The sequence below is a fragment of the Microbacterium sp. NPDC097977 genome, assembly GCF_040302605.1.
GTDB lineage: Bacteria > Actinomycetota > Actinomycetes > Actinomycetales > Microbacteriaceae > Microbacterium.
The window spans coordinates 1-56,008 of the sequence record NZ_JBEOUR010000002.1; the positions used below are offsets into that span (position 1 = coordinate 1).

The 56,008-nt window shown below is 69.3% G+C and carries 52 protein-coding genes (1 of these 52 cut by a window edge); 28 read left to right on the top strand and 24 right to left on the bottom strand.

Features of this window, described 5'->3' with window-relative positions:
- Positions 1–66: 66 nt before the first annotated feature.
- From ABTZ43_RS00655 to ABTZ43_RS00675, 5 genes are all read right to left on the bottom strand, one after another.
- A complete protein-coding gene (locus ABTZ43_RS00655) occupies positions 67–1,062 on the bottom strand; it encodes a substrate-binding domain-containing protein (RefSeq protein WP_350537510.1) in 996 nt (331 codons plus the stop codon).
- A gap of 180 nt (positions 1,063–1,242) precedes the next feature.
- Positions 1,243–2,790 (bottom strand): sugar ABC transporter ATP-binding protein, encoded by a 1,548-nt coding sequence (locus ABTZ43_RS00660; protein WP_350537511.1) that lies wholly within the window; start codon positions 2,788–2,790, stop codon positions 1,243–1,245.
- Positions 2,787–3,806: a LacI family DNA-binding transcriptional regulator gene (locus ABTZ43_RS00665; protein ID WP_350537512.1), complete on the bottom strand. Its 1,020-nt coding sequence runs from the start codon at positions 3,804–3,806 to the stop codon at positions 2,787–2,789. The genes ABTZ43_RS00660 and ABTZ43_RS00665 overlap by 4 nt, the downstream gene beginning before the upstream one ends.
- 254 nt (positions 3,807–4,060) lie before the next feature.
- Entirely contained in the window at positions 4,061–6,985 is a 2,925-nt protein-coding gene (locus tag ABTZ43_RS00670; protein WP_350537513.1) for a family 43 glycosylhydrolase, read from the bottom strand.
- A gap of 470 nt (positions 6,986–7,455) precedes the next feature.
- Positions 7,456–8,715 (bottom strand): D-arabinono-1,4-lactone oxidase, encoded by a 1,260-nt coding sequence (locus tag ABTZ43_RS00675; protein ID WP_350537514.1) that lies wholly within the window; start codon positions 8,713–8,715, stop codon positions 7,456–7,458.
- A gap of 77 nt (positions 8,716–8,792) precedes the next feature.
- Here ABTZ43_RS00675 and ABTZ43_RS00680 point away from each other — a divergent pair, with 77 nt between their 5' ends.
- The 5 genes from ABTZ43_RS00680 (at position 8,793) to arfA (ending at position 14,724) form a co-directional block, all read left to right on the top strand.
- The gene (locus ABTZ43_RS00680) at positions 8,793–9,839 is read left to right on the top strand and encodes a LacI family DNA-binding transcriptional regulator (RefSeq protein ID WP_149422215.1); all 1,047 of its coding nucleotides are present in this window, start codon (positions 8,793–8,795) and stop codon (positions 9,837–9,839) included.
- 108 nt (positions 9,840–9,947) lie between these two features.
- Positions 9,948–11,285, top strand: coding sequence for an extracellular solute-binding protein (locus tag ABTZ43_RS00685; RefSeq protein WP_350537515.1), 1,338 nt, complete (start codon positions 9,948–9,950; stop codon positions 11,283–11,285).
- A complete protein-coding gene (locus ABTZ43_RS00690) occupies positions 11,282–12,241 on the top strand; it encodes a carbohydrate ABC transporter permease (RefSeq protein WP_149422213.1) in 960 nt (319 codons plus the stop codon). Before ABTZ43_RS00685 ends, ABTZ43_RS00690 begins: the two co-directional genes overlap by 4 nt.
- On the top strand, positions 12,241–13,146 hold the full coding sequence (locus ABTZ43_RS00695) for a carbohydrate ABC transporter permease (protein ID WP_350537516.1): 906 nt from the start codon (positions 12,241–12,243) through the stop codon (positions 13,144–13,146). Before ABTZ43_RS00690 ends, ABTZ43_RS00695 begins: the two co-directional genes overlap by 1 nt.
- Before the next feature lie 54 nt (positions 13,147–13,200).
- Entirely contained in the window at positions 13,201–14,724 is a 1,524-nt protein-coding gene (gene arfA, locus ABTZ43_RS00700; protein WP_350537517.1) for an arabinosylfuranosidase ArfA, read from the top strand.
- 212 nt (positions 14,725–14,936) lie between these two features.
- Here the strand turns inward: arfA and ABTZ43_RS00705 are convergent, their stop codons facing one another.
- From ABTZ43_RS00705 to ABTZ43_RS00735, 7 genes are all read right to left on the bottom strand, one after another.
- Positions 14,937–16,070, bottom strand: a complete 1,134-nt coding sequence (locus ABTZ43_RS00705; RefSeq protein WP_350537518.1) for a bifunctional 2-methylcitrate synthase/citrate synthase — start codon at positions 16,068–16,070, stop codon at positions 14,937–14,939.
- A 233-nt stretch (positions 16,071–16,303) separates the two neighbouring features.
- Positions 16,304–17,212 (bottom strand): methylisocitrate lyase, encoded by a 909-nt coding sequence (gene prpB / locus ABTZ43_RS00710; RefSeq protein ID WP_056415296.1) that lies wholly within the window; start codon positions 17,210–17,212, stop codon positions 16,304–16,306.
- A gap of 319 nt (positions 17,213–17,531) precedes the next feature.
- Positions 17,532–19,058: an MmgE/PrpD family protein gene (locus tag ABTZ43_RS00715; protein ID WP_350537519.1), complete on the bottom strand. Its 1,527-nt coding sequence runs from the start codon at positions 19,056–19,058 to the stop codon at positions 17,532–17,534.
- The gene (locus ABTZ43_RS00720) at positions 19,055–19,726 is read right to left on the bottom strand and encodes a GntR family transcriptional regulator (protein ID WP_350537520.1); all 672 of its coding nucleotides are present in this window, start codon (positions 19,724–19,726) and stop codon (positions 19,055–19,057) included. Before ABTZ43_RS00720 ends, ABTZ43_RS00715 begins: the two co-directional genes overlap by 4 nt.
- 373 nt (positions 19,727–20,099) lie before the next feature.
- Positions 20,100–20,471 carry a transcriptional regulator gene (locus ABTZ43_RS00725; protein ID WP_149422206.1) on the bottom strand — a complete coding sequence of 124 codons (372 nt, stop codon included), beginning with the start codon at positions 20,469–20,471 and terminating at the stop codon, positions 20,100–20,102.
- Complete coding sequence (locus tag ABTZ43_RS00730) at positions 20,464–20,907, bottom strand: hypothetical protein (RefSeq protein ID WP_350537521.1); 444 nt, start codon at positions 20,905–20,907, stop codon at positions 20,464–20,466. Before ABTZ43_RS00730 ends, ABTZ43_RS00725 begins: the two co-directional genes overlap by 8 nt.
- A 37-nt stretch (positions 20,908–20,944) precedes the next feature.
- Positions 20,945–21,922: an EamA family transporter gene (locus ABTZ43_RS00735; RefSeq protein ID WP_350537522.1), complete on the bottom strand. Its 978-nt coding sequence runs from the start codon at positions 21,920–21,922 to the stop codon at positions 20,945–20,947.
- A gap of 39 nt (positions 21,923–21,961) precedes the next feature.
- Here ABTZ43_RS00735 and ABTZ43_RS00740 point away from each other — a divergent pair, with 39 nt between their 5' ends.
- From ABTZ43_RS00740 to ABTZ43_RS00775, 8 genes are all read left to right on the top strand, one after another.
- Positions 21,962–22,498 carry a CGNR zinc finger domain-containing protein gene (locus ABTZ43_RS00740; protein WP_350537523.1) on the top strand — a complete coding sequence of 179 codons (537 nt, stop codon included), beginning with the start codon at positions 21,962–21,964 and terminating at the stop codon, positions 22,496–22,498.
- A gap of 15 nt (positions 22,499–22,513) precedes the next feature.
- On the top strand, positions 22,514–23,497 hold the full coding sequence (locus tag ABTZ43_RS00745) for an acetylxylan esterase (protein WP_350537524.1): 984 nt from the start codon (positions 22,514–22,516) through the stop codon (positions 23,495–23,497).
- A gap of 110 nt (positions 23,498–23,607) precedes the next feature.
- Positions 23,608–24,198, top strand: coding sequence for a glucose-6-phosphate isomerase family protein (locus ABTZ43_RS00750; RefSeq protein ID WP_056415269.1), 591 nt, complete (start codon positions 23,608–23,610; stop codon positions 24,196–24,198).
- A gap of 10 nt (positions 24,199–24,208) precedes the next feature.
- Entirely contained in the window at positions 24,209–25,723 is a 1,515-nt protein-coding gene (gene xylB / locus ABTZ43_RS00755) for a xylulokinase (protein WP_350537525.1), read from the top strand.
- A complete protein-coding gene (locus ABTZ43_RS00760) occupies positions 25,723–26,679 on the top strand; it encodes an NAD(P)-dependent oxidoreductase (RefSeq protein ID WP_350537526.1) in 957 nt (318 codons plus the stop codon). The genes xylB and ABTZ43_RS00760 overlap by 1 nt, the downstream gene beginning before the upstream one ends.
- Before the next feature lie 12 nt (positions 26,680–26,691).
- The gene (locus ABTZ43_RS00765) at positions 26,692–27,636 is read left to right on the top strand and encodes a shikimate dehydrogenase family protein (RefSeq protein ID WP_350537527.1); all 945 of its coding nucleotides are present in this window, start codon (positions 26,692–26,694) and stop codon (positions 27,634–27,636) included.
- Positions 27,636–28,601: a phosphotriesterase family protein gene (locus ABTZ43_RS00770; protein WP_350537528.1), complete on the top strand. Its 966-nt coding sequence runs from the start codon at positions 27,636–27,638 to the stop codon at positions 28,599–28,601. The genes ABTZ43_RS00765 and ABTZ43_RS00770 overlap by 1 nt, the downstream gene beginning before the upstream one ends.
- 179 nt (positions 28,602–28,780) lie before the next feature.
- Positions 28,781–29,077, top strand: coding sequence for a putative quinol monooxygenase (locus ABTZ43_RS00775; RefSeq protein WP_149422197.1), 297 nt, complete (start codon positions 28,781–28,783; stop codon positions 29,075–29,077).
- A 70-nt stretch (positions 29,078–29,147) separates the two neighbouring features.
- On the opposite strand, the gene ABTZ43_RS00780 is transcribed toward ABTZ43_RS00775, so the two are convergent.
- The 4 genes from ABTZ43_RS00780 to ABTZ43_RS00795 all read right to left on the bottom strand — a co-directional run bounded on the left by ABTZ43_RS00780 (position 29,148) and on the right by ABTZ43_RS00795 (position 33,832).
- The gene (locus tag ABTZ43_RS00780; protein WP_045252554.1) at positions 29,148–30,149 is read right to left on the bottom strand and encodes an ABC transporter substrate-binding protein; all 1,002 of its coding nucleotides are present in this window, start codon (positions 30,147–30,149) and stop codon (positions 29,148–29,150) included.
- Positions 30,150–30,251: 102 nt separating this feature from the next.
- Positions 30,252–31,283, bottom strand: a complete 1,032-nt coding sequence (locus ABTZ43_RS00785; protein ID WP_174233215.1) for an ABC transporter permease — start codon at positions 31,281–31,283, stop codon at positions 30,252–30,254.
- On the bottom strand, positions 31,283–32,785 hold the full coding sequence (locus ABTZ43_RS00790) for a sugar ABC transporter ATP-binding protein (RefSeq protein ID WP_350537529.1): 1,503 nt from the start codon (positions 32,783–32,785) through the stop codon (positions 31,283–31,285). Before ABTZ43_RS00790 ends, ABTZ43_RS00785 begins: the two co-directional genes overlap by 1 nt.
- A 177-nt stretch (positions 32,786–32,962) precedes the next feature.
- Positions 32,963–33,832, bottom strand: a complete 870-nt coding sequence (locus tag ABTZ43_RS00795) for a sugar phosphate isomerase/epimerase family protein (RefSeq protein WP_056415254.1) — start codon at positions 33,830–33,832, stop codon at positions 32,963–32,965.
- 215 nt (positions 33,833–34,047) lie between these two features.
- Here ABTZ43_RS00795 and ABTZ43_RS00800 point away from each other — a divergent pair, with 215 nt between their 5' ends.
- On the top strand, positions 34,048–35,049 hold the full coding sequence (locus ABTZ43_RS00800) for a LacI family DNA-binding transcriptional regulator (RefSeq protein ID WP_350537530.1): 1,002 nt from the start codon (positions 34,048–34,050) through the stop codon (positions 35,047–35,049).
- Positions 35,050–35,165: 116 nt separating this feature from the next.
- Here the strand turns inward: ABTZ43_RS00800 and ABTZ43_RS00805 are convergent, their stop codons facing one another.
- Together ABTZ43_RS00805 and ABTZ43_RS00810 are read right to left on the bottom strand one after the other, a co-directional pair.
- Positions 35,166–36,149: an aldo/keto reductase gene (locus ABTZ43_RS00805; protein ID WP_350537531.1), complete on the bottom strand. Its 984-nt coding sequence runs from the start codon at positions 36,147–36,149 to the stop codon at positions 35,166–35,168.
- On the bottom strand, positions 36,136–37,431 hold the full coding sequence (locus tag ABTZ43_RS00810) for an L-fuconate dehydratase (RefSeq protein WP_350537532.1): 1,296 nt from the start codon (positions 37,429–37,431) through the stop codon (positions 36,136–36,138). Before ABTZ43_RS00810 ends, ABTZ43_RS00805 begins: the two co-directional genes overlap by 14 nt.
- A 136-nt stretch (positions 37,432–37,567) precedes the next feature.
- Here ABTZ43_RS00810 and ABTZ43_RS00815 point away from each other — a divergent pair, with 136 nt between their 5' ends.
- Both ABTZ43_RS00815 and ABTZ43_RS00820 read left to right on the top strand, forming a co-directional pair.
- Positions 37,568–38,428: a fumarylacetoacetate hydrolase family protein gene (locus ABTZ43_RS00815; protein WP_056415242.1), complete on the top strand. Its 861-nt coding sequence runs from the start codon at positions 37,568–37,570 to the stop codon at positions 38,426–38,428.
- Complete coding sequence (locus tag ABTZ43_RS00820; protein ID WP_350537533.1) at positions 38,425–39,198, top strand: SDR family NAD(P)-dependent oxidoreductase; 774 nt, start codon at positions 38,425–38,427, stop codon at positions 39,196–39,198. The genes ABTZ43_RS00815 and ABTZ43_RS00820 overlap by 4 nt, the downstream gene beginning before the upstream one ends.
- Before the next feature lie 108 nt (positions 39,199–39,306).
- On the opposite strand, the gene ABTZ43_RS00825 is transcribed toward ABTZ43_RS00820, so the two are convergent.
- A complete protein-coding gene (locus ABTZ43_RS00825; RefSeq protein ID WP_350537534.1) occupies positions 39,307–40,287 on the bottom strand; it encodes an amidohydrolase family protein in 981 nt (326 codons plus the stop codon).
- 46 nt (positions 40,288–40,333) lie between these two features.
- On the opposite strand from ABTZ43_RS00825, the gene ABTZ43_RS00830 reads away from it, so the two are divergent.
- Entirely contained in the window at positions 40,334–41,011 is a 678-nt protein-coding gene (locus ABTZ43_RS00830) for a FadR/GntR family transcriptional regulator (protein ID WP_149422189.1), read from the top strand.
- Between the two features lie 25 nt (positions 41,012–41,036).
- On the opposite strand, the gene ABTZ43_RS00835 is transcribed toward ABTZ43_RS00830, so the two are convergent.
- Positions 41,037–41,699, bottom strand: a complete 663-nt coding sequence (locus ABTZ43_RS00835) for a transaldolase family protein (protein WP_056415231.1) — start codon at positions 41,697–41,699, stop codon at positions 41,037–41,039.
- Positions 41,700–41,806: 107 nt separating this feature from the next.
- On the opposite strand from ABTZ43_RS00835, the gene ABTZ43_RS00840 reads away from it, so the two are divergent.
- The 7 genes from ABTZ43_RS00840 to ABTZ43_RS00870 all read left to right on the top strand — a co-directional run bounded on the left by ABTZ43_RS00840 (position 41,807) and on the right by ABTZ43_RS00870 (position 47,468).
- The gene (locus ABTZ43_RS00840; protein WP_056415229.1) at positions 41,807–42,757 is read left to right on the top strand and encodes a ribokinase; all 951 of its coding nucleotides are present in this window, start codon (positions 41,807–41,809) and stop codon (positions 42,755–42,757) included.
- Positions 42,758–42,810: 53 nt separating this feature from the next.
- Entirely contained in the window at positions 42,811–43,215 is a 405-nt protein-coding gene (gene rbsD / locus ABTZ43_RS00845; RefSeq protein ID WP_056415226.1) for a D-ribose pyranase, read from the top strand.
- 1 nt (position 43,216) lies between these two features.
- A complete protein-coding gene (locus tag ABTZ43_RS00850; RefSeq protein WP_350537535.1) occupies positions 43,217–44,020 on the top strand; it encodes a GntR family transcriptional regulator in 804 nt (267 codons plus the stop codon).
- A 95-nt stretch (positions 44,021–44,115) separates the two neighbouring features.
- Positions 44,116–44,946 (top strand): hypothetical protein, encoded by an 831-nt coding sequence (locus ABTZ43_RS00855; protein ID WP_350537536.1) that lies wholly within the window; start codon positions 44,116–44,118, stop codon positions 44,944–44,946.
- Positions 44,947–44,966: 20 nt separating this feature from the next.
- Complete coding sequence (locus tag ABTZ43_RS00860; RefSeq protein WP_350537537.1) at positions 44,967–46,025, top strand: PLP-dependent cysteine synthase family protein; 1,059 nt, start codon at positions 44,967–44,969, stop codon at positions 46,023–46,025.
- A 91-nt stretch (positions 46,026–46,116) separates the two neighbouring features.
- Positions 46,117–46,686 carry a hypothetical protein gene (locus tag ABTZ43_RS00865; RefSeq protein WP_350537538.1) on the top strand — a complete coding sequence of 190 codons (570 nt, stop codon included), beginning with the start codon at positions 46,117–46,119 and terminating at the stop codon, positions 46,684–46,686.
- 269 nt (positions 46,687–46,955) lie between these two features.
- Complete coding sequence (locus ABTZ43_RS00870; protein WP_350537539.1) at positions 46,956–47,468, top strand: glycine cleavage system transcriptional repressor; 513 nt, start codon at positions 46,956–46,958, stop codon at positions 47,466–47,468.
- 53 nt (positions 47,469–47,521) lie between these two features.
- Here ABTZ43_RS00870 and ABTZ43_RS00875 read toward each other — a convergent pair whose 3' ends face one another.
- Positions 47,522–48,235, bottom strand: a complete 714-nt coding sequence (locus tag ABTZ43_RS00875) for a FadR/GntR family transcriptional regulator (protein ID WP_350537540.1) — start codon at positions 48,233–48,235, stop codon at positions 47,522–47,524.
- A gap of 165 nt (positions 48,236–48,400) precedes the next feature.
- Here ABTZ43_RS00875 and ABTZ43_RS00880 point away from each other — a divergent pair, with 165 nt between their 5' ends.
- The 4 genes from ABTZ43_RS00880 to ABTZ43_RS00895 are packed head-to-tail and all read left to right on the top strand — an operon-like array spanning position 48,401 to position 52,864.
- Positions 48,401–49,636: an aminotransferase class V-fold PLP-dependent enzyme gene (locus ABTZ43_RS00880; protein WP_350537541.1), complete on the top strand. Its 1,236-nt coding sequence runs from the start codon at positions 48,401–48,403 to the stop codon at positions 49,634–49,636.
- 52 nt (positions 49,637–49,688) lie between these two features.
- Positions 49,689–51,002 (top strand): ABC transporter substrate-binding protein, encoded by a 1,314-nt coding sequence (locus ABTZ43_RS00885; RefSeq protein ID WP_350537542.1) that lies wholly within the window; start codon positions 49,689–49,691, stop codon positions 51,000–51,002.
- A 3-nt stretch (positions 51,003–51,005) separates the two neighbouring features.
- A complete protein-coding gene (locus tag ABTZ43_RS00890; RefSeq protein ID WP_045253334.1) occupies positions 51,006–51,956 on the top strand; it encodes a carbohydrate ABC transporter permease in 951 nt (316 codons plus the stop codon).
- Entirely contained in the window at positions 51,953–52,864 is a 912-nt protein-coding gene (locus ABTZ43_RS00895; RefSeq protein ID WP_200946574.1) for a carbohydrate ABC transporter permease, read from the top strand. Before ABTZ43_RS00890 ends, ABTZ43_RS00895 begins: the two co-directional genes overlap by 4 nt.
- 60 nt (positions 52,865–52,924) lie before the next feature.
- Here the strand turns inward: ABTZ43_RS00895 and ABTZ43_RS00900 are convergent, their stop codons facing one another.
- The 3 genes from ABTZ43_RS00900 to ABTZ43_RS00910 form a co-directional block, all read right to left on the bottom strand.
- Positions 52,925–53,938: an aldo/keto reductase family protein gene (locus ABTZ43_RS00900; RefSeq protein ID WP_149422180.1), complete on the bottom strand. Its 1,014-nt coding sequence runs from the start codon at positions 53,936–53,938 to the stop codon at positions 52,925–52,927.
- An 80-nt stretch (positions 53,939–54,018) separates the two neighbouring features.
- Positions 54,019–55,650, bottom strand: a complete 1,632-nt coding sequence (locus ABTZ43_RS00905) for a DUF4407 domain-containing protein (protein WP_350537543.1) — start codon at positions 55,648–55,650, stop codon at positions 54,019–54,021.
- Between the two features lie 133 nt (positions 55,651–55,783).
- Positions 55,784–56,008, bottom strand: the end of a protein-coding gene (locus tag ABTZ43_RS00910; RefSeq protein ID WP_045253331.1) for a TetR/AcrR family transcriptional regulator. Its footprint extends 345 nt past the window's final position; only the last 225 of its 570 coding nucleotides appear in the window; the start codon falls outside the window, past its right edge; the stop codon is at positions 55,784–55,786.

The window sequence follows — 56,008 nt, forward strand, 5'->3', positions numbered from 1 at the left end:
GTGGCGCAGACGCTGCGCCACCCGGACTCGCTGCCGGATCCCTCCGGCGTCGGGGTCGGTTCTCGATCAGTACTTGCGGTCTGCCAGCACGGCCTGCGCGGCCTCGGCGGAGTCGAACGCCTCGCTCGGGACGACGATGTACGAGTCGACGTCCTCGCCGGCCAGCGTCTTCTCCACCACGTCGAGAGCGGTGTCGCCGAACAGCGGGTTGTACTCGTGCACGTAGCTGAGCTCACCGTCGGCGAGGGCCGTCATGGCGTTCTTGGTGCCGTCGATCGTGGCGATCTTGACGTCGGTGCCCACGACGAGGCCGGCCTCCTCGGCGGCCTGCGCCGCGCCGAGTCCCATCTCGTCGTTCTGCGCGAACACGAGCTGGATGTCGTTGCCCGACGACTTGAGCATGGTCTCGAAGACGCTCTTGCCCTCCTCGGCCGACCAGTTGGCGGTCTGCGCGTCGAGCTTCTTCAGCGACGAACCGGCGAGTCCCTCATCGAAGCCCTCGTTGCGCTCGTTCACGACGCCGACGCCGGCGGGACCCTCGAGCACGACGTAGTTGCCGCCGTCGGGGAACGTGGCGGCGGCCCAGGCGCCGACCTCCTTCGCGACCTCGACGTTGTCGGGGGCGATGCGGGTCACGTACAGGCTGTCGTCGTCGGGCTCGATACCGCGGTCGAGGAGGATCACCGGGATCTCGGCCTCCTGCGCACGCTTGAGGGAGTCCTCCCAGCCGGAGGCCTCGGTGGCCGACAGCAGGATCACGTCGACGCCCTCATCGACGAACGACGTGAACGCGTCGATCTGCGACTTCTGGTCGAGGTTGGTGGCCGGGGCGTACTTGAGGTCGTACCCGGCCTCCTCGGTGAACGTGTCCTGGATGTTCTGCTCGTTGGCCTCACGCCAGGCGCCCTCGGGTCCGACGGCGACGAAGCCGACGGTGGTGACACCGTCGGAACCTGCGCCCTCTTCCCCGGAGTCTCCGGTCGAGCAGGCCGCGAGGCCGATGGTGAGTGCGCCGACTGCTGCCAGGCCGAACGCGATGCGGATGCGCTTCTTCGCGGACATTTTCTCTCCTCTTCGAGACGCCGGTAGTCACTCCGGCAACGATGGACCGCCGTGGTCCCTGTCGTGATTGCAGGACCGCGATATCGCGTGTCCTGCCGTGATGTTACCGGGAACAATTTCTGGAACACAAGAGGTGTTCCTCAAATCAACGGTTTCGGTGTCTAACGATTCTGTTACCGATCACAGTTCGACGCTGTGGCCGAGCTCCGCGGCGATCATCTCCACGACCGTGTCGACCGTCACACCCGGTCCGTTGCTGAGCTCGCCGATCTTCTCGCGGTCCTTGAGCACGATGATGCGATCGCTCAGCCGCACGACCTCCTCGAGCTCCGACGAGATGAAGACCACCGCGACCCCGTCTCCCGCCAGCTGGCTGATCCGCCGCTGCACGTCGACCTTGGCGGCGATGTCGATCCCCCGGGTCGGCTCGTCGAGGATCAGCACGTGCGGGCGCACGGCCAGCGCCCGAGCGAGCAGGATCTTCTGCTGCGTACCGCCCGAGAGCACGCCGACCGGTCGATCGAGATCGGCCGGATCGAGATGCAGGGCCTCGACATAGGTCTCCACGAGGGCCGACGCCTCGGCCGGCGCGAGCGGCCTCGACCAGCCGCGCAGCGCCTGCAGCGACAGGATCATGTTCTCCCTGGCCGTGAGCTCGCCGATGATCCCGTGCGTGCCGCGGTTCTCCGCCGACAGCGCGATCCGATGCCGCAGCGCCACCGAGGGGCTGCGCAGCTGCACCTGCTCTCCGTCGATCCAGAGCACGCCGCTGTCTGCGCGCACGGTGCCGCTCAGCAGCGAGGCCACCTCGGTGCGCCCCGACCCCCGCAGCCCCGCGAGGCCCACGATCTCACCCCGCTGGATCTCGATGTCCATCTGCTCGAGCTCGCCGCGGCGGCCCAGATCCGACGCCTGCAGGGCGGGCTGCCCATCGGAGGCGTAGTGGTGCGCCTTGCGTTCGGATCCGAGCGCCCTGAGGCTCTCGATGTCCTTGCCGAGCATCTTCGAGATGAGATCCGCGCGGTCCAGGTCGCGGGTGGCGTATTCGCCCACCCTTCTCCCCCCGCGCAGCACCGTCATGCGGTCGCTGATCGCGAACGCCTGCTCGAGGAAGTGCGAGATGAACAGGATCGCCACGCCCCGCGCGCGGAGCCCACGGATGACGCGCATCAGCGTCGCGACCTCCGCGACGTCGAGACTCGACGTCGGCTCGTCCAGCACCAGCACTCTCGGCTCGTCGACGACGGCCCGAGCCAGCGCCACGAGCTGCTTCTGCGCAGGGGTCAGCAGCGACAGGGGCGTCTTCGGATCGAGATCCTCGAGCCCCAGCCAGGCCAGCGCCTCGGCCGCGTCCGTCCTCGTACGGCGCCAGTCGATCCCGAAGCGCCCTCGGCGCTCCCGGCCCAGCATCACGTTCTCGGCGACGCTGAGGTTCGGGCTCAGCTGCGCCTCCTGGAAGACGGTGGCGATGCCCGCGGCGCGGCTGTCGGCGACGCCGGAGAAGCGGCGCGGCTCGCCGTCGACGAGAACCGACCCGGCATCCGGGGCATGGGTTCCCGTGATCACGCCGACCAGCGTCGACTTGCCGGCCGCGTTCTCGCCCATCACGGCGTGCACCTCGCCGGCGAAGAGCCGGAAGTCGACGCCGTCGAGAGCGCGCGCACCGGGGAACTCGACCGTGATGCTCTCCAGACGCACGACCGGCTCGGGGGCTCGGTCGGCGGTCATCGCACCTCCCGGGGGGCGGCGGACGAGGCCCGGGGCACCAGCTCCGTCGGGATGCGGGTGAGCGCGGGGATGTCGCGGCCCTCGATCGCCGCCCGCAGCATCTCGACGACGGAGGCGCCGAGGGAGCCGAAGTCCTGACGCACGGTCGTGAGCGGCGGCAGGAAGTGCCGGGCGAGGGGGATGTCGTCGAATCCGACGACGCTGAGGTCGGTCGGCACCTCGAACCCTCGGTCATGCAGTCCGTGGACGAGGCCGATCGCCATGTCGTCGTTGGCGGCGAAGATCGCCGTGTACTCGGGCAGCCGGGTGAGCCCCTTCGCGAAGTCGTACGCGAAGTCGGCCGACCAGTCGCCCACGACGATCGGGCGCTCGCGGATGCCCCACGACTTCGCCCTGGTGTGGAACGCGCGCTCCCTGGCCCTGGCGTCCAGCCAGTCGAGGGGCCCCGCCAGATGCAGGATGTCGCGGTGGCCCAGCGCGACCAGATGGTCGACGACCAGGGTCGTGCCGGCGTGCTGGTCGATCGAGACGGTGAGGAACGTGGGGTCGGCGTCGGCCTTGACGACGAGCATCGGCACCGTGATCGCGATGCGGCGGAGCGCGGCCACCGACGACGAGCGCGGCGCGATCACGCACAGCGCATCGACGCCCTGCGTGACGAGATGGTCGACCGCCTCCTGCGGCGACAGGGCGTCGCCCTCGTGCAGCGCCACCGGCGTGACCGAGTACCCCGCCGCTCGGGCGGACAGCTCGACCGCGCGCAGGATGCTGGTCGGCCCGTGCGCCACCGCACTCTCGACGATGACGCCGATCCGGCGCGTGCGCTGGGTGGCGAGCGCCCTGGCCACGAGGTTGGGGCGATAGTCGAGCTCTTCGATCGCCTCGAGGACGCGGCGCTTCGTGTCGGGCTTGATGTTCGGGTGATCGTTGAGCACCCGGGACACGGTCATGTGCGAGACACCCGCGAGGTCTGCCACGTGACGGAGGCCGGGCTTGTCCGAGCCGAGGTTGGGCATGCGCACCTCCGTCGGTCCCGCCTGCAGAGATGTTACCGAGAACAGGCACGGCCGTGCAATCGGGGCGCGCACGCGTAGATCGCACGATTGCGTGTGTCGATCCGCTGATCGGATCTGCCGGCGAGTGCCGGCGGACGCACGACAGGCGGGCCCTCCTCGCCGAGGGACGAGGAGCCCGCCCCTTCCTGCTCTGGGGGCAGCAGGAGGAGGCGGGCTCCCGAGGTCGGTCGCCGCGGGGAAGCGGCGACCGCGCCTCACTCCGACTCGGCCTTCACGACCGAGCGGCCTCTGCGACGCAGGATCCAGACCCCGGATCCGAGCGCCAGGAGAAGAGCGCCGAGCGACGCCGCCGTCAGCGACGCACCCGCGTCCCCTCCGGTGTTCGCGAGGGTACTGCCGGTACCCACGCCGGTGGACGGACCACCGCCGGTCGACGTGCCACCGCCTGTCGACGGGGTACCGGGGCCACCGCCGTCGGTGCCGCCGTCGATGCCGCCGTCGGTCCCGCCATCAGTCCCGCCGTCCGTCCCCCCGTCGGTACCGCCGTCAGTCCCGCCGTCGGTGCCACCGTCGGTCCCACCGTCAGTCCCACCGTCGGTACCGCCGTCCGTTCCACCATCGGTGCCACCGTCCGTTCCACCGTCAGTCCCGCCATCGGTGCCACCGTCCGTTCCACCGTCGGTACCGCCGCCGGTGTCGGCGCGGGCGACGGTGAGCGGCAGTCGTGCGAGCTCCGTCTCCCCGTCACGGAGCACGATGTGGTGCGCACCCGCCGTCGTATCGGCGGGGATCACCACGGTCGCTTCGATCCGCCCGTCGGCGGTGGTCGCGGTCGCGAGCTTGCGGTAGGTGCTCTCGATGCCGATCTCGACCTCGTCCGCCGTCACGCCGGTGGCGGTCACGGTGACAGAACCACCCGCTGCGACCTTCGAGACCGAGAGCTGAGCCTCCAGCTCCACCTCGGGGCTGTCGTCGATCGGGGCGAAGGCCCAGTTGTCGACCTCGAACAGGTCGGTCTCGGCATCCGCGCCCTCGGCGCCGGCGAAGACGAAGAACACATCGTGTTCGCCCGCGGCGCCGGTGACGTCGGCCTCGACCGTCGCCCACTCTCCGACCGCGCCGTCGACAGGGATCTCCGCCACGACGGGACCGTCGACGTCATCCAGACGCACCTGGATGCTGCCTCCGGCGACCAGCGGCTTCACCGTCGCCGACACCGTCTGGGCGCCGGCGCCGAAGTCGACACCCGCGATGCCCGAGAAGTCTCCGTCATCGACGCTCGAGAGCACCATGTTCCCCGACCCGTTGTGCTCGGGGAACTCGACCGAGACGGCATCCGTCGTGGCCGTGGCGATGCCGAGCTGCCAGGCGAGCGTCTCCGCCTCGAAGGTGCGGTACGGGTCGAAGCTCTCGACCTGCTCCACGCCTGCGCGCGTTCCGACGATCGGCTTGATGGTGCCGTCGTCGTTGAACTCGAGCTTGTCGATGTGCACCGAGCGGTAGCCCTGCGTCGCGCCGGGGGTGCCGAGAGCCTCCGCCCACGCCGCCCCGCGCGTCTGCGCGTGGTAGGTGAAGTAGGTCTCGCCCTTGTAGCTGAACATGTCGGAGTGGTTGTTGCCGCCGTTGCCCGCACCGAAGAACGTGCCCTGGTTCTGGAACGCCACACCCGCATACTCCGACGAGCCGAGCGTCATCGGGTCATCGGTCATCATGTAGGCGATTCCCCCGCGCGACGGATACTGCCCGGGCACTTCGTTCACCTGGAAGTTCGACGAGTAGGAGTAGTAGTACTTGCCGTCGCGCTTGAAGATGCTCGATGCCTCGAAGATGCCGGGGGCGTCGATCTCGACCGGGTCGCCGTCGAGGGTGACCATGTCGTCCTTCAGCTTCACCACCCGGGTCGACTTCGGATTCTGCGGTCCCTGCACGTTCGGCGCGGTGCCGATCTGCGAGTTGCCGCCGAAGTACAGGTAGCCCTGTCCGTCGTCGTCAATGAAGACCTCGGGGTCGAACAGCCACATGCCTGCGGGGAACCCGCCTCCGGCGATGTAGTCGGGCGACACGGTGTCGGGAATGATCTTCTTGCCCACCGGATCGGTCCACGGGCCCAGGGGCGAGCCGCCGACGACGACGGCGGTGCCGGTTCCGTTGTCGCAGAAGTAGAGATAGACGTTGCCGTCCTTCTCGATGGCCGCCGGTGCCCAGGAGTTGCGGGACCACGGTGCGGCACCGCCTTCGCGAGCGATCGGCACCGCGCCGTGATCGACCCAGTTGACCATGTCGGTCGTGGACATCACGTTCAGGCGGGTGATGCCGCCGTAGCCGTTCGACTGCGTCGGCAGGCCGTTCTCGTCCTTGCTGTTCAGCTCGTACTGCTGCGTGTCATCGGTCGAGTAGATGTAGAGACGACCGTTGTACACGAGGTGATGCGGGTCCGCACCGAATTTGTGCCCGACGAGAGGGTTGTGGTCGCCGATGGGCTTGGTCTGCACCTTCTCGAGGCTCGTGAAGGCGGGCACCTCCGGCGCGTCGGCGATCTTGACCAGCGAGACGTCGTCGACCGAGAAGTCCTGCAGCGCGCCGGAGCCCCACGGCGTCTCCACGAACAGCCATCCCGCCGCGACGTGCTTCGCCTCGGCGGTGAACTCCTGCGAGAACGTGCCCCACTCACCCTTCGTGAACGTGTGGCCGTAGTCGGCGCAGCCGTTGAAGTTCGTGGGGCAGAACGTGAAGTTGAACTGCTGGGTCGGGTTGCCCTCGTCGTATCTGAGCGAGCCGGTGAGCCGGTAGGTGGCACCCAGCTCGATCTTGTCGACGACGCTCGCGAACGGACCCGACTGGGTGTTCTCGCGGCCGGTGACCGTGAGGGCGTGCGCGCCGCTGGCGGCATCATCGCCGAGGGCGAGCGTGCCGCCGCGGACGTTGGTCCACCCGGCCAGGTCGGAGACGAACCTGCCGTCCGGCAGGAGGTTGCCGGGAACCGCGGGCGGCTCGGTCACCGTCACCCCGGTCTCGAAGGCGCCGTGGGAGACGGAGTTCGTGGGGGCGGCGACCGCCGCTCCGGGTGCGGCCACCGCGGTGACGGACGAGGCGAGGAGGGCAGCGATCCCCCACAGCGCGGCGGGGCGCGAGAGGGATCGGCGGCGCTGCCGATCGGCGGATCTGGGCTGGGACTTCACGGGTGTTCTCCTTGTGTATCGATCGCTCGAGGGCGCGCGGGCGCGCTCCGATGACGGCGCTCTCTCAGAGAGGGAGGCCGTCGCGGGTGGGGACCTCAGGCGAGGGTGGGGATGCGACCGACTCGTCCGCCGCGGTGGATCACCGAGACGGTCGTCGGTCCCTTGTGGGGTCGTGGGGTCGCGGGGTCGTGAGGTGCGGTTCGGCGGAACGCTTTCCCGGCGGACTCAGCGGGACTGTCGGGGGGTCCCCTGCCGGACGGCTCGCTCCGGACGACGGGCCGCGACAGGGCGACCGTGTGGACTGAGCGGGATGACCGCGATGCTGTTCATGCACTCTCCTCCTTGAGATGCCGGAGCCTCGCACGACGAGAGCCCGGTGGCCCTGGCGGGCCGCGATGATCACTACGGTTCGGATGTTACCGGTAACAGATTGGAGGACACAAGGTGAAATCCAGAACACCGGGTGCTCGTTACAGACCGAGCCGCTCGAGGTAGGGGTTCACGAGGCGACGCTCGGGGTCGAAGCGGGCGGCCAGCGCAGCGAAGTCGTCCCATCGCGTGTACCGCGAGCGCACCTCGGCGGGGTCGAGCGCGAACACCTTGCCCCAGTGCGGGCGGGCGGTCGCCGGGAGCAGTGCTTCGAGCGTGGGGAGGAAGGCGCGGACGGCCGCCTCGTCGGGCTTCCACGTGAAGTGGATGCCGACGGCATCCGTGCCGTGCGCGGAGCTCAGCCAGAGGTCGTCCGCGGCGACCGTGCGGATCTCGTTCACGAGCAGCAGCGGGGCGATCTGCCCGGCGAGGGTGCGCACCGCCTGGATCGCGGCCACGGCATCCGCCCGGGGCACCAGATACTCGCTCTGGATCTCCGCGCCGGCGGACGGGGTGAACTCGAGCTTGAAGTGCGCGAGGCGCTCGAACCAGGGCCCTGGCACGCCGAGTTGGTCCGTGCAGGCGATGGGATCGACGCCGAGGATCGGATGCCGCGTGCTCGCGGCCGGCTCCGCGCCGAGCCGTTCGAACAGGTCGTCGCGCAGCAGCTCATGCGCCTCGGGATGACGCTGCTTGACCCAGATCTGGTCGGCGATGTCGGTGCGGGTCCACGTCGAGAAGATGCTGACGCTCGTGCCGACGCCGGTGACCTCGTCGAAGTCCGCGAGGATCGCGTCCCAGGACGGATGCTCGAACACGTGCTGCGCCACGTCGTAGGTCGGCTCCACGTCGAGCGTCACGTCGACCACCGCGCCGAGCGCGCCGAGGCTCACGACCGCACCCTCGAAGTCCTCGTCGCCACGGGAGAGGGCACGCACCTCGCCCGCCGGCGTGACGACGGTGAGCGCACGCACGGACGACGCCAGCGAGCCGAGCGCGTCTCCGGACCCGTGCGTGCCCGTCGCGACCGCGCCGGCGACCGAGATGTGGGGCAGCGAGGCGAGGTTCGCGAGCGCCAGGCCCTCGGCCGCGAGGCGCGGGCCGATGTCGCCGTAGCGCAGCCCGCCCGAGACGCGCACCGCGTCACGGGCGGCGTTCACCTCGAACACCTCGGGCAGACGGTCGAGCACGACGAGCACCCCGTCGGTGTCGGCGATGTCGTTGAAGCAGTGGCGGGAGCCGAGCATCCGCATCGCCCCGCCGCCTGCGAACACCTCCTGCAGCTCGGCGATCGACGACGGATGCTCGATCCGTGACGCCCGGTACGTGAGATTGCCGGCCCAGTTGCGTTCGATCGTCATGGCGCCATAGTAGCCAGCACTCCGGGGAGTACATCGATGTACGAAGCGGGCCGCCCCTCCGTCGCTAGGCTGACCGCATGACAGCGATGCCGCCGCCCCGCGCGACGATGAAGGACGTGGCGGCGCTCGCAGGGGTCTCGCCCAAGACCGTCTCGAACGTCGTCACCGGCACGACCGCGGTGAGCGAGGAGACCCGGCGCAAGGTCGACGCGGCCATGGCGCAGCTCGACTTCGTCCCCAACCTCAACGCCAGGGGGCTGCGCAAGGGACGCTCGGGAATCATCGCCGTGGCGCTCCCGGACCTCGCGACGGCGTTCTCGGCCGAGCTCGTGCACCGCCTCGTCGAGGCTGCTCACGAGCGCGGCCTCGCCGTGCAGATCGAAGAGACGGCGACCGACCCGGAGCGCGAGCGCGAGCTCGTCTCCCGAGCGCGCGCTCACCTGGTCGACGGGCTGATCCTCAACCCCATCCGCCTCGAGGACAGCGTGCTGAAGTACGCCGACCGCCTGCCCCCTCTCGTCGTGCTCGGCGAGGTCGAGCAAAACCGGGCCGATCACGTCCGCATCGACAGCCGGCGCGCGGCGGCCGAGGCGACCAGACACGTGCTCTCCCGCGGGGCCACCCGCATCGCCGTGATCGGCGCCGACGACGACTCCGCGGTGGCCACCGCGACGAGCCGACTGCGCCTCGAGGGCGTGCACGACGCCCTGCGCGAGGCCGGCATCACGCGGGACACCGCTCTCGAGATCAATCCGATGCCGTGGTCGATGACGGGTGGCGCCGAGGGCGTGCAGACGCTGTTCCGCCGTGGCGTCGCCTTCGACGCGATCATCGCCCTCACCGATACGCTCGCCCTCGGCGCCCTGCATGCGCTGCACGATCACGGCGTGAGCGTTCCCGACGATGTGATCGTGACCGGCTTCGACGACGTCGAGTTCTCGCGCTACACGTCTCCCTCGCTGACGACCATCGCCTTCGACCGTCGCGCCTTCGCGGATGCCGCGCTCGGCCTGCTGGAGTCGCGCATGGACGACCGCACCGCCCCGCCGCGGTCGCTCACCCTGTCGCACCACCTGCTCGAGCGCGACAGCACACGCGGCACCCCGCGCGGCCACCGCCCCTGACGCACCCGCTCCGGTCCGTGGACGCGTCCGCATCGGAACTCTCTTGCGCCGTCGATTACATCGATGTAATGATGGGTCGACCCTCACCGCTGTCACGAAGGAGTGACGATGACGCCCCCGCTCGATATGTCTCGGCGGCAGTTTCTGACTGCCGCCTCGGTCACGGCCGCCGCGGCTCTGCTCGCCGGGTGCGCCCCCGGCACCACGCCGGGCACGAACGCCCAGACACTGCAGTTCTGGCACCTGCTCTCGGGCGGCGACGGCGTGACGATGTCGCAGTTGCTCGACACCGCCAACGCCGCACAGGACGCATATCGCATCCGGCCCACCGTGCTCGCCTGGGGCACGCCCTACTACACGAAGCTCGCGATGGCCGGAGCCGGCGGCCGCGCCCCCGACGTCGCCATCATGCACGCCACCCGCACGGTCGGCTGGGCGCCCGGAGGCCTGCTCGACACGTGGGACCTCGACCGGCTGGCCTCGCTCGGCGTCGACAGCACGACGTTCCCGAAGCCGATCTGGGAGAAGGGCTTCGTCGGCGAGAACATGTACAGCATCGCTCTCGACGCGCATCCGTTCGTGGCGATGTTCAACACCGACGTGTGCGACGCCGCAGGAGTCCTCGACAGCGACGGGCGTCTGCAGCAGACGACGTCTCCCGAGGAGTTCCTCGATCAGCTGCGGGCCATCGGCGGCCAGGCCGAGGGCCATGCGCTCTCGTACGGGTACCTCGGCGACGGCGCTCAGATGTGGCGCCTCTTCTACACGTTCTACTCGCAGCACGGCGGCGCGATGGAGCTGCCCGCGGGTGGCAAGGCCGTGATCGACAAGGATGCCGCCGTCGAATCGCTCTCACTGATGCGCACCCTGCTCGACGGCGAGATCGCCCTCGCGCAGGCCGACTACGGCAGCGCGGTCGCCGAGTTCGCGACCGGCAAGAGCGGGATGCTGTTCACCGGCGTCTGGGAGCTGCGCACCATGCAGAACGCGGGGATCCCGTTCGACGCGACGATGATCCCCACCCTCTACGGCACCCCGGCGGTCTACGCCGACTCACACTCGTTCGTGCTTCCGCACCAGGCGAACGCCGACGACGAGAAGCGCGACCTCACCTACCGGTTCGTGGCCGACATGCTCAAGGGCTCGTTCGGCTGGGCGGAGGCGGGGCACATCCCCGCGTTCCTCCCCGTCACCGAATCCGCCGAATACGCCGACCTGATCCCGCAGGCGCACTACGCCGAGGCCGCGCAGCAGGTGGTGTACGACCCGACCGCGTGGTTCACCGGATCCGGATCGAACTTCCAGGGCGAGTTCGGCGCCGCCGTGCAAGGCGTGCTGCTCTCGGGCGACGACCCCGCCGCGGCCGTCGACCGTTTCGAAGCGCGTGTGAACACCCTCCTCCGACAGCCGAACCCGGCAGACCCCGAGGGGACGTTCGCATCATGACGACCACCACCGCGGCCACCGACTCGACCCGCACGATCGTCACCGGTTCGAAGACCGGCGCACCGGCCCGCCGTGCGGGATCCCGCAACCGCGAACAGCTCATCAGCTGGGCGTTCCTCGCGCCCTTCCTCATCGCGTTCGTGCTCTTCCTCGCCTGGCCCATCGTGCACGGCATCATCCTCAGCTTCACCGACCAGTCGCTCACCGGCGCCGGCGGAGCATTCGTCGGGTTCGCCAACTACGCCGAAGCGCTCGCCGACCCCGTCATGTGGCGCTCGATGGGCAACACGGTCTGGTTCACGCTGCTGTCCACCGTGCCGCTCGTCGTGATCGCGCTGCTGATGGCCGCTCTCGTCGATCGCGGCATCCCCGGCCAGTGGCTGTGGCGCCTGTCGTTCTTCATGCCGTACCTGCTCGCCTCCACCGTGATCTCGCAGATCTGGGTGTGGATCTTCAACCCCCAGATCGGTGCGGCCAACAACATCCTGCAGGCGTTCGGTCTCGAGCCGATCGCCTGGCTGCAGAACCCCGACACCAACATGCTGTCGATCGTCATCGCCACCGTCTGGTGGACCGTCGGCTTCAACTTCCTGCTCTATCTGGCGGCGATGCAGAACATCCCGCCGCAGCAGTACGAGGCGGCGTCCCTCGACGGCGCCGGTCCCTGGCGGCAGTTCTGGTCGATCACACTCCCCCAGCTGGGCCCGGCGACCGTCCTCATCCTGATCCTGCAGATCCTGGCGTCGCTGAAGCTGTTCGATCAGGCGTACCAGATGCTCGGCGGCGTCGCGAGCGACACCACCCGCTCGATCGTCCAGTACATCTACGAGGCCGGCTTCGTCAGCTACCGATTCGGCTACTCGGCCGCGATCTCCTACGTGTTCTTCGCTCTCATCGTCATCATCGGCGTCGCGCAGGCTCTGATCTCGCGTCGCCGGAAGGAGTCGCAGCTGTGATGTCCACCGCCACTCTCACCGAGACCCTCACGACGGCGAAACCCCGTCGCCCCCGCCGCCCGCACCTGCCGGGCGAGAAGCCGTTCGGCGCACTGCGCATCAGCGCTCTCGTGGTGCTGATCGTGCTCGCCGTCGGCTGGCTGCTGCCGTTCCTCTGGGCGGTGGCGACGGCCTTCAAGACCGAGACGGATGCCGCCAGCGGAGACCCCTCGTGGATCGGCGCCACCGGTCCGACGATCGAGGCCTTCACCGCGATCCTGTCGCAGGGCAACGTCTACACCTGGGCCTTCAACAGCCTGTGGACGTCGATCGCGGTGACCCTGATCACCCTCACGATCTCGGCGCTGGCCGCCTACGCGTTCTCGAGACTCGACTTCACCGGGCGCAAGTGGCTCTTCGTCGCGATCATCGCCTCGATCGTGGTGCCGCCGCAGGTGCTCATCATCCCGCTGTTCTACGAGATGCTCGCGTTCAACATGATCGACACCTACTGGGGGCTCATCCTGCCGCAGGTGGTGGCTCCGGCCATGGTCTTCATCCTGAAGCGGTTCTTCGATGCGATCCCGATCGAGCTCGAGGACGCGGCGCGCGTCGACGGAGCGAGTCGGTTCCGCATCTTCTGGTCGATCGTGCTGCCGCTCTCCCGTCCGATCCTCGCCTCCGTCGCGATCTTCGTGTTCATCGGCGCCTGGAACAACTTCCTCTGGCCGTTCCTCGTCATCAACGACACCACGCTGATGACGCTGCCGGTCGGACTCCAGACGGTGATCAGCGCCTACGGCGTGCAGTACGCGCAGGTCATGGCTCAGGCCGTGCTCGCGGCGCTTCCGCTGATCATCGTGTTCATCATCTTCCAGAAGCAGATCGTCAAGGGCGTCGCGACCAGCGGCTTCGGCGGTCAGTAGTCCCTCCCCCGGCCCCCGGGCCGAAAATCCGCAGAGCCAGAATCAAGGAGTGCAATGAGCAAGGCCCGCATCACCATCGACCGCGACTTCACCATCGCCGATGTCCCCCGGAGACTCTTCGGGTCGTTCGTCGAGCACATGGGGCGCTGCGTGTACACCGGCATCTACGAGCCGGGACACCCGCAGGCCGATGAGCGGGGCTTCCGGCAGGACGTCCTCGCCCTCGTGAAGGAGATGGGCCCCACCGTGGTCCGCTACCCCGGAGGCAACTTCGTCTCGGGGTACCGGTGGGAAGACGGCGTCGGCCCCGTCGAGGATCGCCCCGTGCGCATCGACGGCGCCTGGCACACGATCGAGACCAACGCGTTCGGTCTGCACGAGTTCATGGACTGGGCGAAGGAGGCCGACGTCGAGGTGATGGAGGCGATCAACCTCGGCACCCGCGGTGTCGAGGAGGCCCGCTCGCTCGTCGAATACGCCAACCACCCGAGCGGCACGTACTGGTCGGACCTGCGTCGCAGGAACGGCGCCGAGAAGCCCTTCGACATCAAGCTGTGGTGCCTGGGCAACGAGCTCGACGGACCGTGGCAGATCGGCGGCAAGACCGCGACCGAGTACGGCCGGCTCGCTCAGGAGTCCGCCAAGGCGATGAAGCTCGTCGACCCCAGCATCGAACTGGTGGCCGTGGGATCCTCCGGCCGGTCGATGCCGACGTTCGGCACCTGGGAGAACACCGTCCTCACCCACGCGTACGACGAGGTCGACTTCATCTCGATGCACGCGTACTACCAGGAGCACGACGGCGATGCCGAGTCGTTCCTCGCGGAGTCGGTCGACATGGATGCCTTCATCGACGGTGTCATCGCGACGATCGACGCCGTGAAGGCGGCGGGCAAGCACACGAAGCAGGTCGACATCTCGTTCGACGAGTGGAACGTGTGGGACCAGGTGAAGTTCAACGATGTCGAGTCGGTCGAGATCGCGAAGGCCGGGTGGAAGAAGCATCCGCGTCTGATCGAAGACACCTACAACGTGACGGATGCCGTCGTCGTGGGCACGCTGCTCAACAGCCTGCTGCGGCACGGCGACCGCGTGAAGATCGCCAACCAGGCGCAGCTCGTCAACGTGATCGCGCCGATCCGCTCGGAGGAGAACGGCCCGGCCTGGCGCCAGACGAGCTTCTGGCCCTTCGAGCGCATGGCGCGTCTCGCCAAGGGACGCATCCTGCGTCTCGCGGTGTCGGCTCCGCAGATCGAGACGAAGCGCTACGGCGGCGTCGACGCGATCGATGCGGCCGCGACCTGGGACGAGGAGACCGGACGCGTCGTCGTGTTCGTCGCGAACCGCTCACTCGACGAGGAGAGCGACCTCACCGTCGACCTGCACGGCCTGAGCGGCCTGCGGGTCGTGAACGCCGAGACCCTGACGATCCCCGAGGGTGGCGACCGCCACACCGCGAACCTCGAGACCACGCCGGATGCTGTGCACATGGTGCCGCTCGCCGGCGCCGAGGTCGTCGACGGCACGGTGCGCGCGACGCTGCCGCCGCTGTCGTGGTCGGTCATCGAGCTCGCCTGACGCGGCGCCGCACCGCCCCGTCCGAGGCCGAAGCACCGAGACCCGCCCGTTGAGCGCGTTTCGTCTCGCTCCGCTCGCTCAACAACCGGAGCGAAGCACCGAGACGAAACGCGCACACGTCAAGCGCGTTTCGTCTCGCTCGCGGATCCTGAGCGAGGAGCGAAGCACCGAGACGAAGGGCGTTCAACGGGCGGGACGGGAAACCGGTGCGCTCAGCTCTCGACGTGTCGCTCGTCGACCCCGTCGTAGAACGACAGCGGACGGATCAGCGCGTTCGCGCCGGCCTGCTCGATGACGTGCGCCGTCCACCCGGTCACGCGCGCGGCGACGAACAGCGGGGTGAAGGTGAGGGTGTCGAAGCCGATCAGGTTGTACGCCGGGCCCGAGGGATAGTCGAGGTTCGGGTAGATGCCCTTGCGCGCCACGAACTCCGACTCGAGCGCGTCGTACAGCGCCGCGACCTCGGGCTTGTCGTAGTGCGCGACGAGGGTGTCCAACGCCGCCTTCATGGTCGGCACCCTCGAGTCGCCGCTCTTGTAGACGCGGTGGCCGAAGCCCATGATCTTTCGCTTCTCGGCGAGCGCCTCGTCGAGCCACGGCACGACGTTCGACGCCTCGCCGATCTCGTCGAAGATGTGCAGCACGGCCTCGTTGGCGCCGCCGTGCAGCGGGCCCTTGAGCGCACCGATCGCTCCGACCACGGCCGAGTACAGGTCGCTCAGGGTCGACGTGATCACGCGAGCCGTGAAGGTCGACGCGTTGAACGAGTGCTCGGCGTACAGGATCATCGAGCGGTTGAACGCGTCGACGACGACCGGGTCGGGCTCCTCACCGAACGTCATCCAGAGGAAGTTCGCCGAGTAGTCGAGGTCGTCGCGCGGCGCGATCGGCTCCTCGCCGCGGCGACGTCGCTGGCCGTACGCGACGATCGCGGGAAGAGCGGCGAACAGACGGATGCTGCGCTCGAGGTTCTCCTCGGGGCTGCCGCCCGCATCGAGCACCGAACCGCCGGCGTTCGTGTCGGACGCGCCGATCAGGCTCACGGCCGTGCGCACCTCGTCCATCGGGTGCGCCTCGATCGGGATCAGGTCGATCGCCGCCTTGACGTTGTCGGTCAGGGCGCGATGCGGGCGCTCCTGCGCCCGGAAGGCCGCGAGTTCCTCGAATGTCGGCAGCTCGCCGTGCCAGAGCAGATAGGCGACCGCCTCGAAAGGCTGGGTCGCCGCCAGCTCCTGCACCGGATAGCCGCGGTAGAGCAGGCTGTTCGTCTCGGGGTTGACCTTCGAGATCGCCGTCGTGTCGACGACGACCCCGGCGAGGCCCTTCTTGATGTCCGGCTCGGTCATGCTCACTCCTTCGTGTACTTCGTCTCGTCGCTGCGCTCCTCGCTCAGCAACCGGATGGTCTCATCGTCACTCAGTCCTGGAGCACCCATCGTCCCGCAACCCGGCTTCCTGGGCGACCCATCATCCCGCAGCCCCGCCCCCTGAGCGCCCTTCGTCTCGTCGCTTCGCTCCTCGCTCAGGACCCGCAAGCGCGACGAAGGGCGCTCAGTACCCGGAAGTGAGACGAAGGGCGGTCAGGGACGCCCTCTGTCTACCGTGAAGCCTGCGACGCCCGAGTCGAACTGCGTGTAGGACTCGTAATCGATCAGGTCGTAGAGATCGGCTCGGTGCTGCATCTCACCGAGCTTCGAGGTGAGATGCCCCTCCTCGTTGAGCGTATCGAGCGCACGGCCCGCGGCGCCCATCGCGATACGCAGCAGCGAGACCGGCCAGATGACCATGTTCACCCCGGCATCCCGCAGCTGCTCGACCGAGAAGAGGTCGCTCTTGCCGAACTCGGTCATGTTGGCGAGGATCGGCACGTCGAGCGCCTCCGCCATCGCCTCGAACTCCGCCAGCGTGCGCATCGCCTCGGGGAACACGGCGTCGGCCCCGGCATCCACCAGCGCCTTCGCCCGATCGATCGCGGACTCCAGTCCCTCGATCGCACGGATGTCGGTGCGCGCCATGATCAGGAAGTTCGGGTCACGACGGGCGTCGGCGGCGGCGCGGATGCGACGGATCGCCGTGGTCTCGTCGACGACGCTCTTGCCGTCGAGGTGGCCGCAGCGCTTCGGATTGATCTGGTCTTCGATGTGCGTGCCGGCCAGGCCCGCGTCTTCGAGTTCCTGAATGGTGCGGGCGACGTTCATAGGCTCGCCGAATCCCGTGTCGGCGTCGACGATCGCGGGGATGTCGGTCATGCGCGCGATCTGCTTCGCGCGGCCTGCGACCTCGGTCAGCGTGGTGAGCCCGATGTCGGGCACCCCGAGGTCGGCGGAGAGCACGGCGCCCGAGATGTAGACCCCGTCGAACCCCTTCTGCTCGATCAGGCGGGCGCTCAGCGGGTTGAAGGCGCCGGGGAATCGCAGCAGCTCGCCGCTCGCGAGCCGCTCGCGGAACAGGCGGCGCTTCTCGGCCGGCGTGACGTGGGAGTACAGCATCAGTTCTTCCCTCTCTGGCGGGGTGCGCGTTTCGTCTCGCTCCGCTCGCTCAACGACCGGAAGGGAAGTCCCCGCTCGTGGAGCGAGGAGCGAAGTCCCGCGTCGCGGAGCGAGGAGCGAAGTCCCCGCTCGTGGAGCGAGGAGCGAAGTCCCCGCTCGTGGAGCGAGGAGCGAAGTCCCCGGCCGCGGAGCGAGGAGCGAAGTCCCCGGCCGCGGAGCGAGGAGCGGAGTCCCCGGCCGTTGAGCCGGTGGCACGGTCCCCGGTCGCTGAGTCCCCGCACGTTGAGCGAGGAGCGAAGCGACGAGACGAAACGCGACATCAGAACAGGCCCTTCGGGGCGTCGGCACCCTCGAGCAGGCCGGGCTTCGCGATGATCGACAGCTCGCCGACCTCGGCGGCCGTGAGCTCGGGCAGGCGCTGCACGAGCTCGAGGAACCGCTCGATCTCGGCGGCCTCGAGCACGGGCTCGGCCAGCAGGCGGAACTTCGCGATGTAGTTGTCGCGGGCGAACGGTCGGGCGCCGAGCGGATGCGCGTCGGCGACGGCGATCTCGTCGACGACGGTCGTGCCGTCGGTGAGGCGGAACTCGACGCGACCGCCGAACGCCTTCACGTCGGGGTCCTCCGAGTGGTAGCGGCGCGTCCACTCGGCATCCTCGGCCGTGGTGACCTTGTGCCACAGCGCGACCGTGTCCTCGCGTCCCGCACGCTCCGGAGTGTACGAGTCGACGTGGTGCCAGCCGCCGTCCTGCAGCGCGACCGCGAAGATGTACGGGATCGAGTGGTCGAGCGTCTCGCGCGATGCCGTCGGGTCGTACTTCTGCGGGTCGTTCGCGCCGGAGCCGATCACGTAGTGCGTGTGGTGGCTGGTGTGCAGCACGATCGCCTCGATGTTCGCGGGGTCGCGCAGCGCCGGGTTCTCGGTGCCGAGCTTGCGGGCGAGGTCGATCCACGCCTGCGCCTGATACTCGGCCGAGTGCTCCTTCGTGTACGAGTCGAGGATCGCGCGCTTCGCCTCGCCCGCGGCGGGCAGCGGCACCTCGTAGGCGGCATCCTTGCCGTCGAGCATCCAGGCGATCACGCCGTCTTCGCCCTCGTAGATGGGAGCGGGGCTCGTCTGCCCGCGCATCGCCCGGTCGACGGCCTCGACCGCGAGCTTTCCGGCGAAGGCCGGGGCGTGCGCCTTCCAGGTCGAGATCTCGCCCTTGCGGCTCTGCCGGGTGGCGGTGGTGGTGTGCAGCCCCTGGCCGACGGCCTGGTAGATCGTCTCGACGTCGAGGCCGAGCAGGGTGCCGATGCCGGCGGCGGCCGACGGGCCGAGGTGGGCGACGTGGTCGATCTTGTGCTTGTGCAGGCAGATCGCGCGCACGAGGTCCATCTGGATCTCGTAACCCGTCGCGATACCGCGCACGAGCGCCCGTCCGTCCGAGCCCGCATGCTGCGCGACGGCGAGGATCGGCGGGATGTTGTCGCCCGGGTGCGAGTACTCGGCCGCGAGGAAGGTGTCGTGGTAGTCGAGCTCTCGCACGGCGACACCGTTCGCCCAGGCCGCCCACTCGGGGCTGGTGCGGTGGTCGAGGGCTGCACCGAAGACGGTGGCCCCGATGCCTCCGGTCGAGACGGGGTGGCTGAACGCCTGGGCGCGGGCCGCATTGATGGGTCCGCGGGTGAGCGATGCCGCGGCGACCGAGGCGTTGTCGATGATGCGGTTGATGATCATGTCGACGACGTCCTGCTCGACCTCGACCGGGTCGGCCGCGACCTCGGCGATCTTCCAGGCGAGCTGGTCTTCACGGGCGAGATTCTCGTCGCTGCGGTGGACGCGGACGTGGTGCGTGACGGTCATGATCTTCCTTCGGTCGCGGGATCGGGGAGGGAGTCGAGGATGCCGGTGAGCGCATTGTGCAGGTGCACGTGCGTGGCGTGGGCGGCGAGGTCGCCGTCGCGTGCGGCGAGGGCGGCGGCGATCGTGCGGTGCTCGGCGGCGGATGCGGCGAGACGGGCGGGCTTGTCGCGGGCCATGCGACGCACCCGCACGAGGTGGGTGCGCACGGTGCGCAATGCCGAGGCGATGTAGTCGTTGTCGACCGCGGCGTCGAGTGCCGCGTCGAAGCGGGAGATCAGGGCGTAGTACGCGTCGCGGCCCGCCGAGGCGCCGAGATCGACGTGCGCGAACTCCTCGGCGAGTCCGGCGAACAGGGCGGCGTCGCCCCGCTGGGCGGCGAGGCGCGCGGAGCTCTCCTCGAGCGCGCGGCGGATCTCGAACAGAGCGCGGATGTCGTCGGCATCCAGATCGGCGACCACCGTGACCCGCGGGGACTGCTGCACGACCAGCCCGTCGGCGGCGAGGCGGCGCAGGGCCTCGCGCATCGGGGTGCGGCTGACACCGAGGCGGGCGGCCTGCTCCACCTCGCCCAGCACGAAGCCAGCAGGAAGCGTGCCGGACTGGATGTCCTCCAGCAGTGCCGCGTGCGCTCGATCGCTCGCGGTGATGCGATCGGCGACGGAGCTCATTCCCTCAGTGTATACATAAGCGCAGCCTGAGGGAACCTCGAGGGATGAACCGCACCTCGACGTATACATAGCGACTCCAGCGCCGTCGCTCCGTCGACACCCGGCCTCCTCTCCACCCCGCGCGAGCGACAAGCGGACGGCATCCGCTCCTCCGTGCGGGGTCAGTTACGCACCCGGAAATCCGTGCGGGGTCACTTACGCACCCGGAAATCCGTGCGGGGTCAGTTACGCACCCGAAACGCCGCTCCGGGATGCGAAATCGACCCCGCACGAAATCGACCCCGCACGAAGTCGACCCCGCACGAAGTCGACCCCGCACGGAAGCGGGCACGCCGCGCAAGCCAGGCATGCGCCGGCGATCGGGGCGGCCTCGCTACGAGAGGCTCGAAGCCCCTGCGCCCGGCCGCTGAGCGTCGCGCACGAGAGCCGTGAGCGCCGCGAGGTAGGCGGTGAAGCTCGCGCGTCCGAGCGGCGTGAGGGCCACGCGCCTCCCCCGCTTGTCGGAGGCGCTCTGGCTGACGCTCACCACGCCGGCACCGGCGAGCATCGACAGATGCTTGGACAGCGCCGACTTGCTCACTCCCGTGAGACGCAGCAGTGTCGAGACGTCGACGTACTCGGCCGGCGACAGCGCCGACAGCACCGCCAGGCGCGCCGGTTCATGGAACAGCGGATCGAGCGCGGAGGCGGGAGAGACCGATCCTCCCGCCGCATCGCCGCTCTCTGACGGCGAGCCGTCAGGCATCGCCGCGCCGCACCCCTCCGTCGAGCGGCTCCCTGCGCGTCGCGAGACGCACGAGCGCCGGAGTGCACACCACGAAGATGACGACCGCGGCGAACAGGGCCGAGATCGTGTTCGGCGCCGCCCAGTCGAGCGCACGCACGAGCGCCTGCGTCGCCACGTAGACGCCGATGACAGCGAGGGTGCTCGCCACGAAGAGGACCACGCCACGTCGATCCGACCAGTCGAGGCGCAATCGGATCGGCCTGGCCACCGAGAGCACCACGACGGCGAGCGTCACCACACCCAACAGCCAGAGCATGTCGAGATCGACGACCGCGGCGTACGCGATGATCATCACCGCCGTCACGGCCGCGGCGGCGAGGGCGCCCGTGCGAGCGGCCCGGCGCTGGCCCTCTCGCGCCAGATCGAGATTCTTCTGTGCGTCGTCATTGTTCACTGCGATCATCCTCCAATGGTTTCCCGTGAAGAAACTATCACATCGTTGCGCGTGAGGAAACCATCTCCGGCTCCCCGAGCGCCGTGGAGCGCGGCTCGCCCAGCTTCACCACGACCACGCCGACCAGCACGAGCGCAGCACCGAGCGCCTGCAGCAGGTCAGGCGACTGCCCGAGCAGCAGCCAGCCGAAGAGCAGCGAGGCGACGACCTCCGACAGGGCGATGAAGGATGCGAGGCGCGACCCCAGCATCCGCGTCGAGGCGATGCCCAGGACGTAGGCGAGCGCCGTCGCGATGAGGCCGATCGCCAGCACCGGAACGAACCACGGCACGGCGCCGAAGCGGTAGGCGATGTCGTCTGTCGTCCACGCCATGGGCAGGATGCCGACGAGCCCGGCGACCGTCAGCGCGACCGCGCCGAGCAGCAGCCCGCCCCCGGCGAGGGCGATCGGAGGCATCCCCGTGTCCGCCTTGGCCGACAGGAGGAAGTATGTCGCCGCCCCCACCATCGCGGCGAGCGCCCAGAGGATGCCGGCGACGTTCACCTCCGCGCCCGTGACGATGTCGAGCATCAGCACGAGCCCGACGAACGCGATGGCGGCGCCGATCACGCTGCGGCGGGTCGGTCGCTCTCCCCTGCGCAGCCACAGCCACAGGATGACGGCGATCGGCGCCGTGTACTCGATGAGCAGGGCCAGGCCGACGTCCATGACGGCGACCGCCTGGAAGTAGCAGAGCTGCGTCGCGGTCACCGCGAGCAGGCCGTAGGCGGCGACCAGCGCGGCGTTCTTGCGCAGCACACCCCATCGCCCTCGCAGCGACACGATCGTCGGGATCAGGAGCACGAGCGCGGCGATCCACACCCGCGCGGTCACGGCGGCCCCCGGCGTCCATCCCGCATCGATGAGCCCGCGCGCCCAGCCGCCCGACATCCCGAAGGCGAAGGCCGCGCCGATCGCCAGCGGCAGACCGATGCGTACACCCGACACCGTGGCGTCATTCGCAATGTGGCTCATGACAGGTGACGCTACTCGCGCACGATGTAAGGTGTCAATATGAACTTCACCGATGACACGGAAGAGGCGCTGCGCGCGGCGGTCCGGCTGGTGAACTCCGCCGAAGACCCCGCGACCCTCGAGACGCTCGCGGACCACGACGCCTTCCTCACGGACTTCCCCTATTCGGGACGAATCGACCGCGATGACGCCGAGCTCGCCGCGCTGCGGGCGATCCGCCCCCGGCTGCGCGCCATGCTGCTCGCCCCCCGTGACGACATGGCCCGGCACGTGAACGCCGCCCTCGCCGAGGCGCACCTCGCGCCCCGGCTCGTGCGCCACGACGGCGTCGACTGGCACCTGCACGCTGTCGACGACGAGCGCCCGCTCGCCGAGCGCGTGCTGATCGAGACCGCCATGGCCCTGATCGACGTCATCCGCGCCGATGAGGGCTCCCGCATCTCGATCTGCGCCGACGACACCTGCGAGGCCCTGGCCCTCGATCTGTCGCGAAACCGCTCGAAGCGCTACTGCTCGACCACCTGCACCAACCGCAACGCCGTCGCCGCGTATCGGGCACGGCGCGCGAACGCCTGACCCGCTCGGAGACCGATGACCTCCTTCCCCTCGCCCTACGACACGTGGTTCCCCGACGCCGAGTTCGACGGCACGTACGGGCACACGCCGAGCACGCTGCGCGAGATCGCGCCGGTCCCCGCGCCGCCGGGCTTCGCCGAGCGATGGGTGCGCTGGCGCGAGGAGGCACGGGCGACGGATGCCGACCCCACCGTGCTCTCCACCTCGTCGGTGGACGGCCGACGGGTGTCGATCATCGAGCATGCGGGAGTCGACGGCATCCGGCTGCGCGCCTGGCTCGTCGAGCCGCTCGAGGGCCCCGCCCGCGTCGGCGTCGTGCACGGCCACGGGTACGGCGGGCGGGATGCGATCGATCTGTCGCGCGTGCCCGCCGACGCCGCCGCGATCTTCCCGGTCGCCCGCGGTCTCGCGACGTTGAACGCGGGTGTCGGCGCCCCCGATCAGCCGCTCGAGCACGTGCTGACCGGCATCGACGATCCCGATCACTACGTGCTGGGGCTGTGCGCCCGCGACCTCTGGCTCGCCGCGGATGCGCTGACCGCCCTGGTGGCTCCCCTGCCGCTCTATTACATCGGCGAGAGCTTCGGCGGCGGCATCGGCGCCCTCGCTCTCCCGTGGGACGACCGCTTCATCGGGGCGACCCTCATCGTGCCCAGCTTCGGGCAGTACGACGAGCGGCTGGCGGTGCGGTGTCTCGGCAGCGGCGAGGCGGTGCGCGCGCACGTCGCGGTGCATCCGGAGGCTCGCGAGGTGCTGCGCTGGTTCGACGCGTCGACGGCTCTCGGCGTCGCCCGCGTCCCGGTGCGGGTCGAGGCGGCGCTGTGGGATCAGTCGGTGCCGCCGCAGGGGCAGTTCGGCGTCGCGAACGCGGCCCGGATGCTCGAGCTGTTCGTCCTCCCGGCCGGCCATGCCGACCATCCGGGACTCGACGAGGTGACGGCCGAGGCGGTCAGGGGCAGCCGCGCCCACCTCGCTCGCACGCTGCGCGCTGCCTCCTGAGATCAGGAGCGTCGCGCTTTCCGAACGCTGGACGCCACCTGTCATCACAGGTACACTCGACTTGTCATTACAGGTTGCGCAGCGCCGCAGCATCCGTACGAGGAGCATCGATGCCCCAGTTCCACACGCCCCCGATCTCGCCGATGGCGATCTCGTTCGACGCGGAGGCGCTCACGCTGAGTCCGGAGGGGCCCACCCTCACGCGGCGGATGTCCGACCTCGAGGGCCTGTTCCTGGACGCGGATGCCTGGGCCGCGGCATCGGCCGGCGAGAACCCCGTCGTCTACACCGTGGTCAGCTCGCCCGTCCCCGAGGTGGATCGCGAGCTGCCGCAGTCGATCACGACGATCATGCCGGGCGACACCTCGGGTGAGCTCTGGATGACCAAGGGCCACCAGCATCCGAACCACCAGGGCGAGATCTACCTCGCGCTGAAGGGCCGCGGGGGCCTGCTGATGTTCGACGGCGAGCGCACCGAGTGGCTCGACATGCTGCCGGGCACGATCGGCTACATCCCGCCGGGCTGGGCCCACCGCTCGGTCAACACGGGCGACGAGCCCTACGCCTTCCTCGCGGTCTACCCCGGCGGCGCCGGACACGACTACGGGTGGGTCCTCGATCACGGGATGGGCGCACGCGCCTATCGCGCGAGCGAGGGCGTGGACCTGCGCCCGTATTCCGCGTCCCCCTCGGCGGAATGAGGGCCGGGCCATGCTGATCGCGCACGATCTCGGCACCACCGGCAACAAAGCGTCGCTGCACCACGACGACGGGCGTCTCGTCACCTCGGTCACCGTGCCGTACCCCGCCCACTTCGCCGCCGGCGGCATCGCCGAGCAGGATCCGGATCACTGGTGGGATGCCGTGGTCGCGGCCACCCGCCAGCTGCTCGACCGCGCCACCGTCGCGCCCGAGACCATCGGCGGCCTCGTCGTCAGCGGCCAGATGATGGGCACGGTGCTCCTCGACGGCCACGGGCATCCGGTGCGGCCGGCGATCATCTGGGCCGACACCCGCTCGGGCCCCCAGACCCACGCCCTCGAGCAGCGTCTCGGCGCCCACGACGCCTACCGCCTGCTCGGCCACCGCCTGAATCCCACCTACTCGGTCGAGAAGATCATGTGGGTGCGCGACAACGAGCCCGACGTGTGGGCGCGGGTGCGCCACTTCTGCGTCGCGAAGGACTACATCGTCTATCGGCTCACCGGCCGCCTCGCGACCGAGCGGTCGGACGCCTCCGGCACGAACGCTTACGACCAGCAGGGCGGCATCTGGTCGACCGAGGTGCTCGCGGCCGCGGGACTCGACGCCGCACTGTTCCCCGAGATTGTCGAATCGACGACCGTCGCCGGATCCCTCACGGTCGAGGCGGCGGATGCACTCGGCCTCCCCGCCTCCGTCCGCGTCGTGATGGGCGGCGGCGACGGACCGCTCGCCGCGGTCGGCTCGGGCATCGTCGCCCCGGAGGACGGCGCGTACGTGTGTCTCGGCACCTCGTCGTGGATCTCGTTCGCGAGTCTCGCGCCGCTGCACGATCCGCAGATGCGCACCATGACGTTCGACAACGTGGTGCCGGGCTCCTTCGTCCCGACGGCGACCATGCAGGCGGGCGGCGCCTCGGTGCAGTGGATCTCCGAGGCGCTCTCCCCCGACCCCGCTCACCCCGACACCGCGCGGCTGACGGCCGAGGCCGGCGGCGACCTCGACACCGAGGATCTCTACTTCCTCCCCTACCTGCTGGGTGAGCGATCGCCCCTCTGGAACCCGCACGCCCGCGGGGCCTTCGTCGGGCTCGGGCGCCACCACACCCGTGCGCACCTCACCCGAGCGGTGCTCGAGGGGGTGGCGTACAACCTGCTCACCTGCATCGAGGCGTTCCGGGAATCCGGTGCGACGATCGACCGCATCGACGCCGTCGGCGGCGGCGCCCAGAGCGACGCCTGGCTCGGCATCCTCGCCGACGTGTGGGGCGTGCCGATCCGCCGCCGCACCATCGTCGAGGAGGCGAACAGCCTCGGCGCGGCCGTCACGGGCGCCGTGGGACTCGGACTCGCGGACTTCTCCGCGGCCCGCGCGCTCAGCGAGGTCACGGCCGAGTTCACCCCGGATGCCGGTCGGCACGCCGTGCACGCACAGCGGCACGCCCGTTTCACGGCGGCGTACGACGCCCTCGAACCGTGGTTCGCCTCCGCCCCCGCTTCCGCCCCCACCGGCCGCGAGAGCTGATGGGCGTCATCCTCGCGACCAGCCGCTCGTTCTCCGACGGTGACGTCGACCTCGTCGCCCTGGCACACGCCGCGGGCCACGAGATCGTGCGCGGCCCCGCGCACCATGCCCTTCCCGAGCTCGCGCCGCTGCTGGCCGCGGCGGAGGGCTGGATCGCGGGCACCGGACCGGTGACCGACGACCATCTGGCCGCCGCCCCGAACCTCAGGGTCATCGCGCGCTACGGCGTCGGCACGGAGGCGGTGGATCTCGATGCGGCGGTGCGGCGCGGCATCCCGGTGACGAACACCCCCGGGGCGAATGCGGATGCCGTCGCCGACCACGCCGTCGGGCTCATGCTCTCGGCACTCCGGTACACCGCCGACGGCGACCGTCGCGTGCGCCGCGGCGACTGGAGCGTCCGCCGCGGCAGGGAGCTCGGCGCGGCGACCGTGGGCATCGTCGGATTCGGGAGGATCGGGCAGGGTGTCGCGCGGCGGCTGAGCGGCTTCGGCCCGCGCATCCTCGCCACCGACCCGTTCCTGCCCGCCGCCGTGATCGCGGACGCGGGCGCCGAACCCGCCGACCTCGACGACCTGTTCCGCACCGCCGACCTCATCACGCTGCACGCTCCGGGCGGGCGAGCGCTCGTCGACGGGGCGCGGCTCGACGGCATCCGCCACGGCCTGATCCTGGTGAACACGGCGCGCCCCGATCTGGTCGACGAGTCGGCGCTGGCCGAGGCGCTGCGCGACGGGCGCCTCGGCGCGTACGCCGCCGACACGCTCGACGGCGACACCGCGGCGAGCGCGAGCCCCCTGCTCGCCGACGACCTCGCCGACCGCGTGATCGTCACGCCCCACCTCGGCGCCCAGACCACGCAGGCCGTCGACGCCATGGGATCGATGTCTCTCGACGACGTGCTCAGCGTGCTCGCGGGCCGCCCTCCCCTGCATCCCGTCTCCCCGCGATCCTGAAGGACCCAGGCAATGACACTCACCGAGACTCCCGCCACCACGACCGGCGGCTACATGGGCTTCATCGGCGTGAGCACCGGCTCGTCGTCGATCATGAGAGTGTTCCCGGCGTGGGCCGAGGTGCTGGGCCTGCCCACCGCGAATCTCGTGGGCCACGACCTGTCCATGGATGCGACGCCCGCGCAGTACGTCGCGATGGTCGAGCGGATCCGCGACGACCCCCACCATCGCGGCGCGCTCGTGACGACGCACAAGATGAACGTGTTCGCCGCCGCGTCCGACCTCTTCGACGAACTCGATCCGTTCGCCGTCTCGTGCGCCGAGATCTCCAGCATCTCGAAGCGCGGCGACCGGCTGATCGGGCGGGCCAAGGATCCGCTCACGGTCGACCTCGCGCTGAACGACTTCCTTCCCGCCGATCACTTCGCCCGCACGGGGGCCGAGGTCGTGATCCTCGGCGCCGGGGGCTCGGGCACCGCCCTCAGCTGGGCGCTGGCGGAACGGGCCGATGCTCCGGCGAAGATCACCGTGACCGCCCGCGACGACGACGCCCTCACTCACTTGCGCGAGGTGCACCGCCAGCACGGCACTCCCGAGGGACTGATCACCTATGTGCGCACCGACACGGTACAGGATGCCGCCGCGATCGTCGCCTCGGCGCCGACAGGGTCGCTGATCGTGAACGCCACCGGTCTCGGCAAGGATCGCCCCGGTTCACCGCTGCCCGACGATGTCGTGTTCCCCGAGGGCGCCTGGGTGTGGGAGTTCAACTACCGCGGCTCGCTGGAGTTCCTGCATCAGGCACGCGCCCAGGAGGCCGCGCAGGGCCTGCACGTCGTCGACGGCTGGCGGTACTTCATCCACGGCTGGTCGCAGGTGGTCGCCGACGTCTTCGAGATCGACCTCACGCCCGAGATCGTCGAGCGTCTCGCCGACGCCGCCGAATCGGTGCGCTGATGTCCGTCGTTCGCACGGTCCTCGGCGACGTCGACCCTGCCCAGCTCGGGCCGACGGACTACCACGAGCACCTCTTCCAGATCTCGCCGCTGCTGGTCGGCGACGAGCTCGACGACGAAGACCTCTCGGGTCGCGAGGCCGCGCTGCTGAAGGCCAGCGGGTTCACGGCGATGGTCGATGCCACCCCGTTCGGGCTGGGACGCGATCCGGAGGGGGTCGCGCGCATCAGCGCCGGCACCGGGATGCACGTCGTCGCCTCGACGGGACGCCACCGCGAGGCGCACTACGGCCCAGACCACCCCACGCGCTCGGCGGATGCCGAGACGCTGTCGGCGCGCTTCATCCGCGAGGTCGACGAGGGGATGCCGCGCCACGACGACGATCCCGAGGGTGTGCGCGCGCTCGGCCCCGACGGCGGGGCGCCCGTGCGCGCCGGTCTGCTGAAGGCCGGCGCGGACTACTGGCGCATCAGCCCGTTCGAGCACACGACGCTGCTCGCGGTCGCGGCGGCGCAGCGGACGACGGGAGCGCCGGTGATGGTGCATCTGGAATTCTGCACCGCCGCGCACGAGGTGCTCGATCTGCTCGAGCGTGAGGGCGTGGCCGCCGACCGCGTGGTGCTCGCGCATGCCGACCGCGACCCGGATCCGGGTCTGCACGCGTCTCTCGCCGAGCGCGGCGCCTACCTGGGTTATGACGGGTTCGCCCGCCCGCGCACCCGTTCCGATGCCGAGCTGCTCGCGCTGACCGCGCGGGTGGTCGAGTACGGGGCCGTCGATCGCATCGTGCTCGGCGGAGACGTCGCCCGCCGTACCCGCTACATCTCGTACGGCGGCATGCCCGGCCTCGCCTACCTCGGCGAGCGCTACGTGCCTCGTCTGCGGTCGGTGATCGGCGACGACGCCGTCGAGCGGATGCTGGTCGCCAACCCCGCCCGCCTGCTCACCCTGACCCCCGCACGTTGAGCGAGGAGCGAAGCACCCCCAGCCTCCGCCCGTTGAGCTAGGAGCGAAGCACCGAGACGAAACGCCCACCACTTCTCCCCGCCCGTTGAGCGAGGAACGCCCACCGCCCCTCCCCGCCCGTTGAGCGAGGAGCGAAGCACCGAGACGAAACGCCGCACCATGAACCCCGAGGAGACCTCATGACCGAACCGACCATCCTGCACGCCGTGTTCACCGCGCGCCCGGGAAGGGGCGACGAGGTCGCCGCGCTGCTGCGCGACTTCGCCGATGTCGTCCGCGCCGAGGAGGGCAACGTCGTGTTCGATGCGACCCGTCTCGTCGACGACCCCGACCGGTTCTTCGTCTACGAGGTCTATCGCGACGAGGCGGCATTCCGGTCGCACATCGCCGCTCCGGCGGGAGTGCCGTTCAACGAGGCGCTGCAGCAGCTCATCGTCGAGCCGTCGTCGATCCTCACCTTCCTCCGCCGCATCTGATCCGCCGCACCGCCGGACAAGGAAGAAGCCCCCCGCCCGAAGGCGAGGGGCTTCCGACGATCTGCTCGGGTCACTCGTAGAGGACCGCGGCGATGTCCTTGTCCTCGAGGTTGGTGCTGTCGTACCAGTACGAACCGGTGTCGTAGAACTTCTCGACCGACTCGCCGTTGGCGGCGTCGTAGGCGGCCTGCACGACCTGCGCGCCGATGCCGATCGGGTCCTGCGTGATCGCGCCGGCCATGGTGCCGTCCTTGATGGCGTTGATCTGGGCCGCGCCCGAGTCGAAGCCGACGATCGTGATCTTGCCCTTCTCGAGACCGAGCTCGTTCACGGCGTTCACGACGCCGATGGCCGAGCCCTCGTTGGTGCCGTAGATGCCCTTGAGGTCGGGGTGCGCCGCGATCAGCGTCTTCGCGATGTCCGCCGACTTCAGGTGGTCGCCGTCGCCGTACTGGATGTCGACGATGTCGATGTCGGGGTAGTCGGCCTCGATCTTGTCGACGAAGCCGTCACGACGCTCGACACCGGTGGAGTTGATCTGCGAGTGGCCGACGATCGCGACCTCTCCCTTTCCGCCGATGAGCTCCGCCATGTGCTCGGCCGCCAGCGCGCCGGCGACCTTGCTGTCGGTGGCCGAGAGGCTCAGGCCCACGTCGCCGTCGCACGGGGCGTCGAAGTAGACGACCGGGATGTCCTTGGCCTTGGCCTGCTCGAGCGGAGCGACGCACGCCTCGGGGTCGAGGGCCGCGTAGGCGATGGCGTCGGGGTTCTTGTCGATGGCGCTCGTGAGCATCTCGAGCTGCTGCGCGATCTCGGTCTCGGCGGCGGGGCCTTCGAACGTGATGCGCACGCCCAGCTCCTCGGCCTTGTCCTCGGCGCCCTTCTTCACGGCCTGCCAGAACTGGTGCTGGAAGCCCTTCGACACGAGCGCGATGTACATCTCGCCATCGCCGCTGCCTCCGTCGCCGCTTCCTTCTTCGATGACGTCACCGCCGCCGCCTGCACAGCCTGCGAAGACGAGGGCCGATGCGGCCACGAGCGCCGCGAATGCGGTCTTCTTGCCGAATTTCATGAAAACTCCATTGTTCTGTGGTGGATGGGACTGCGTGTGAGGTGGTGCGGATCGCAGCTGGTGCTGCGTTCTCTGGTGCTGCGTTCTCGGGTGATGGATGGGTCAGGTGTGCTGGCGGTTGCGCAGCGAGTCGAGGAAGACGGCCAGGAGCACGACGACGCCGACGACGATGTTCTGCCACTCCGACTGGATCGACAGGATGCGCAGGCCGTTGACGAGCACGCTCATGATGAGCGCGCCGATCACGGTGCCGAGGATCGAGCCGCGCCCGCCGAGCAGCGAGGTTCCGCCGATGATCACCGCGGCGATCGCCTGCAGCTCGTAGCCTGTGCCGATCTGCGGCTGGGCGGAGTCGAGGCGGGCGGCGATGACGATGCCCGCGATCCCGGTGAAGGCACCGGCGAACATGTAGATGAGGATCGTCCAGCGGCGGGTGTTCACACCCGACAGGCGGGTGGCCTCCTCGTTCGATCCGATCGCGAAGGTGTAGCGACCGAGCAGGGTCTTCGACAGCACCAGCCAGGCCACGATCGCGAGGGCGGCGGTGATCAGCACGGCGTTCGGGATGCCGGGGATGATGACGCCGAGGGCGATCTTCTTGAAGTCGGGAGCCGAGGTCGAGAAGTAGATCGGTGCGACGTTGGAGATCACCAGGGCGAGACCGCCGGCGATCATCATCATCGCGAGGGTGGCGATGAACGGGGGCAGCCGGAGGAAGGTGATGTTCACGCCGTTGACCAGGCCCATCAGCACACCGGTGAGGACGCCGCCGATCACACCCACCCAGACCGGCAGGCCCAGGTTCGTGACGATGACGCCGGTCATCACGGCGCACAGCGCCATGCCGGTTCCGATCGACAGGTCGATGCCGCCGGTGATGATCACGAAGGTCGTGCCGAGGGCGAGGATGCCGATGACCGCCGTCGACAGCAGCACCGTGGCGATGTTGCTGAAGGTGAAGAAGTTGGGGCTGGCGATCGAGAAGAACAGCACCAGCACGATGAGCGTGCCGAATGCCAGCGACTGCTGGACCTGACGCTTCAGGAACCCGACGACGTCGCGCTTGTCGGTGTTCTCGTCGAGGGCGGTCTGGATGATCGTCGTCGTGGACGACCCGTTCTGCGGAGCGCTCATCAGTCTTCCTCCCCGTGTGCTGCGAGTTGCATGATCTTCTCCTGGCTGGCGTCCTCGTTGCGGAGGGTGCCGGTGATGCGTCCGTTCGCGAAGACCGCGATGCGGTTCGCGACGCGGAGGATCTCCGGCAGTTCCGATGAGATGACGATGATGGATTTGCCCGCATCCGCGAGCTGCTGCATGAGGCGGTAGATCTCTTCTTTGGCGCCGACGTCGATGCCGCGAGTCGGCTCGTCGAAGATGAGGATGTCGCAGTCGCGCATCAGCCACCGGGCGATGACGACCTTCTGCTGGTTGCCTCCCGACAGCAGCTTCACGATCTGGTTCACCGAGGGCGTCTTGACCCGCAGCTGCTCGACATACTCCTTGGTGCGGCTCTTGGCCTTGCTGTCGCCCATCCAGCCGATGCCGTTGGCGTAGGTGCCGAGCGAGGCGAGCACGGTGTTGAAGGTCACATCCTGCTCGAGCATCAGCCCGAGCAGCTTGCGGTCCTCCGAGAGGTACCCGAGGCCGTGCTTGACGGCATCCGCGGGCTGCGTGATCCTGGCCGCACGTCCGCCGATAGTGATCTCGCCGCCGTCGCTGCGGTCGGCGCCGATGATCGCACGGGCGGTCTCGGTGCGCCCTGCCCCCATGAGTCCCGCGAAGCCCAGGATCTCTCCCCGGTGCAGCTGGAACGACACGTCCTTGAGGAGGTTCCGGGTCGAGAGCCCCCGCACATCGAGGACGATGGGGTCGTCGGCGTGCTCACGGGCCGCGGGGCGCGTTCCCTCGTCGATCACGCGGCCGACCATCATCTCGATGATCTTCGGGATGCTGACCTCGGATCGGTCCAGTGATCCGATGTATGTGCCGTCGCGGAGCACCGTGACGCGGTCGGCGAGACGCCGCAGCTCGTCCATGCGGTGCGAGATGTAGACGATCCCGGTACCCGATGCCCGCAGCTGCTCGATCAGCACGAACAGCGTCTCGGTCTCGGAGTCGGTGAGCGCCGAGGTGGGCTCGTCCATGATCAGGACCTTGGCATTGAAGGAGAGCGCCTTGGCGATCTCGACCATCTGCTGCTCGGCCACCGTGAGCTCGCCCACGAGCTGCTTCGGGTTCAGCCTGATGTCGAGACGCTGGAGCAGTTCGGCCGTCTGCGCGTTGAGCTTGCGCTCCGAGAGGAACGGACCGGTGGTCGGCTCCCGCCCCACGAAGATGTTCTGCGCCACGGTGAGATCGGGCATCAGGTTGAGTTCCTGGTGGATGATCGTGATCCCGAGCTGCTGGGCCTGCAGCGGGCTGGTGAGCTCCACCTCCGACCCCTCGAAGGTGATGGTGCCCTCGTCCTTGGTGTAGATGCCCGAGAGGATCTTCATCAGGGTGGACTTGCCTGCGCCGTTCTCACCGACGAGCACGAGGACCTCACCGGCGCGCACCTCGAGGTGCACCTGCTTGAGAGCCTGCACACCGGGGAATCCCTTGCTGATCCCGTCGACTCTGAGAATGGGGTCACTCATGTGCTCACCTGCTTCCTTGGAGGTCGTCATCCGCTGATTCCGGTGGAACCGGAAACATCGGATCAATTCTGCGGCTTGCACACCGCTCTGCGCAAGTTGTATCTAAATGTAACTAAGTGCCTGAGTGAAGGGAAGGCCTGTAATAACAAGTTGGCAACAGGTTCCCTCGACAGGACGTCAGTGCAGCCGGATCGAATCGACCGCGACGAGCTTGTCGCGGATGTACGCGTTCGCGTGCGCTCCGAGCTCGACGTTGTCGGTCCACAGGTTGCGCCAGATCCCGAGCATCCGGCTGAGGTCGGGAGCGACCACCGCCGACGAGAACGACTCGAACACGATCGGCCCGTCGTAACCGATGCGTCCGAGTGCCTTGAAGAACGTGTCGAAGTCGACCGTGCCGGTGCCGAGATAGCCGCGATGGCTCTCGCCGATGTGCACGTAGCGCAGCGACGGTGCCGCATCGAGCACCGGCGCGAACATATCCGACTCCTCGATGTTCATGTGATACGTGTCGAGATGGATGCCGACGTTCGGCCGCTGCACCTCGTCGACGAACGCGATCGCCTGACGCGCCGTGTTGAGAACGTTCGTCTCGTAGCGGTTGACGACCTCGAGCGACACCGAGATCCCGCGTTCGGCGGCGTGGTCGGCCACCCGTGCGATCGTGGCGCGACTGCTCGCCATGCCCTCGGCGGTGACCGGGTCCATGTACTTCTTCATGGCGCTGTAGATCACGCCGCAGAAGTGCTGCCCGCCGAGATCCGCCAGCACGTCGACCGCCTTGAGCAGCAGCGCCTCGCCGGCCGCGACGACCGCGGGGTCAGCGCTGGTCACATCGGTGGCCTCGGACAGTCCCAGTGACGCGCTGACCGACAGGTCGTGCTCCTCGAGCGCGTCTCTGGCGGCGGCGACATCGAACGAGAACGGGTCCATGAGCGGGAACTCGATGAGGTCGAAACCCGCCTGCTTCGTCTTCTCGACCGCGAGACGGATGCCGTCGGCATCGAAGTGTCCGGTCCAGACGAGCCCGTGGCATCCGATGTTCATGAGACCTCTCGAAAGACGGGTGTGGGGCACCATCGCCTCGCCGGATTTGGCACGTGCCAACTCCGTGTTCAGTCACCGTACGCGGAGGGCGGATGCGGTGTCAAGAACTTTCTTGGCACGTGCCAATCGCTGGGATACTGTGGAGTCGTCGGTGCCGCGCGGCCGCGCAGTCGCCCCCGCGCATGCGCGCACCGACGCCGTCGACAAGGAGCTCCATGCCCGCCAGCGTCAAGGATGTCGCCGCCCTCGCTGGGGTGTCCTCATCCACCGTCTCGAACTACCTCAACCACCCGCATGTGCTCGGAGAGTCCAGCGCCGCGAAAGTCAGGGACGCGATCGATCGACTGGGATACGTGCCGAACGAATCGGCACGCCAGCTGCGTGCGGGGTCGAGCAAGACGCTCGCGCTGATCCTGCTCGACGCCTGGCTGCCGTACTTCCACGAGCTCTCCCGGGGCGTCGAGGATGCCGCGCGCGAAGGCGGCTGGTCGCTGTTCTTCAGCAACAGCAACCGCGACGCCGCCACCGAGCGCGGCAACATCGACATGTTCGAGGCACACCGCGTGCAGGGCATCGTCATCTATCCGCTCGAAGACGTGGTGCCCCGACTCGAACAGCTCGCCGATCGCGGCATCCGCTCGGTCGTGGTGGGGCCCATCCCCGAGTCGTCGAGCGTCGGGTCGGTGCGCTTCGACGACCGCGGCGGCGGGCGCCTCGCCGGCGAGCACCTGCTCTCTCTCGGCCGTCGCCGCATCCTCTTTCTCGGAGCGCCCAGCGTCAGCCAGTCGAACGATCGCCGGAGAGGGCTGGAGGATGCCGTCGCGGGCACCGACGCCACGATCGAGGTGATCGACGTGCCGCATCTCGCGACCGAGGACGGACTCGAGGCCGGCGGGCGCGTCGCCGCACTGCCCGCCGCCGAGCGCCCCGACGCGATCTTCGCCGCGAACGACATGGTGGCGATCGGCGTGCTCACGCAGCTGCTGCGTCACGGCATCCGCGTTCCCGAGGACGTCGCGATCGTGGGCTTCGACGACGTCACGCAGGCGCATCAGAGCGTCGTGCCGCTGACGAGCGTGCGACAGCCGGGGTACGAGATCGGCCGTGCCGCGGGGGCGGCGCTGATCCGCCAGCTCACCGACCCGACAGGCGAGCTGCCCGCACCGACGCCGTTCGCGGCCGAACTCGTGATCCGCGAGTCGACGGTCGGCGCCTGAGCCCGCCGATGCCCCGTGCACGATTCAGCACGACGTTGCGCTGACACCGATGCCGGGCATCCGGAATCCGCGTCCCGCGCGCGCTCCTGCTGAATCGTGAACGCGTCCAGCCGCGCTCAGGCGGGGATCAGCCCCTCCGCCGCCAGCTCCTCCCACAGCGCGGACGGGATGTCCCGCGCCGCGTACTCGGCGTTCTGCCGCAGCTGCGCCGCGCGGCTGCCGCCCACGACGACCGAGCGCACGACGTCGGACTGCAGCGGGTACTGGATCGCAGCTGCCGGCACCGGCACGTCGTGCGCCGCACATACCGCGGCGATGCGCAGCAGCCGCTCCCACAGCTCATCCGGCAACTGACCGTACTCGTACCGGCCGTCGCGTCGCGGCTCGTTCGACGCGAGCAGGCCCGAGTTGAAGACGGATGCCGCGACGATCCCCGTTCCGGTCTCCCGGCATGCCGGCAGCACGTCCTCGGCCGCCGGCTGCTCGAGCAGCGTGTACCGCCCGGCGACCATGATCAGGTCGAGATCGGCCGAGCGCACCGACGCGGCGAGCGCGTCCGACACCATCGAGCCGACGCCGATCGCCGACACCTCGCCGCCTGCACGCACCTGCTCGAGCGCGGGCAGGGCCTCGGCGAGCGCGAGGTCGAGGTCGTGCCGCTCGGGGTCGTGCAGGTAGACGAGGTCGATGCGCTCGATGCCGAGGCGCTCGCGAGACTCGTCGAGGCTGCGGCGGATGCCGTCGGCCGAGAAGTCCCACTCGCGGCGCAGGTCGTCGGGCACGTGGAAGTCGTTCGCGGTGTCGAGGCCGCCGTCGTGATCGGGGTTCGGCCGCAGCAGCCGACCGACCTTCGTCGACAGCACGTACTCGTCGCGCGGTTTCGTCTGCAGGAAGGCGCCGAGGCGCCGCTCCGAGAGCCCCAGCCCGTAGTGCGGAGCCGTGTCGAAGTAGCGGATGCCGCTCTCCCACGCCGCCTCGAGGATCCCCCACGACTCCTCGTCGCTCAGCGCCCGGAAGAGGTTGCCGACGTTCGCGGCACCGTAGCCGAGGCGCGGAAGCGTCAGTCGCGCGGAGACCTCCGCGGGCTCAGACACCGACATGCCGTCCCGTCCACGTGTAGGCGGCGATGCTCTCGGCCTTCATCTCCATGCCGGACCCTGCCACGGTCGGCGCCATGTACGAGCCCCCCCTGATGTCGGTGGGGATCACGAAGTGCTCGTGCAGATGGTCGACGAACTCGATCATGCGTCCTTCGCGGGTGCCGGTGACGGCGACGAAGTCGAACATCGACAGGTGCTGCACGGCCTCGCAGAGACCGACTCCCCCGGCGTGCGGGCAGACCGGCACCCCGAACTTCGCGGCGAGCAGCAGGTTGGCGATGTTCTCGTTGACGCCGGCGACCCGCACGGCGTCGATCTGCATGACCGAGATCGCCTCGGCCTGCAGCAGCTGCTTGAAGATGACCCGGTTCTGCGCGTGCTCGCCGGTGGCGACACGGATGGGCGCGATGCCTCGTGCGATCTCGGCATGACCGAGCACGTCGTCGGGGCTCGTGGGCTCTTCGATCCAGGCCGGGTGGAACTCGGCGAGCGCGGTGACCCACTCGATCGCCTCCGACACCTCCCAGCGCTGGTTGGCGTCGATCGCGATCGGGAAGTCCGGTCCGCAGACCTCGCGCGCCTTGCGGAAACGGCGGATGTCGTCGTCGAGGTCGGCACCGACCTTGAGCTTGATCTGGGTGAAGCCGTCGGCCATCGCCTCGCGGGCGAGCCGCTCGAGCTTCTCGTCCGAGTAGCCGAGCCAGCCGGGGCTGGTCGTGTACCCGGGGTAGCCGGTGGCGAGCAGCTCGCGCTCGCGCTCGGCGCGGCCGGGCTCGGCGGCGCGCAGGATCTCGAGGGCGTCGTCGCGGGTCAGTGCGTTGGTGAGATAGCGGAAGTCCACCAGGTCCACCAGCTCTTCTGGCGTCATCCGCGCCAGCAGCTGCCAGAGCGGGAGCCCCGCGCGCTTGGCCTTGATGTCCCACAGCGCATTGATGACGGCGCCGATCGCCATGTGCATGACGCCCTTCTCCGGTCCGAGCCAGCGCAGCTGGGAGTCCCCGATGATGTCGCGGAACGTGCCGCCCATGTCGTCGAGGAGCGGCTCGATCTCACGACCGACGAGGTGTCCGGCGAGCGCGTCGATCGCCGCGACCTGCACGTCGTTGCCGCGGCCGATCGTGAAGACGAAGGCGTGGCCGTCGATGCCGTCCTCTGCATCCGTGCGTACGATCACGTACGCGGCGGAGTAGTCGGGGTCGGGATTCATCGCGTCCGAGCCGTCCAGACTCAGCGACGTCGGGAAGCGGATGTCGGTCGTGTCGAGGGCGACGATGCGGCTCACGGGATCCTCTCGTGCACGGGGGGAAGGATTCGTGCAGATCTCTTGGAGTGTAAACATCCGATGTCTATACTGTCAACGAGCCGCGCTACGACAGCGCGCCGCCGCACCGGCGGAAACGGCACTGATCAGGAGAGACATGAAGTTCGCACGTCTAGGCAGCCTCGGCGCCGAGATCCCCGTCCTCGTCGAGGGTGACCGCTACCTCGATCTGCGGTCCGTGACATCCGATGTGAACGGTGACTTCCTCGCCGGAGACGTCGTCGCACGCGTCGAGGCGGCCCGTGCGGCCGGTGAGCTTCCCGAGCTCGAGGATGCCGCCGCACTGCGCATCGGCGCGCCGATCGTCCGCCCCAGCGCCGTGATCTGCATCGGGCAGAACTACGCCGCGCACGCGAGGGAATCCGGGGCGGAGCCGCCCACCGTGCCGATCATGTTCCTGAAGACGCCGAACACGGTCGTCGGCCCGAATGATGCGGTCACGATCCCCCGGGGCAGCGAGAAGACCGACTGGGAGGTGGAGCTGGGCATCGTGATCGGTGCCCGAGCCTCCTACCTCGACTCCCCCGACGAGGCCGACGCGCACATCGCCGGCTACGTGGTGGCGAACGACGTCTCCGAGCGCGCCTTCCAGATGGAGGTCTCGGGCGGGCAGTGGTCCAAGGGCAAGATCGCCCCGGGCTTCAACCCCACCGGCCCGTGGCTGGTCACCCCCGACGAGGTCGACGTCGACGAGCTGCGGCTGCGCAGCTGGGTCAACGGCGAGCCCCGCCAGGACTCGAACACGAACGACATGATCTTCGACGTGCGCACGATCGTGCACCACCTGTCGCAGTACGTCACTCTCGAGCCGGGGGATCTGATCCTCACCGGCACCCCGCAGGGGGTCGCGTTCGGCGGCAGATTCCCGTACCTGAAGGCGGGCGACGTGGTCGAGATCGAGATCGAAGGACTGGGGCATCAGCGCCAGGAGTTCGTGGCCTGGGAGGCACAGAAGTGAGCACGCAGATCCACACCCCGGCACTCGACGGGCTCGTCGCGATCGTCACCGGCGGAGCATCCGGCATCGGGGCCGCCATCGCCGCCCGCCTGCACGCCGACGGAGCGCGGATCGCCGTGCTCGACCGCGACACCTCGGGGGCGGATGCCGCCTTCGCGGCGTTCACCGCCGACGTGTCCGACCGCGCATCGGTGGATGCCGCCGTCGCCGCCGTCGCCGCGGAGTTCGGCCGCATCGACATCGTGGTCAACAATGCCGGCGTCGGCGCGCAGGGCGACATCAGCGCGAACGACGACGAGGAATGGGCGCGCGTGCTCTCGATCAACGTCACCGGGATCGCCCGCGTGACGTCGGCCGCGCTGCCCTGGCTCAAGAGGTCGCCGAGCGCGGCGGTGTGCAACACGGCATCCATCGCGTCGACGACCGGACTCCCGCAGCGCGCCCTGTACAGCGCGTCGAAGGGTGCCGTCTCGGCGCTGACCCGGGCCATGGCCGCCGACCATCTGCGAGAGGGCATCCGCGTCAACGCCGTCAACCCCGGCACCGCCGACACCCCGTGGGTCGGCCGACTGCTCGACTCGGCCGACGACCCCGCCGCCGAACGCGCCGCCCTCGAAGCCCGTCAGCCGCATGGCCGGCTGGTCTCGCCCGACGAGGTGGCCGCGGCCGTCGCGTATCTGGTGAGCCCTGCCGCCGGCTCCACGACCGGGACGTTCATCGAGGTCGACGGCGGAATGGCCCAGCTGCGCCTGCGTCCCGTCGGGAGCTGACTCGCCGCGTCCCGCCGGGTCACGGTGTTCTGGGCCGTCTGCGCTGCCCGCGATCGCGCGTACGCTCGCGCCCGCGCTCGCGCGTGCGCTTGCGCTCGCGATCGCGCGCTACGAGCGCTCTCCCCGCAACCAGCCCAGGATGCCGCGGCGTGGGCGCTCCTCCCGAGCATCCTCCTGCGTCGGCCGCCGGCCGATCCGGTAGAAATCCTCGGCATTCCGCCACATGAGGGCGTCGACGTCATGCCCGCGGCGCTCGGCCCAGGCGATCACGGCATCCGCCCATCGGCTCCGCGCCGTCGGCTGATACATCGGCGATCCGTCGGGGGTCCTGTGCGGGTCGCCCTCCTCCGCGGGGCCGATGACGGACACCGGCCAATCGCTGCCCCACATCAGCCGTTCGACGCCGAAGGAATCCGCGGCCGCGTCGAGGTAGGGCGCGAGCTGCTCCGGCGACCAGTCGCCGCCCGCCTCCGCAGGCAGCCCCGACAGCTTGCACCACACGTTCGGATGCCGGGCCAGATCGTCGAGATCGCGCACCCACTCCATCGTCGGCGCCACCGGAGCATCCGCGGTGCCGACCTCCGGCTTGCCGAGGTGGTCGAGCACCATCCGCAGCTCGGGCACCGCTCCCGCGAGGCGGGCGATCTCGGGCAGCTGCGAGGCGCGCACGCACGCATCGAACGACCAGCCGCGGGCGGCGACCTCGCGCGCGCCGGTCACGAACGCGGCCGACACCGCGAGTCCGTCCGGTTCGCCCTGCAGGTTGTGCCGCACGCCGACCACGAGCTGCTCGCCGGCGAGGCCCTCGAGATGCGCGGTCGTGTCGGTGCCGCGGTCGAGCCTCGCGCCGGCGACGATGCCTACGACGCCGACGCGCTGCGCGAGAGACGCCACCCAGCGGACCTCCTCGAGGAAGTCGTCTTCGACCGTCTCGGCCTGCACGAAGACCGCCCGCTCGGTCGTCGCACGCGGGATGCGCGCGTGCTCGATCTCGGTCTCCGCGAACAGCCACGCGAGCGGCCCCTCGAGCCAGGTGTAGTGCAGAAGCTCCGGGTCCCAGAGATGCAGGTGCGAATCGAGTGCGCGCATACGCCCATCCTGCCGCAGACATCCGATGACTGGCTAGGATGACGCCATGGCAGTGACTGACGAGGCGATCGAGAAGATCAAGGCGATGATCGTGTCGGGCGAGCTCGCGCCGGGCGACCGACTCCCTCCCGAGAAGGAGCTGTCCGAACGCCTCGGCCTGTCACGCAACTCGATGCGCGAAGCCGTGAAGGCCCTCGAGGTGATCCGAGTGCTCGATGTGCGCCGCGGCGACGGCACCTACGTGACGAGCCTCGAACCGCACCTGCTCCTCGAAGCGATGTCGTTCGTGGTCGACATGCACGATGACGACTCGATGCTCGAGATCTTCGCCGTCAGACGGATGCTGGAGTCGCAGGCGACCGGCCTCGCCGCGACCCTCGGCAGCGACGAGGCGATCGCGCACCTCGAGAGCGAGGTCGGCTCGATCGACGCCGGCGTCAGCGTCGAGGAGCTGGTCGAGCACGACATCCGCTTCCACCGCGAGATCGTCGGAATGGCCGGCAACGCCTACCTCGCCAGCCTCATCGAGCACCTGAGCAGTCAGACCGTGCGCGCCCGGGTGTGGCGCGGGCTCACCGAGGCCGGGGCGGTCGAGCGCACGCTCTCGGAGCATCGCGCCATCGCCGAGGCCATCGCCCGGCACGACCCGGCGCTCGCCACCTCGCTCGCCACCGCGCATATCGCCGGCGTCGAGCGGTGGCTGCGCCAGGCGGCCGCCGCCTAGACCCGCCCGACCGGCACGCGAGGACTCAGGCTCCGAGCCGCACCATCGCCGCGTCGAACTCGACCGCCGAGCCGTCGCTGACCTCGTGGAACAGCATCTGCTCGATCACATCGGGGGCGGCGGTGAAATACGGCACCCCGGCGAGACGCAGCCCGGTGATGTCGTCAGGCGAGCGCAGACTCGCGGCGAGCACGTCGGTGCCGCTCCCGGCGCAGACCTCCTGCATCCGGGCGATCACGACATCCCCGTCGATGCCGGCGTCCCGCATCCGGCCGAGGTAGGGGGCGATGTACTGCACTCCGATCGAGGAGCAGACCAGTGCCTGCGCGACGGAGTAGACGGCGGTGACGAGCACGGTGGCGCCGTCGGCGACGAGAGCGGATGCCGCGGCGAAGCCGTCGCGCGTGGCCGGGACCTTCACCGCCACGCGGTCGCCCAGCGCCCGGATGGTCTCGGCATTGCGCAGGAACGATGCCGTGTCGCCGCCCCAGGTCTGGAAGAAGATCTCCCGCGCGCCCTCGGCGGACCACCGCGCGTACAGGTCGGGGATCTCGGCGGCAGTGCGCCCACCCCGCTCGAGGATCGTCGGGTTCGTCGTCACACCGTGCACGACGCCCGCGGTGAGGAGCGAGGCGACGCGATCGACGTCCGCGCTGTCGACGTAGAGACGGGGGGCCGCGGCAGTCATCGGGTCTCCTTGTGCACAACCTGTCGTTACAGGTTCAGATTCGGCTAATGTAATGACAGCCGCGGAGGATGTCAAAGCACCCCGCATCGACGACGATCAGGAGTGCCATGACAGCCGCCACCTCGCCCGATCGCACCGGCGTCGTCATCGTCGGCAGTGTGACCGCAGACGTGACGACCTTCTCGACCCGCCTTCCGGCACGGGGAGAGACCATCCTCGGTGACGAGTTCACCCTCATGCTCGGCGGCAAGGGCGCGAACCAGGCCGTCGCGGCCGGACGCTCGGGGGCTCGCACGAGCTTCGTCGGATGCGTGGGCGACGACCTCTTCCACGACCTCGTCGTCGACGGCCTCAGCGAGGCGGGCGTCGATCTGGCCCATCTGCGCACCGTGCCCGGTCCGACGGGTGTCGCGCACATCCGCGTCGACGCATCGGCGCAGAACGACATCGTCATGGTTCCGCTCGCCAACGCGGCCCTCAGCACCGAACAGATCGATTCGGCGCTGGCCGCCCTCGCGCCCACGACCTCGGTGCTGCTCACCCAGCTCGAGACGCCCTCGGCGCTCACCGCGCACATCACCGCCCGTGCACGCGAGCACGGCATGACCGTCATCCTCGACCCGGCCCCCGCCGCTCCGCTCGACGACTCGGTGTGGGCGAACATCGACATCGTCACCCCGAACGAGACCGAGGCCTCGGTGCTCAGCGGCATCGAGGTCGTCGACGCGACCAGTGCCGAGCTCGCGGGCCGCTGGTTCCTCGACCGGGGTGTCGGCGCGGCCGTGATCACCCTCGCGGGGCAGGGGTCGTGCGTCGTCACGGCGGACGCCGCCTTCGTCGTCCCACCCTTCCCCGTCGAGGCGGTCGACACGACCGCGGCCGGCGATGCGTATGCCGGATACCTCGGCGCCGCGCTCGCCAACGGGTGGGAGCTGACCGATGCCGTGCGTCTGGCCACCGCGGCCGGAGCGCTCGCCGTCACCAAGCAGGGCGCATCGCCGAGCCTGCCGCTGCGCGCCGAGGTCGACGCGTTCCTCGCGGCCCGCGACGCCCTCTGACCGCATCCGCCCTCCGGCCCCGACATCCGTCCGACCCCGCACGAGGAGACATCATGCGAAAGACAGCGACGACCATCAACCCCGCCCTCTCCCGAGTGATCAGCGAGACCGGGCACACCGATCTGCTGGTCGTGACCGATGCGGGGCTGCCCATCCCTCCGGGATCCGAGCGCATCGATCTGGCCTACCGCCCGGGCGCGCCCGCGTTCCTCGACGTGCTCGACACGGTGCTCGCCGAGCTCGTCGTCGAGGGCGCGACCGTCTCGGAGGAGGTCGCCGAGAAGAGCCCTGAGATCCTGGCGGCGCTGCGCGAGAGGTTCGCCGGCCAGGACTTCGAGATCGCCATGGTCCCGCACGTCGAGTTCAAGGCGCTCACCCACTCCGCGCGGGCGTTCGTGCGCTCGGGCGAGTTCACCCCCTACGCCAACGTGATCCTGCATGCGGGCGTCGCGTACTGACATGGATGATGCGATCGACCGCCATTCCGCGGCGCCCATGTACGACCAGCTGCGCCAGCTCATCGTCGGGGGCATCTCGCGCGACGGCCTGCAGCCGGGCGATCCGCTGCCGGGAGAGCACCGGCTCTGCGAGCGCTACGGCATCTCCCGCACCGTCGTGCGACAGGCCCTGGCGCAGCTCGAGCACGAGGGGCTCGTCGAACGCGTCAAGGGCAAGGGCACGTTCGTGTCCCGCCCCCGCACCAGTGAGAGCCTCGTGCACACCCTGATCGGTCTCTACGACGACGTCGAGCGACGCGGCGGACATGTGCACAGCGATGTGCTGCGCCACGAGCCCGCCGTCGCCGACGACGAGATCGCCGCCGCCCTCGACCTCGAGCCCGGCGCACCCGTCGTCGCGCTTGAGCGGCTGCGCCATGTCGACGGCGAGCCGTGGTCGCTCTCCACGACCTGGATGCCGGAAACGGTCGGCCACGTCACCCTCGGCGTCGATCTCTCCGAGGCGTCCCTCTACCGCCTCCTCGCCGACAACGGCATCGTCGCGACGAGCGGGGTGCGCTCGGCCGAGGCCACCGTCGCGACCCATGACCAGGCACAGCATCTGGGCGTGAGCGCCGGCTCCGCCCTCCTGCGGCTGCGCAGCGTGAGCCGGGCGGCCGACGGCATCCCGATCGAGTACTTCGTCGCGTATCACCGCGGCGATCGCTCGCGTTTCGAGTTCCAGCTGCAGCAGGAGCAGTCGCAGGCCTCACTGCTGCACATCGATGGCGACGGCGGCACCTCGCGAGCCGGCACGGTGATCTGAGCGGTGATCCGGGCACTGATCCGGCACTGATCCGAGGCCGCTAGCCTGGGGGCGAGAGCGCGCCGAGCCGGTGTCGTCGATGGAGGGGGAGCACGATGGTCGATCCGCACGAGCCCGATCCGCGCGCCGACCCTGTCATCCCTCCGCCGCCCGCCATTCCCGGCACGTCCGAGACGGCGCCGCACGTCGTACCGCTCGCTCCTCCGCTGAGCGGGCCCGCCTCTCCTGCACCGGGTGCTCCGCCGGCGGCCTCCCTCGATGGATACGGCCCTCCGCCGCCCCCGCAGCTTCCGCCCTACGCGTCGACGGGGCAGCCCGGCACAGCGGGGCAGCCCGGCACGGCCTCGCAGTTCGGCGCGGCCTCGCAGCCCGGGATCTACCCGACCGCCGCCTACCCCGGCATCGGCGCGCCCGCCCCGGCGCGGACGTCCGGCCGCGCGATCGGGATCGTGTTCGGTTCGATCGGAGCGGTGCTGATCGTCGGCATCATCGCGGTCGCCGTGCTGCTGGGTTCCCTCACCGCGACGAGGACCGATCCGTCGACCGCGCCGCTCCCCACATCGATCAGCGAGCCTCCCAGCGGCCCGGATGCCGGGGCCGGTACCGAGATCGCCGACATCCTCGACGCCAAGATGGACGAGTACAAGCGCCTCCGCGACAGCGGCGCTCTCTGGCAGAGCATTCCCGACAACGACTTCAACCGCACCGCGGTCGCGGCCTTCCTCTTCTTCCTCACCGACATGAAGGTCGCCACTCTCTGGGGCGTCGACGCGGCGCAGGCGCAGGAGTACGAGGAGCGGATGACGATGCTCGAGGAGCGTCTTCTCGCTCAGCAGCCGCTCGGCGACGACATCAAGATCACGCTGGAGGACCAGATCTTCACGTACGACGGCGAGACGGGCGAGGGCGGGTTCACGCCGAAGTAGGCGACCGTTACGCTCGAAGGATGAGCGACTGGACCAGCATTGCGATCGCCCTGCTGGAGGCCGACGCCAACCGCAGCGCCGACACCCATCTTCACCTGTTCCCGTTGCCGCCGGAGTGGGGCATCGATCTCTACCTGAAAGACGAGTCGGTGCACCCCACGGGGTCGCTCAAGCACCGCCTGGCGCGCTCGCTCATCCTGTACGGGCTCGTGAACGGCCGCATCGACGAGAACTCCACGCTCGTCGAGTCCTCGAGCGGATCGACCGCCGTCTCCGAGGCGTACTTCGCCCGGATGCTCGGTCTGCCCTTCGTGACGGTCGTGCCGCGCTCGACGAGCCAGGAGAAGATCGACCTCATCGAGTTCTACGGCGGACGTTGCCATTTCGTCGACCGCGCCGAGGACATGTCGCCCGAGGCGCAGCGCCTGGCGTCCGAGTGCCACGGCCACTACCTCGACCAGTTCACGTTCGCCGAGCGTGCGACGGATTGGCGCGGCAACAACAACATCGCCGAGAGCGTGTTCAGCCAGTTGTCGCAGGAGCGGCATCCGATCCCCCGCTGGATCGTCGTGGGCGCAGGCACCGGCGGCACGAGCGCGACCTTCGGCCGGTACGTCAAGTACCGCCGCCACGAGACGCAGATCGCGGTCGTCGACCCCGAGGGCTCGGCGTTCTACGACGGCTGGGCGGGCACGGTCGATCCGCCCGTCGGGCGCCCCAGCCGCATCGAGGGCATCGGCCGCCCACGCGTCGAGGCGTCCTTCGTGCCGACCGTGATCGACGAGATGATCCAGGTGCCCGACGCCGGTTCGATCGCGGCGATCCGGATGCTGCGCGAGCGCACCCTGCACCTCGCCGGCGGCTCGACGGGCACCAACCTCTACGGCGCATTCCAGCTCATCGCGCGGATGCGCGCGGCGGGCGAGACCGGCAGCATCGTCACGCTGATCTGCGACAGCGGCATCCGCTATGCGGGCACGTACTTCAACGACGACTGGGTCGCGCAGCAGGGGTGGGACCTCGCCCCGCACCGCGCCCGCCTCGATCACCTCCTCGAGACCGGGGTCTGGGTCGACTGAGCAGGGTGCCGGTTCCCGAGTCCGCCCCTGCCCGTGGGCGATTCACCGCGCCCGTCGCGGCGCGCTCCGGCCGTCTCGATAGGCTGGCCGCATGGCATCCCTCACCCCCGCTCGGCGTGACGTCGCAGGCATGAAGACGTTCCTCGGATCCGTGGAGATCGGCGAGCAGCTGAGCGCTGTCCTCGGCTCCGCACGGTACGGGCTGTACGCGATACGCGGCGCGTCCCGACAGTCTCTCGCCGGAGATATCGCGATCGCCGACCAAGTGCTCGGCGGCCCCCGCAAGACGGTCACCACCGGTGGAACCTCCAGCGTCACCCGCCAACCCGCATCGGAGCTGAGAGCCGTTCCGGCCGAGCCTGGGCACGTCGGCGAGGGAGCTGAGCAATCGCCCAGCGACGTCCGACACGGCGATCTGGTGACCGTGGCATTCTCGCACCACACTTACGGAGACTTCAGCCTTTCCGGCGTAGCAACATCAGGCAACGACCCTTTCATCCTCGTGGGCCCATGGATCATCTCCAACGACGGCGTGATCTCCGCGTTCGTCACGAGCTGCGTCATCCACGCACGAAACGGCGATCACAGCGAGCCGATCCCCGCCGTGCGCGGCGCACTGGACGCGGTCGCCGCACTGGAACCCGCCAACGACCAGGCGTGATGTCCAGGGAGGGATGCGCAAGTCGTCGCTGACCAGGAGCGACCCTTTCAGCCTGTCGTCTTTCGTGTGGGCGAGCGCGAGTTCGATGTCTTCGCCTCATCCGCCCACCCTAGATGCGCGCGCTTGGACTCGAGTTCAGCGGCCGACCTCGGTGCGGCTGACCTGCTCGTTCACAATTCAGCACGGATACCCTCGTTCTGCCACTTGATCACCCGAGCGCCCGGGATGAGACCACTGGGTGCTGAATTGCGAACAGCTACGCTGGCCGCATGACTACTCTCATCCTCACTGTCGCGGGTGCTGACCGCCCCGGTCTCGTCGCAGCCGTCGCCGATGTCGTCGATGCCCACCGCGGCAACTGGGAGAACAGCTCGCTGGCCGAGCTCGCCGGAACCTTCGCGGGCGTGATCGAGGTCTCGGTCGCTCCGGAACACTCGGACGGGCTGCAGAGCGCGCTCCGCGAGCTGCAGGGCCAGGGGCTGCTCACGCTCGCGGTCCTCGCCGGCTCACCCGCGGCGGACGCCGAGGCGGAGGTGCTCGAGATCCGGGTTCTCGGCAACGACCGCTCGGGGATCGTCCGCGAGATCTCGAACGTGCTGAGCGCGCATGAGCTCAGCATCGAAGAGCTGGCCACCGAGACCCGGGATGCCGCGATGGCCGGCGGGCGCCTGTTCGAGGCATCCGTGATCGCGCGGGTTCCCGCCTCTGTCGACCTCGACGCGCTGCGTCGTGATCTCGAGCGCATCGCGACCGAGATCCAGGTCGACATCACCCTCGCCTGAGACTGCGGTCGATCCGCCCATCGGCACGGTTAGGCACAGCCGGGACGCACGGGTCAGTCGGATGCCGGCACCGACGTGGGTTCGATCAGACTCACGTCGGTGTACCGGCGCACCCAGTACTCGGTCTGGGCGACGTGCGCGGATGCCGCAGCCGATGCCGCGACCGGGTCTGCCGCCGCGAGCCCCCGGAGGATCGCGCGGTGCCCCGCGTCGGAGTGCAGTTTGAGTTCGGCGGCGTCACCGGCATCCGGGATCCGGTAGGCCCGTGAGCGCGAGCGCAGCACGTCGATCAGGCTCGTGAGCGCGTCGTTGCCCGCCACCCGCGAGATCGTCATGTGGAAGGCATGGTCGAGGCGCGAGTGGAGTTCGAGATCATCGCTGCCCTCGATCTCGTCGAGCACCCGGCCGAGCTCCTCGACCGTCTCGGTGTCGATGCGGGCGGCGGCGAGTGCGGCGGCATGCGGTTCGAGCACCCGACGCAGCTCGGTCAGTTCGAGCACTCCCTCCATCGGCAGCAGCCCGACGGTGAGCGAGAGGCTGCCGATGAGGTCGGCGGCGCGAAGCTCGCTCACATAGCTGCCCGATCCGTGGCGGGTCTCGAGCACGCCGAGGGCGGCCAGCATCCGGATGCCCTCGCGCAGCGACCCGCGAGAGACGCCGAGCCGCTCGCAGAGCTCACCCTCACTGGGCAGCCGATCACCGGGTCGCAGCGCTCCGTCGGCGATCAGTGCGCGCAGTCCATGCAGAGCAGTATCCAGAGCGCTCATCGACATCCTCCTGACACCGCCCAATTCCTCTGAGAGTCTGTCGGACATACCGGCCTCGTCAAATTCGTATGACGACTATGTTTCATCTTCACCTTTTCATGGTCATTTCGGAACCTCTGTGGCAAAGTTGTGCAACAACTCCCCCTGATGCACCGACGAGGACCGATGCCCGCACCAGTTTTCCCCGCACCGCTCACGCTGAACTCCGGCCTGCGAGCCCGTGACGCGTGGCCCCTCGACCCCGACGTCATCCACCTCAACCACGGCTCGTTCGGCGCCGTGCCCACCGCAGTCGTCGCGCAGCAGGATGCTCTGCGTCGCCGCGCCGACCTCAGCCCGGTCGAGTGGTTCCCGCGCATCGCCGAGCGGGTGCAGGCCGCCCGCGAGCGCACCGCGCCCTTCGTGGGTGCCCGCCCCGAGGACAGCGCCTTCGTGCCCAACGCCTCCGCGGCGGCCACGGTCGTCTACAACGCCCTGCAGCTGAGCGCTGGCGACGAGATCCTCGTCACCGATCAGGGCTACGGCGCGATCACGATGGGCGCCCAGCGCCTGGCCCGTCGTTTCGGAGCATCCGTGCGCGCGGTCGAGCTGCCGCTGCTGGCCTCCGACGATGAGGTCGTGCAGCGTTTCGCCGACGCACTGACCCCGAGCACCCGCCTGATCGTCGTCGACCAGATCACCTCGCCCACCGCCCGCATGCTTCCCACCCGCCGCATCGCCGACCTGGTCGCCGAGCGCGGCATCCGCACACTGGTCGACGGAGCGCACGCCCCCGGCCTCGTCGCCGACGCGGCGGCCGTCGCAGGGGGCGACTGGTGGTTCGGCAACCTGCACAAGTGGCCCTGCGCACCGCGCGGTTCGGCTCTGCTCGTCACCACCGCGCCCGACCGCGACGACCTCTGGCCGCTGATCGACTCCTGGGCCGCGAACGAGCCGTATCCCGAGCGCTTCGACACTCAGGGCACGATCGACGCCACGACCTACCTCGCGACTCCCGCCTCGATCGACTTCATCGAGACCGAGTTCGGCTGGGCGAACACACGGCAGGCGATGGCGCAGATGGCGGATGCCGGCGCCGAGATCATCGCCGAGGGCCTGCGACCCTACGGCGACGACGACCCGCTCACCCCGCTGCCCTCTCCCGTGCCGTCGATGCGCCTCGTGCGCCTGCCCCTCGGACTCGGCTCCACCCGCGAAGAGGCCGACGCGCTGCGGATGGACCTGCTCGACGCGACCGGCGTCGAGACGGCGTTCACGAGCTTCCGCGGCATCGGCTACTTCCGCCTGTCTGCGCACCTGTACAGCGAGGCGTCGGACTTCGAGGCCTTCGTCGAACGCTGCATCCCGCAGATCCTGCGCCGCGCCGGCATCCGCACCGCCGACGCGATCGTCGTCTCCTGACCCGCTCCATCCCTCACCCGACACACCACAACCACCAATCGAGAGGCACCTCGTGAAGAAGAACAGAGTCTTGACGGCCGCCGGATTCGGCACCGCCGCCGTGCTCGCGCTCACCGGCTGTTCCGGCGGCAGCGGCGGCGAATCCGCCGACGGCACCGTCACCCTGCAGATGGTCGAGAGCCTGACCAACCCCGCCCGCACCGACCTGATCCGCGGCCTGCTCGACGAGTTCGAGGCGGACAACCCGAAGATCAAGGTCAACCTCGTCTCGCCGCCCACCGAGCAGGCCGACCAGAAGATCCAGCAGATGCTGCAGTCCGGCAAGGGCGTCGACGTCCTCGAGGTCCGCGACATCACGGTCGGCCCGTTCGCCAACAACGGCTGGCTGCACGACATCTCGGGCGACCTCGAGAAGTGGGACGGCTGGGACGCGCTGACCGACAACGCACAGGCGGCGTCGGTCGCAGCTGACGGCAAGAGCTACTTCGTGCCGTACGGCTTCTACGGTCTCTCGCTCTTCTACCGCACGGACCTCGTCGCCGACGCCGGCTTCGACGGCCCGCCGCACAGCTGGAAGGATCTGCTCGAGCAGGCCAGCGCCATCCAGGACCCGTCGAACAACATCTACGGCTACGCGTTCCGCGGCGGAGCGAACGCCAACAGCAACGTGGTCGCGGCGATCGAGGCCTACACGATCGACGACCTCGACGTCGACGACGCCTTCCTGCTGGAGGACGGCTCGACGATCTTCGCAGCCCCCGAAGCGCAGGACGCGGTCGACGACTACTTCGCGCTGTTCGAGAAGGCGTCGCCTCCGTCCGCCGTCTCGTGGGGATACCCCGAGATGGTCGCCGGCTTCACCAACGGCACCACCGCGTTCCTGCTGCAGGACCCCGAGGTCATCGCGACCGTGCAGGACTCGTCGCTGACCGAGGACCAGTGGGACACCGCGCCGCTCCTCGTCGGCCCCTCGGGCAAGGCCGCACAGCCGCTCGCCGTCGCCGGATGGGGTGTCGCCGAGAAGAGCGAGCACCAGGATGCCGCGGTCAAGCTCGTCGAGTTCCTCTCGTCGACCGAGCCCGCCACCGAGTTCGCGCAGGCCAACAGCCTCGTGCCGATCATCTCGGAGGCGGCCGATGACGAGTTCTACTCGACCGGACCGTGGACCAGCTACGTCACCATGACCGAGGACCCCGACACCTACGTCAACGTGCGCCAGCCGCGCGGTGTCAGCTGGTGGACCGAGTGGATCCAGAAGTCCGATCAGGACGTGCAGAACGTGCTGCTGGGCAACATGTCCACCAGCGAGCTGCTCGAATCGTGGGACACGTTCTGGACCGAGAAGTACGCAGCGGAAAAGGGCTGATCCGTGACCCGGACCGCACTCGAAGGGGGCTCCGTCGGCACCGCCGGCGGGGCCTCCCCGGCATCCCGCCGGCGCCGCCCCTTCCGTGGCCGCCACGCGCTGACGCTGCTGGCCTTCATGGCCCCGGCGATCGTGTTCGTGTGCTGGTTCACCTACTGGCCCATGCTGCAGGGCGCACGCATGGCCTTCCACGACTGGAACCTGTGGGATCTCACTTCCACCCCCTGGGTGGGCTTCGACAACTTCGTCACCGTCTTCCAGGACCCGGCCTTCCCCATCGTCGCGTGGAACTCGGTGCTGTGGGTCGTCGGGTCGCTCGTGCCGCAGCTCGTGATCGGGTTCCTGATCGCGCTCGCGCTGCGCAAGCGCTTCCGCTTCCGCGGCCTCTACCAGGCGCTCGTGTTCTTCCCGTGGGCGGTGTCGGGCTTCCTCATCGGCATGCTGTTCCGCTGGATGTTCAACGCCGAGTTCGGTGTCGTGAACGACCTGCTCATGAAGGCGGGACTCATCGAGGCGCCGCTTCCGTGGCTCGCGGATCCGAAGCTGGCGATGTTCGCGGTGATCGCGGCCAACGTCTGGTACGGCGTGACGTTCTTCGCGATCATGATCCTCGCGGCCCTGCAGTCCGTGCCCGATGAGATGCTCGAGGCCGCGAGCCTCGACGGCGCGGGCAAGGCCCGACAGCTGTTCTCGATCATCATCCCGTACATCTCGATGACGCTGCTGCTCACGATCCTGCTGCGCATCATCTGGATCTTCAACTTCCCCGACATCATCTACGCGATGACGAACGGCGGGCCGGCGAACCAGACGCACATCATCACGACGTGGATGATCAACTACACCCAGCAGGGCAACTACGGCATCGCGAGCGCCATCGGACTCATCGTCGTCGCGTTCCTGTTCGTGTTCTGCGCGTTCTACCTGATGGCGATGCGGAGGGTCCAGCGATGACCATCACCGGCACCACGGTCACCGAGACCCGGCGTCTCACCGTCCCCGATCTCGCGAAGGCCCCGCGGCCGAAGCCGAAGCGGCGGATCACCCCCGGCGGCGTGGTCCGCGTGGTGGGCCTCGGCCTCTGGCTCGTGATCACACTGTTCCCGCTCTACTGGATCGCGCTGACCTCGATCAAGTCCCCGGGCACCATCAACCGGTTCCCGATCGAGTACTGGCCCAGCGAGCCGTCGTTCGACAACTACGTCACGCTCTTCCAGCAGAGCGCGTTCGCGACGTTCCTGGGCAACTCGGCGCTCGTCGCGATCATCGCGGGGGCCGTGGCCACGCTGATCGCCCTGCTGAGCGCCTACGTGATCGCGCGTTTCGAGTTCCGCGGCAAGGGCACGGTCCTCGTGGCGTTCCTGCTCACGCAGATGATCCCCGCCTTCATCGCGCTCGGACCGCTCTACTCGATGATGACCGACCTCGGCCTCGTCGACACGAAGCCCGGCCTGATCCTCGTCTACATCGCGATCTGCATCCCGTTCTCCACCGTGATGCTGCGCGGCTTCTTCGAGAACGTCCCCGACGCGCTCGAAGAGGCGGCGATGATCGACGGATGCTCGCGCTTCGGCGCGCTGTTCCGGGTGCTGGTGCCGGTGATGACCCCCGGAATCATCGCCGCGTTCATCTTCAACTTCGTCAACTGCTGGAACGAGCTGTTCCTGTCGGTCGTGCTGATGAACACGGACGCGAACCGCACGGTGCCCTCGGCGCTGAACGGCTTCATCTCGACGTTCAACATCGACTGGGGCTCCATGTCGGCCGCCGCCGTGCTGACGATCCTGCCGACCATGGCGATGTTCGCGCTCGCGAGCCGCTGGATCGTGCAGGGCCTGACCGCCGGCGCGGTGAAGGAGTAACCCGCGCGATACGACGAAGGCCGCCGCCCCGAGGGGCGACGGCCTTCGTCGTGTCCAGCCTCAGACCAGGCGCGTCTTGGGCGAGCTCGAGTAGGTGTGCTCGGGGTCGCTGGTGACCGCGTCGCCGAGCGCCGTGTCGATCGCGGCGAGCGTGTCGGCGTCGAGCGTCACGCCCGAGGCCTTGACGGTCTGGGCGAGCTGCTCTGGGCGCGATGCCCCCACGAGCGCGGCGGCGACGTTGGGGTTCTGCAGCACCCAGGCGATCGCGAGCTGCGGCATCGACAGACCCGCTTCGTCGGCGATCGGCTTCAGGCGCTGCACGGCGGTGAGGATGTCGTCCTGCAGGAAGCTCTTGATGAAGTCGGCGCCGCTGTTCGTGTCGGTCGCGCGCGAGCCGTCGGGAACCGGCTGGCCGGGCAGGTACTTGCCGCTGAGCACGCCCTGCGCCATCGGCGACCAGACGATCTGCGAGATGCCGAGCTCCTCGGAGGCCGGCACGACCTTGTCCTCGATCACGCGCCAGAGCATGGAGTACTGGGGCTGGTTCGAGATGAGCTGGATGCCGAGCTGCGTCGCGAGAGCGTGCCCCTCGCGGAGCTGCTCCGCCGTCCACTCGGAGACCCCGATGTAGAGGGCCTTGCCCTGACGGACGACGTCGGCGAACGCCTGGAAGGTCTCCTCCAGCGGGGTCTCGTAGTCGAAGCGGTGCGCCTGGTACAGATCGACGTAGTCGGTGCCGAGGCGCTCGAGCGAGCCGTCGATCGAGCGCAGGATGTGCTTGCGGCTCAGACCGGTGTCGTTGGGCCCCTTCGGACCCGTCGGGAAGTAGACCTTCGTGAAGATCTCGAGGCCGTCGCGGCGCTGGCCCTCGAGAGCCTTGCCGAGCACGACCTCAGCCGCCGTGTTGGCGTACGTGTCTGCGGTGTCGAACGTGGTGATGCCGGCCTCGAGGGCCGCGTGCACCGTCTTCACGGCGGCGTCGTCGCCGACCTGCGAGGCGTGCGTGACCCAGTTGCCGTAGGTGATCTCAGAGACCTTGAGACCGCTGTTGCCGAGATAGCGATAGTTGACCATGGGACAACGCTACCGGCCGCCACCGACACCGGGGCCGGAACTCCGTGACCGGTCTCAGAGCCGTGCCCTTCCCCCGCGTCTCAGACGCGGGGCTCGACCAGCTGCTCCTGCTCGGCGAGCGTCTGGGCCTGCGCGCGCTTCTCGGAGAGCTCGCGCTCCTGCGCCTCGGCACGCGCGTCGGCGGTCTGCGCCGCCTCCCTGCGCTCGGCGCGGGTCTGCGGCTCGCCGGTCGCGGCATCCGCCGTCATGCCCTGCGACTGCTCGGTCACGATCGCCGCCCGGTCGCGGAAGCCCTCGGCGGTGACCCGATCGAGCGCGACCTGCTTGCGGATCGCGGCCGCCTTCTCGTAGAGCGAGGGGTCGCCGTACGACGTGAGCACCTTCACCAGCACCGGAAGCAGCTCGATCATGAAGAACAGCGCGGCGATCAGGATGTGCGCCCAGAGGATCGTGGGCTCCTTCTCGCTCAGCCTGTTGAGTCCGCTGATCTGACTGAGCAGCCCGATGGCGCCGGCGTTGCCGGAGGCGACCGACTCGGCACGCGCGTTGTAGGCGGCGAGCGCGGTGTCGTAGCTGTCACGGGCGGCGGGCAGCTGCGACTGCGCCTCCTCGCGGTTCTGCGTCTCCGACGTGCTGGTGTTCTCCTTGGCCGCGGTGCCGGCCGCAGCCAGCTCCTCGTTCGCGGTGCGCAGCTGCGCGGCGAGCGCGTCGTAGGTCTGCTGCGCCTCGGCGAGCTGCGCCTGCGCGGCATCCGAGCTCGCGCCCTCGCCGTTGACGCCGGTGCAGCCGGGGACCGTGCCCGCGCCTTCGCCGGTGAGCTCGCACTGGTACAGCACCCGCGCCTGGTCGATGACGCCCTGCTGGGCGGTCATCTTGGCGGTGAGGTCGTCGACCGTGCCCTGTGCGGCCGATTCGCTCGCGGACGCCGAGTCGGTGCCGGCGACGATCCCCGTCGCCGCCTGGTTCTCGAGCGCGGCGACGCGTTCGGAGGCGGCATCGAGCGCCTTGCGCTCAGGGCCGGTCTCCAGTGCGTCCTGATCGGACTGCGCCTGGGTGATGTTGGTCGAGGCGACCTCGCGGGCGATGTCGTTGTGGAAGATCTGCAGCACCAGCGGCTCGGCCACGACGAAACCGATGATCGCCGCCATGACCACACGCGGGATCGCGAGGCCGATGAGGCGCCACACGTTCTTCGTCGAGGTCATGGTCGAGGTCAGGAAGCGGTCGAGGTTGAAGATGATCAGCGCCCACACGATCGCCAGCGGGGCGGCGAGCCAGATCGCGGCCTGCACGCCGGTGGTCAGCGCGAACAGCATCGAGATGGCCGAGACCAGCGCGGTCCCGGCGAGCACGAAGAACATCTGCACGAAGCGCGGGGTCTCGCCGGGCACACGATCGAGGATCTCGCCGTCGGCTCCGCCGAGGATCGCCAGCTGACGAAGGCGGGATCCGGGCACGCGGGGAGCGCGTTCGCGCGGCTGGCGGCGCGGCTTCGGCTCACGCACCGGACGAGCGGATGCCGTGGCGTCCTGCTCCTGCATGGGCTCGGACGCGGGGGTCGGGTCGGCCTGCCGCGGCTCCTGCAGATCGGCGCCGGTCGGCTCGTACTCGCGCAGGAAGTCGAGGTCGTCCGTGTCAGCGTTCGGGTCGCTGTCGAGGATGATCCGACCCTGGGAATCGAACCGTCCGGGACGGTGAGCAGAATAGGGCATTCCGATAATCTACGAAACGCCGCCTGTGGAAAGCGTGGACGAAGCCTGTGTTTCCGCCTCTGCGGCGCTGTTCCGCCGGCGCGGGGAGGGCGCGCAGCCCGAGCGCGGAGGGCGCGCAGCCCGAGCGCGGAGGTCAGCGGGAGAGCATGCGAGCGAGCGCCTCGGCACTCGCGGCGAGCGCATCGTCGAGGGAGAAGTGCCCGGCGGCGCACAGGGTCCCGAGGCCGTGCACGAGTCCCCAGACGGCGGTGACGCCGCTCTCGCTCTCGAGGCCCGCGGCGACGGATGCGGTCGACAGCAGCTCTTCGAGCTCGGCGATCAGCGGCGCCATGGTCTCGCTGGGCTCACCGGGGATGCA

Excerpts from the sequence above, each read along its gene's own strand:
- ABTZ43_RS00655 (WP_350537510.1), bottom strand. The coding sequence starts at position 1,062 with ATGTCCGCGAAGAAGCGCATCCGCATCGCGTTCGGCCTGGCAGCAGTC.
- ABTZ43_RS00660 (WP_350537511.1), bottom strand. The coding sequence starts at position 2,790 with ATGACCGCCGACCGAGCCCCCGAGCCGGTCGTGCGTCTGGAGAGCATC.
- ABTZ43_RS00665 (WP_350537512.1), bottom strand. The coding sequence starts at position 3,806 with ATGCCCAACCTCGGCTCGGACAAGCCCGGCCTCCGTCACGTGGCAGAC.
- ABTZ43_RS00675 (WP_350537514.1), bottom strand. The coding sequence starts at position 8,715 with ATGACGATCGAACGCAACTGGGCCGGCAATCTCACGTACCGGGCGTCA.
- ABTZ43_RS00680 (WP_149422215.1), top strand. The coding sequence starts at position 8,793 with ATGACAGCGATGCCGCCGCCCCGCGCGACGATGAAGGACGTGGCGGCG.
- ABTZ43_RS00685 (WP_350537515.1), top strand. The coding sequence starts at position 9,948 with ATGACGCCCCCGCTCGATATGTCTCGGCGGCAGTTTCTGACTGCCGCC.
- ABTZ43_RS00690 (WP_149422213.1), top strand. The coding sequence starts at position 11,282 with ATGACGACCACCACCGCGGCCACCGACTCGACCCGCACGATCGTCACC.
- ABTZ43_RS00695 (WP_350537516.1), top strand. The coding sequence starts at position 12,241 with ATGTCCACCGCCACTCTCACCGAGACCCTCACGACGGCGAAACCCCGT.
- arfA (WP_350537517.1), top strand. The coding sequence starts at position 13,201 with ATGAGCAAGGCCCGCATCACCATCGACCGCGACTTCACCATCGCCGAT.
- ABTZ43_RS00705 (WP_350537518.1), bottom strand. The coding sequence starts at position 16,070 with ATGACCGAGCCGGACATCAAGAAGGGCCTCGCCGGGGTCGTCGTCGAC.
- prpB (WP_056415296.1), bottom strand. The coding sequence starts at position 17,212 with ATGCTGTACTCCCACGTCACGCCGGCCGAGAAGCGCCGCCTGTTCCGC.
- ABTZ43_RS00715 (WP_350537519.1), bottom strand. The coding sequence starts at position 19,058 with ATGACCGTCACGCACCACGTCCGCGTCCACCGCAGCGACGAGAATCTC.
- ABTZ43_RS00720 (WP_350537520.1), bottom strand. The coding sequence starts at position 19,726 with ATGAGCTCCGTCGCCGATCGCATCACCGCGAGCGATCGAGCGCACGCG.
- ABTZ43_RS00725 (WP_149422206.1), bottom strand. The coding sequence starts at position 20,471 with ATGCCTGACGGCTCGCCGTCAGAGAGCGGCGATGCGGCGGGAGGATCG.
- ABTZ43_RS00735 (WP_350537522.1), bottom strand. The coding sequence starts at position 21,922 with ATGAGCCACATTGCGAATGACGCCACGGTGTCGGGTGTACGCATCGGT.
- ABTZ43_RS00740 (WP_350537523.1), top strand. The coding sequence starts at position 21,962 with ATGAACTTCACCGATGACACGGAAGAGGCGCTGCGCGCGGCGGTCCGG.
- ABTZ43_RS00745 (WP_350537524.1), top strand. The coding sequence starts at position 22,514 with ATGACCTCCTTCCCCTCGCCCTACGACACGTGGTTCCCCGACGCCGAG.
- ABTZ43_RS00750 (WP_056415269.1), top strand. The coding sequence starts at position 23,608 with ATGCCCCAGTTCCACACGCCCCCGATCTCGCCGATGGCGATCTCGTTC.
- xylB (WP_350537525.1), top strand. The coding sequence starts at position 24,209 with ATGCTGATCGCGCACGATCTCGGCACCACCGGCAACAAAGCGTCGCTG.
- ABTZ43_RS00760 (WP_350537526.1), top strand. The coding sequence starts at position 25,723 with ATGGGCGTCATCCTCGCGACCAGCCGCTCGTTCTCCGACGGTGACGTC.
- ABTZ43_RS00765 (WP_350537527.1), top strand. The coding sequence starts at position 26,692 with ATGACACTCACCGAGACTCCCGCCACCACGACCGGCGGCTACATGGGC.
- ABTZ43_RS00770 (WP_350537528.1), top strand. The coding sequence starts at position 27,636 with ATGTCCGTCGTTCGCACGGTCCTCGGCGACGTCGACCCTGCCCAGCTC.
- ABTZ43_RS00775 (WP_149422197.1), top strand. The coding sequence starts at position 28,781 with ATGACCGAACCGACCATCCTGCACGCCGTGTTCACCGCGCGCCCGGGA.
- ABTZ43_RS00780 (WP_045252554.1), bottom strand. The coding sequence starts at position 30,149 with ATGAAATTCGGCAAGAAGACCGCATTCGCGGCGCTCGTGGCCGCATCG.
- ABTZ43_RS00785 (WP_174233215.1), bottom strand. The coding sequence starts at position 31,283 with ATGAGCGCTCCGCAGAACGGGTCGTCCACGACGACGATCATCCAGACC.
- ABTZ43_RS00790 (WP_350537529.1), bottom strand. The coding sequence starts at position 32,785 with ATGAGTGACCCCATTCTCAGAGTCGACGGGATCAGCAAGGGATTCCCC.
- ABTZ43_RS00795 (WP_056415254.1), bottom strand. The coding sequence starts at position 33,832 with ATGAACATCGGATGCCACGGGCTCGTCTGGACCGGACACTTCGATGCC.
- ABTZ43_RS00800 (WP_350537530.1), top strand. The coding sequence starts at position 34,048 with ATGCCCGCCAGCGTCAAGGATGTCGCCGCCCTCGCTGGGGTGTCCTCA.
- ABTZ43_RS00805 (WP_350537531.1), bottom strand. The coding sequence starts at position 36,149 with ATGTCGGTGTCTGAGCCCGCGGAGGTCTCCGCGCGACTGACGCTTCCG.
- ABTZ43_RS00815 (WP_056415242.1), top strand. The coding sequence starts at position 37,568 with ATGAAGTTCGCACGTCTAGGCAGCCTCGGCGCCGAGATCCCCGTCCTC.
- ABTZ43_RS00825 (WP_350537534.1), bottom strand. The coding sequence starts at position 40,287 with ATGCGCGCACTCGATTCGCACCTGCATCTCTGGGACCCGGAGCTTCTG.
- ABTZ43_RS00830 (WP_149422189.1), top strand. The coding sequence starts at position 40,334 with ATGGCAGTGACTGACGAGGCGATCGAGAAGATCAAGGCGATGATCGTG.
- ABTZ43_RS00835 (WP_056415231.1), bottom strand. The coding sequence starts at position 41,699 with ATGACTGCCGCGGCCCCCCGTCTCTACGTCGACAGCGCGGACGTCGAT.
- ABTZ43_RS00840 (WP_056415229.1), top strand. The coding sequence starts at position 41,807 with ATGACAGCCGCCACCTCGCCCGATCGCACCGGCGTCGTCATCGTCGGC.
- rbsD (WP_056415226.1), top strand. The coding sequence starts at position 42,811 with ATGCGAAAGACAGCGACGACCATCAACCCCGCCCTCTCCCGAGTGATC.
- ABTZ43_RS00850 (WP_350537535.1), top strand. The coding sequence starts at position 43,217 with ATGGATGATGCGATCGACCGCCATTCCGCGGCGCCCATGTACGACCAG.
- ABTZ43_RS00855 (WP_350537536.1), top strand. The coding sequence starts at position 44,116 with ATGGTCGATCCGCACGAGCCCGATCCGCGCGCCGACCCTGTCATCCCT.
- ABTZ43_RS00860 (WP_350537537.1), top strand. The coding sequence starts at position 44,967 with ATGAGCGACTGGACCAGCATTGCGATCGCCCTGCTGGAGGCCGACGCC.
- ABTZ43_RS00865 (WP_350537538.1), top strand. The coding sequence starts at position 46,117 with ATGGCATCCCTCACCCCCGCTCGGCGTGACGTCGCAGGCATGAAGACG.
- ABTZ43_RS00870 (WP_350537539.1), top strand. The coding sequence starts at position 46,956 with ATGACTACTCTCATCCTCACTGTCGCGGGTGCTGACCGCCCCGGTCTC.
- ABTZ43_RS00875 (WP_350537540.1), bottom strand. The coding sequence starts at position 48,235 with ATGAGCGCTCTGGATACTGCTCTGCATGGACTGCGCGCACTGATCGCC.
- ABTZ43_RS00880 (WP_350537541.1), top strand. The coding sequence starts at position 48,401 with ATGCCCGCACCAGTTTTCCCCGCACCGCTCACGCTGAACTCCGGCCTG.
- ABTZ43_RS00895 (WP_200946574.1), top strand. The coding sequence starts at position 51,953 with ATGACCATCACCGGCACCACGGTCACCGAGACCCGGCGTCTCACCGTC.
- ABTZ43_RS00900 (WP_149422180.1), bottom strand. The coding sequence starts at position 53,938 with ATGGTCAACTATCGCTATCTCGGCAACAGCGGTCTCAAGGTCTCTGAG.
- ABTZ43_RS00905 (WP_350537543.1), bottom strand. The coding sequence starts at position 55,650 with ATGCCCTATTCTGCTCACCGTCCCGGACGGTTCGATTCCCAGGGTCGG.